The 54,030-nt window shown below is 35.6% G+C and carries 57 protein-coding genes and 1 tRNA gene; 11 read left to right on the forward strand and 47 right to left on the reverse strand.

The features are described from left to right. The first annotated feature begins 157 nt into the window (after positions 1-157). Positions 158-1,906: a B12-binding domain-containing radical SAM protein gene (locus tag C406_RS0104270; protein ID WP_017379357.1), complete on the forward strand. Its 1,749-nt coding sequence runs from the start codon at positions 158-160 to the stop codon at positions 1,904-1,906. A gap of 21 nt (positions 1,907-1,927) precedes the next feature. On the opposite strand, the gene C406_RS0104275 is transcribed toward C406_RS0104270, so the two are convergent. The 9 genes from C406_RS0104275 to C406_RS0104315 all read right to left on the reverse strand — a co-directional run bounded on the left by C406_RS0104275 (position 1,928) and on the right by C406_RS0104315 (position 15,743). Beyond that, positions 1,928-3,277: a TrkH family potassium uptake protein gene (locus C406_RS0104275; RefSeq protein ID WP_017379358.1), complete on the reverse strand. Its 1,350-nt coding sequence runs from the start codon at positions 3,275-3,277 to the stop codon at positions 1,928-1,930. Between the two features lie 235 nt (positions 3,278-3,512). After that, positions 3,513-4,487, reverse strand: coding sequence for an anti-sigma-I factor RsgI family protein (locus C406_RS0104280; RefSeq protein WP_155966695.1), 975 nt, complete (start codon positions 4,485-4,487; stop codon positions 3,513-3,515). Next, positions 4,487-5,245 carry an RNA polymerase sigma-I factor gene (sigI, locus tag C406_RS0104285; RefSeq protein WP_017379360.1) on the reverse strand — a complete coding sequence of 253 codons (759 nt, stop codon included), beginning with the start codon at positions 5,243-5,245 and terminating at the stop codon, positions 4,487-4,489. Before sigI ends, C406_RS0104280 begins: the two co-directional genes overlap by 1 nt. A gap of 274 nt (positions 5,246-5,519) precedes the next feature. After that, positions 5,520-6,221, reverse strand: a complete 702-nt coding sequence (locus C406_RS0104290) for a TerC family protein (RefSeq protein ID WP_017379361.1) — start codon at positions 6,219-6,221, stop codon at positions 5,520-5,522. Between the two features lie 231 nt (positions 6,222-6,452). Further along, complete coding sequence (locus C406_RS0104295; RefSeq protein WP_017379362.1) at positions 6,453-7,538, reverse strand: SDR family oxidoreductase; 1,086 nt, start codon at positions 7,536-7,538, stop codon at positions 6,453-6,455. A 92-nt stretch (positions 7,539-7,630) separates the two neighbouring features. Further along, complete coding sequence (locus C406_RS0104300; protein ID WP_017379363.1) at positions 7,631-10,696, reverse strand: efflux RND transporter permease subunit; 3,066 nt, start codon at positions 10,694-10,696, stop codon at positions 7,631-7,633. 691 nt (positions 10,697-11,387) lie between these two features. Beyond that, positions 11,388-12,962, reverse strand: coding sequence for a peptide chain release factor 3 (locus C406_RS0104305; protein ID WP_017379364.1), 1,575 nt, complete (start codon positions 12,960-12,962; stop codon positions 11,388-11,390). 229 nt (positions 12,963-13,191) lie between these two features. Continuing rightward, positions 13,192-14,676, reverse strand: coding sequence for a UDP-N-acetylmuramoyl-L-alanyl-D-glutamate--2,6-diaminopimelate ligase (locus tag C406_RS0104310; RefSeq protein WP_017379365.1), 1,485 nt, complete (start codon positions 14,674-14,676; stop codon positions 13,192-13,194). Between the two features lie 11 nt (positions 14,677-14,687). After that, positions 14,688-15,743 (reverse strand): M42 family metallopeptidase, encoded by a 1,056-nt coding sequence (locus C406_RS0104315; RefSeq protein ID WP_017379366.1) that lies wholly within the window; start codon positions 15,741-15,743, stop codon positions 14,688-14,690. A gap of 107 nt (positions 15,744-15,850) precedes the next feature. On the opposite strand from C406_RS0104315, the gene C406_RS0104320 reads away from it, so the two are divergent. Continuing rightward, on the forward strand, positions 15,851-17,449 hold the full coding sequence (locus C406_RS0104320; RefSeq protein WP_017379367.1) for an ATP-binding protein: 1,599 nt from the start codon (positions 15,851-15,853) through the stop codon (positions 17,447-17,449). Positions 17,450-17,499: 50 nt separating this feature from the next. On the opposite strand, the gene C406_RS0104325 is transcribed toward C406_RS0104320, so the two are convergent. Beyond that, entirely contained in the window at positions 17,500-18,888 is a 1,389-nt protein-coding gene (locus tag C406_RS0104325) for an aldehyde dehydrogenase (protein WP_017379368.1), read from the reverse strand. A gap of 139 nt (positions 18,889-19,027) precedes the next feature. Next, positions 19,028-19,966, reverse strand: coding sequence for a Gfo/Idh/MocA family protein (locus C406_RS0104330; protein WP_017379369.1), 939 nt, complete (start codon positions 19,964-19,966; stop codon positions 19,028-19,030). 131 nt (positions 19,967-20,097) lie between these two features. Between C406_RS0104330 and C406_RS20650 the strand changes: the two genes are divergently transcribed. Further along, positions 20,098-20,244: a hypothetical protein gene (locus tag C406_RS20650; RefSeq protein WP_017379370.1), complete on the forward strand. Its 147-nt coding sequence runs from the start codon at positions 20,098-20,100 to the stop codon at positions 20,242-20,244. A gap of 44 nt (positions 20,245-20,288) precedes the next feature. Here C406_RS20650 and C406_RS0104340 read toward each other — a convergent pair whose 3' ends face one another. After that, positions 20,289-21,560, reverse strand: coding sequence for an MDR family MFS transporter (locus C406_RS0104340; RefSeq protein ID WP_017379371.1), 1,272 nt, complete (start codon positions 21,558-21,560; stop codon positions 20,289-20,291). Between the two features lie 92 nt (positions 21,561-21,652). Next, a complete protein-coding gene (locus C406_RS0104345) occupies positions 21,653-22,498 on the reverse strand; it encodes a DNA-3-methyladenine glycosylase family protein (protein WP_026045606.1) in 846 nt (281 codons plus the stop codon). A gap of 324 nt (positions 22,499-22,822) precedes the next feature. Between C406_RS0104345 and C406_RS0104350 the strand changes: the two genes are divergently transcribed. Both C406_RS0104350 and C406_RS0104355 read left to right on the forward strand, forming a co-directional pair. After that, positions 22,823-23,347, forward strand: coding sequence for a 2'-5' RNA ligase family protein (locus tag C406_RS0104350; RefSeq protein WP_017379373.1), 525 nt, complete (start codon positions 22,823-22,825; stop codon positions 23,345-23,347). Positions 23,348-23,422: 75 nt separating this feature from the next. Beyond that, positions 23,423-23,495 (forward strand) — tRNA-Val (locus C406_RS0104355). A 246-nt stretch (positions 23,496-23,741) separates the two neighbouring features. Here the strand turns inward: C406_RS0104355 and C406_RS0104360 are convergent. Then, entirely contained in the window at positions 23,742-23,987 is a 246-nt protein-coding gene (locus tag C406_RS0104360) for a hypothetical protein (protein WP_017379374.1), read from the reverse strand. 500 nt (positions 23,988-24,487) lie between these two features. On the opposite strand from C406_RS0104360, the gene C406_RS0104365 reads away from it, so the two are divergent. Then, entirely contained in the window at positions 24,488-25,381 is an 894-nt protein-coding gene (locus C406_RS0104365; protein ID WP_017379375.1) for an acyl-ACP desaturase, read from the forward strand. A gap of 187 nt (positions 25,382-25,568) precedes the next feature. Continuing rightward, positions 25,569-26,549, forward strand: coding sequence for a TIGR00341 family protein (locus C406_RS0104370; protein ID WP_017379376.1), 981 nt, complete (start codon positions 25,569-25,571; stop codon positions 26,547-26,549). A 132-nt stretch (positions 26,550-26,681) separates the two neighbouring features. Here the strand turns inward: C406_RS0104370 and C406_RS0104375 are convergent, their stop codons facing one another. The 25 genes from C406_RS0104375 to C406_RS0104495 form a co-directional block, all read right to left on the reverse strand. Continuing rightward, positions 26,682-27,152 carry a hydrogenase maturation protease gene (locus C406_RS0104375; RefSeq protein WP_017379377.1) on the reverse strand — a complete coding sequence of 157 codons (471 nt, stop codon included), beginning with the start codon at positions 27,150-27,152 and terminating at the stop codon, positions 26,682-26,684. Continuing rightward, complete coding sequence (locus tag C406_RS0104380; RefSeq protein ID WP_017379378.1) at positions 27,152-28,558, reverse strand: nickel-dependent hydrogenase large subunit; 1,407 nt, start codon at positions 28,556-28,558, stop codon at positions 27,152-27,154. The genes C406_RS0104375 and C406_RS0104380 overlap by 1 nt, the downstream gene beginning before the upstream one ends. Next, positions 28,551-29,456 (reverse strand): hydrogenase small subunit, encoded by a 906-nt coding sequence (locus tag C406_RS0104385; RefSeq protein ID WP_017379379.1) that lies wholly within the window; start codon positions 29,454-29,456, stop codon positions 28,551-28,553. Before C406_RS0104385 ends, C406_RS0104380 begins: the two co-directional genes overlap by 8 nt. Then, on the reverse strand, positions 29,457-29,984 hold the full coding sequence (locus tag C406_RS0104390; RefSeq protein WP_017379380.1) for a cytochrome b5 domain-containing protein: 528 nt from the start codon (positions 29,982-29,984) through the stop codon (positions 29,457-29,459). A 55-nt stretch (positions 29,985-30,039) separates the two neighbouring features. Further along, complete coding sequence (gene hypE / locus C406_RS0104395; protein ID WP_017379381.1) at positions 30,040-31,050, reverse strand: hydrogenase expression/formation protein HypE; 1,011 nt, start codon at positions 31,048-31,050, stop codon at positions 30,040-30,042. 3 nt (positions 31,051-31,053) lie between these two features. After that, positions 31,054-32,160, reverse strand: coding sequence for a hydrogenase formation protein HypD (gene hypD / locus C406_RS0104400; protein WP_017379382.1), 1,107 nt, complete (start codon positions 32,158-32,160; stop codon positions 31,054-31,056). After that, complete coding sequence (locus C406_RS0104405) at positions 32,135-32,368, reverse strand: HypC/HybG/HupF family hydrogenase formation chaperone (RefSeq protein ID WP_017379383.1); 234 nt, start codon at positions 32,366-32,368, stop codon at positions 32,135-32,137. Before C406_RS0104405 ends, hypD begins: the two co-directional genes overlap by 26 nt. 19 nt (positions 32,369-32,387) lie before the next feature. Continuing rightward, positions 32,388-34,691 carry a carbamoyltransferase HypF gene (gene hypF / locus C406_RS0104410; protein WP_017379384.1) on the reverse strand — a complete coding sequence of 768 codons (2,304 nt, stop codon included), beginning with the start codon at positions 34,689-34,691 and terminating at the stop codon, positions 32,388-32,390. Then, entirely contained in the window at positions 34,676-35,335 is a 660-nt protein-coding gene (gene hypB / locus C406_RS0104415; protein ID WP_017379385.1) for a hydrogenase nickel incorporation protein HypB, read from the reverse strand. Before hypB ends, hypF begins: the two co-directional genes overlap by 16 nt. After that, on the reverse strand, positions 35,325-35,690 hold the full coding sequence (locus C406_RS0104420) for a hydrogenase maturation nickel metallochaperone HypA/HybF (RefSeq protein ID WP_017379386.1): 366 nt from the start codon (positions 35,688-35,690) through the stop codon (positions 35,325-35,327). The genes hypB and C406_RS0104420 overlap by 11 nt, the downstream gene beginning before the upstream one ends. A 543-nt stretch (positions 35,691-36,233) precedes the next feature. Beyond that, positions 36,234-36,614, reverse strand: coding sequence for a hypothetical protein (locus tag C406_RS0104425; protein ID WP_017379387.1), 381 nt, complete (start codon positions 36,612-36,614; stop codon positions 36,234-36,236). Positions 36,615-36,632: 18 nt separating this feature from the next. Then, the gene (locus tag C406_RS0104430) at positions 36,633-36,980 is read right to left on the reverse strand and encodes a DsrE/DsrF/DrsH-like family protein (protein WP_017379388.1); all 348 of its coding nucleotides are present in this window, start codon (positions 36,978-36,980) and stop codon (positions 36,633-36,635) included. Between the two features lie 55 nt (positions 36,981-37,035). After that, positions 37,036-37,812 (reverse strand): sulfite exporter TauE/SafE family protein, encoded by a 777-nt coding sequence (locus C406_RS0104435; RefSeq protein WP_017379389.1) that lies wholly within the window; start codon positions 37,810-37,812, stop codon positions 37,036-37,038. A 73-nt stretch (positions 37,813-37,885) separates the two neighbouring features. Further along, positions 37,886-39,013, reverse strand: coding sequence for an MBL fold metallo-hydrolase (locus tag C406_RS0104440; protein WP_017379390.1), 1,128 nt, complete (start codon positions 39,011-39,013; stop codon positions 37,886-37,888). A 44-nt stretch (positions 39,014-39,057) separates the two neighbouring features. Continuing rightward, positions 39,058-39,450: a DsrE/DsrF/DrsH-like family protein gene (locus C406_RS0104445; protein WP_017379391.1), complete on the reverse strand. Its 393-nt coding sequence runs from the start codon at positions 39,448-39,450 to the stop codon at positions 39,058-39,060. A 19-nt stretch (positions 39,451-39,469) separates the two neighbouring features. Further along, positions 39,470-40,045, reverse strand: coding sequence for a sulfurtransferase TusA family protein (locus tag C406_RS0104450; RefSeq protein ID WP_017379392.1), 576 nt, complete (start codon positions 40,043-40,045; stop codon positions 39,470-39,472). A 53-nt stretch (positions 40,046-40,098) separates the two neighbouring features. Continuing rightward, positions 40,099-40,395: a rhodanese-like domain-containing protein gene (locus tag C406_RS0104455; RefSeq protein WP_017379393.1), complete on the reverse strand. Its 297-nt coding sequence runs from the start codon at positions 40,393-40,395 to the stop codon at positions 40,099-40,101. A 118-nt stretch (positions 40,396-40,513) separates the two neighbouring features. After that, positions 40,514-40,993, reverse strand: coding sequence for a DsrE/DsrF/DrsH-like family protein (locus C406_RS0104460; protein ID WP_017379394.1), 480 nt, complete (start codon positions 40,991-40,993; stop codon positions 40,514-40,516). 36 nt (positions 40,994-41,029) lie between these two features. Beyond that, a complete protein-coding gene (locus tag C406_RS0104465) occupies positions 41,030-41,257 on the reverse strand; it encodes a sulfurtransferase TusA family protein (protein WP_026045607.1) in 228 nt (75 codons plus the stop codon). Between the two features lie 371 nt (positions 41,258-41,628). Next, positions 41,629-42,012, reverse strand: coding sequence for a DUF302 domain-containing protein (locus tag C406_RS0104470; RefSeq protein ID WP_017379396.1), 384 nt, complete (start codon positions 42,010-42,012; stop codon positions 41,629-41,631). A gap of 319 nt (positions 42,013-42,331) precedes the next feature. Beyond that, positions 42,332-42,457, reverse strand: coding sequence for a hypothetical protein (locus C406_RS21220; RefSeq protein ID WP_017379397.1), 126 nt, complete (start codon positions 42,455-42,457; stop codon positions 42,332-42,334). Positions 42,458-42,640: 183 nt separating this feature from the next. Further along, a complete protein-coding gene (locus C406_RS0104480) occupies positions 42,641-44,668 on the reverse strand; it encodes a TRAP transporter permease (RefSeq protein WP_017379398.1) in 2,028 nt (675 codons plus the stop codon). Next, positions 44,658-45,176: a DUF1850 domain-containing protein gene (locus C406_RS0104485; protein WP_017379399.1), complete on the reverse strand. Its 519-nt coding sequence runs from the start codon at positions 45,174-45,176 to the stop codon at positions 44,658-44,660. Before C406_RS0104485 ends, C406_RS0104480 begins: the two co-directional genes overlap by 11 nt. A 98-nt stretch (positions 45,177-45,274) precedes the next feature. Beyond that, positions 45,275-46,264: a TAXI family TRAP transporter solute-binding subunit gene (locus tag C406_RS0104490; RefSeq protein ID WP_017379400.1), complete on the reverse strand. Its 990-nt coding sequence runs from the start codon at positions 46,262-46,264 to the stop codon at positions 45,275-45,277. Positions 46,265-46,374: 110 nt separating this feature from the next. Next, positions 46,375-46,959 carry a phosphatidylglycerophosphatase A family protein gene (locus C406_RS0104495; RefSeq protein ID WP_017379401.1) on the reverse strand — a complete coding sequence of 195 codons (585 nt, stop codon included), beginning with the start codon at positions 46,957-46,959 and terminating at the stop codon, positions 46,375-46,377. A 99-nt stretch (positions 46,960-47,058) separates the two neighbouring features. Here C406_RS0104495 and C406_RS0104500 point away from each other — a divergent pair, with 99 nt between their 5' ends. The 3 genes from C406_RS0104500 (at position 47,059) to C406_RS0104510 (ending at position 48,805) form a co-directional block, all read left to right on the forward strand. Further along, positions 47,059-47,781, forward strand: a complete 723-nt coding sequence (locus tag C406_RS0104500; RefSeq protein WP_017379402.1) for an alpha/beta hydrolase — start codon at positions 47,059-47,061, stop codon at positions 47,779-47,781. A 75-nt stretch (positions 47,782-47,856) separates the two neighbouring features. Next, positions 47,857-48,375 (forward strand): YjcG family protein, encoded by a 519-nt coding sequence (locus C406_RS0104505; protein ID WP_017379403.1) that lies wholly within the window; start codon positions 47,857-47,859, stop codon positions 48,373-48,375. A 1-nt stretch (position 48,376) separates the two neighbouring features. Further along, positions 48,377-48,805, forward strand: coding sequence for a GNAT family N-acetyltransferase (locus tag C406_RS0104510; RefSeq protein WP_017379404.1), 429 nt, complete (start codon positions 48,377-48,379; stop codon positions 48,803-48,805). 62 nt (positions 48,806-48,867) lie between these two features. On the opposite strand, the gene C406_RS0104515 is transcribed toward C406_RS0104510, so the two are convergent. From C406_RS0104515 to C406_RS0104535, 6 genes are all read right to left on the reverse strand, one after another. After that, the gene (locus C406_RS0104515) at positions 48,868-49,128 is read right to left on the reverse strand and encodes a stage VI sporulation protein F (protein ID WP_017379405.1); all 261 of its coding nucleotides are present in this window, start codon (positions 49,126-49,128) and stop codon (positions 48,868-48,870) included. A 23-nt stretch (positions 49,129-49,151) separates the two neighbouring features. Then, positions 49,152-49,277 (reverse strand): YjcZ family sporulation protein, encoded by a 126-nt coding sequence (locus tag C406_RS21225; RefSeq protein ID WP_081503723.1) that lies wholly within the window; start codon positions 49,275-49,277, stop codon positions 49,152-49,154. Between the two features lie 68 nt (positions 49,278-49,345). Continuing rightward, on the reverse strand, positions 49,346-49,711 hold the full coding sequence (spoVAE, locus tag C406_RS0104520) for a stage V sporulation protein AE (protein WP_017379406.1): 366 nt from the start codon (positions 49,709-49,711) through the stop codon (positions 49,346-49,348). Positions 49,712-49,720: 9 nt separating this feature from the next. Further along, complete coding sequence (locus tag C406_RS0104525; protein ID WP_017379407.1) at positions 49,721-50,722, reverse strand: hypothetical protein; 1,002 nt, start codon at positions 50,720-50,722, stop codon at positions 49,721-49,723. Then, positions 50,716-51,171: a stage V sporulation protein AC gene (spoVAC, locus tag C406_RS0104530; protein WP_017379408.1), complete on the reverse strand. Its 456-nt coding sequence runs from the start codon at positions 51,169-51,171 to the stop codon at positions 50,716-50,718. Before spoVAC ends, C406_RS0104525 begins: the two co-directional genes overlap by 7 nt. Beyond that, positions 51,171-51,575 carry a YhcN/YlaJ family sporulation lipoprotein gene (locus tag C406_RS0104535; RefSeq protein ID WP_017379409.1) on the reverse strand — a complete coding sequence of 135 codons (405 nt, stop codon included), beginning with the start codon at positions 51,573-51,575 and terminating at the stop codon, positions 51,171-51,173. Before C406_RS0104535 ends, spoVAC begins: the two co-directional genes overlap by 1 nt. Positions 51,576-51,706: 131 nt before the next feature. On the opposite strand from C406_RS0104535, the gene C406_RS0104540 reads away from it, so the two are divergent. Continuing rightward, on the forward strand, positions 51,707-52,246 hold the full coding sequence (locus C406_RS0104540; RefSeq protein WP_017379410.1) for a CotY/CotZ family spore coat protein: 540 nt from the start codon (positions 51,707-51,709) through the stop codon (positions 52,244-52,246). Between the two features lie 215 nt (positions 52,247-52,461). Here the strand turns inward: C406_RS0104540 and C406_RS0104545 are convergent, their stop codons facing one another. Continuing rightward, the gene (locus C406_RS0104545) at positions 52,462-52,818 is read right to left on the reverse strand and encodes a hypothetical protein (protein WP_017379411.1); all 357 of its coding nucleotides are present in this window, start codon (positions 52,816-52,818) and stop codon (positions 52,462-52,464) included. A 42-nt stretch (positions 52,819-52,860) separates the two neighbouring features. Beyond that, positions 52,861-53,631: an enoyl-ACP reductase FabI gene (gene fabI / locus C406_RS0104550; protein ID WP_017379412.1), complete on the reverse strand. Its 771-nt coding sequence runs from the start codon at positions 53,629-53,631 to the stop codon at positions 52,861-52,863. Positions 53,632-54,030: the final 399 nt, after the last annotated feature.

Genomic DNA, 54,030 nt, shown 5'->3' on the forward strand with positions numbered 1-54,030 from the left:
TCGACTTAAAATGATAATCTACATAATTAATAAGAATATTGCAATTAATTGGATTATTTCATATTAATTAATCAAATAGTATAGGTCGTTTGATTCATATTGTTAGAAACGTCTTTCCTTGGTAAAATAGATTGAGCCAAAAAAAGGAGAAGGTTAAATGAACATCGTCTTAACAACATTGAACGCTAAATATATTCATACAAACTTGGCATTGAGATGTCTAAAAGCAAGTGTGCAGCCTGAATTTAATCCAACCATTTCTGAATATACAATAAAAGATCCTGCATTCAATATAGTTTCAGAAATTTATTTAAAGAAACCAAAGGTTGTCGGTTTCAGTTGTTACATTTGGAATATTGAAGAAACGATAAAAGTCGTACGTTTACTAAAAAAAGTGAGTCCTGAAACTATTATCGTTTTTGGAGGACCTGAAGTATCATATGATTCAAACTATTGGTTAAGACGCATTGAAGAAATAGACTATATTGTAATGGGTGAAGGTGAAATTTCATTTAAACAGTTGCTCTTCTATGTGGAAGGCAGTATTCCTCTACAAGAAGTACCTGGGATTTGTTATATGCAAGACAATAAATTCATGCTTCATCCACAAGGTCCAAAAATTGACCTACGGGAAATGCCATCACCATTTCGTTTTGAAGACGATATTCCTCATTTATCTAAGCGGATTACCTATATTGAAACGAGCAGAGGTTGTCCATTCTCGTGTCAGTTTTGTTTATCATCGATAGAAGTGGGCGTACGGTATTTTAATCGTGAAAAAGTAAAAGAAGACATCCGCTACTTAATGGCTCACGATGCAAAAATAATAAAATTTGTTGACCGCACATTTAATATTAGCCGCAGCTACGCAATGGAAATGTTTCAATTCTTAATTGATGAGCATCGACCAGGTGTTGTCTTTCAGTTCGAAATCACTGCAGATATTATGCGTCCAGAAGTCATCCAATTTTTGAACGATAATGCTCCTGCCGGTCTATTCCGTTTTGAAATCGGTGTCCAATCAACAAATGACTTAACAAATGAACTTGTAAAAAGAAAGCAAAACTTTGCTAAATTAACTCGAACAGTGACGATGGTGAAAGAAGGGGGAAAAATAGCCCAACATTTAGACTTAATTGCTGGGTTGCCTGAAGAAGATTATACATCTTTTAAACAAACCTTTAATGATGTATTTGCCATGGGACCTGAAGAATTACAGTTAGGTTTCCTTAAACTTTTACGTGGAACGGGACTACGAGTACAAGCTGAAGAGTATGGTTACGTATTTGTTGACCAAGCCCCTTACGAAATCTTTGCAAATAATGTTTTGAGCTTTGACGATATGTTACGAATAAAACAAGCTGAAGATGTTCTTGAAAAGTATTGGAATGATCATAGACTCGATAGAACGGTCGACTATTTGGTGAGTGAAACGTTTGAAACACCATTTGATTTCTTCCAAGATTTTGGAACGTATTGGGAAGAAAAAGGATGGTCACGGATTGGCCACCAACTTGAAGATTTGTTTAAACGACTTGATGAGTTTTTAATTCAAGATGGTCGTGCAGATATGACCGTAGTGAAAAGTTTGATGAAACTTGATTACTTAGAACACCACCAATTCCAACCACGCAAACCTTGGTGGGATAAAGAGATGGCAAAAGAAGATCAATCAGCAATTTATAGGAAAATTATTCAAAACCCGAATCTTGCTGGAAAACCGTTTGCCGAACTTCACCTTCATGAACGGGAAGTATATAAGCAAACTTTACTAGTCCCATTCTCTCTTGATTTAGATGAACTTAAACAAAAACAAGTGGTTTCAAAAGAAGGATATTTATTAACCTTCTTCAAACCTGGACAAGCCCCTCAATTTTCGTTTATTACAAAAGAGCAGGTATCCTGATTTCAGGACCTGCTCTTTTTTTCAACCTATTATCACACGTTCTTTAGGATAATGATATTTCGTCTTTGTGGTTCGACCACCGATTGTGAAGAGGAAGGATATCAAACCAACACGACCTACAAACATTAAAATCATAATAAGTGATTTGCCGAAACTCGATAATTCACTAGTAATTCCAAGTGACATTCCACATGTACCAAACGCTGATGTTATCTCGAAAACAATGGCTGTAATCGATAAAGTTGGTTCTGAAATTGATAATGCAATTGTTGCAAACAACACCATAAAAATAGCTAAAATGATAACTGCAAATGATCGAAACACGTCGATTAGTTGAATTTCTCGATTGAATATTTGTATTTCATTTTTCCCTCGAGCAAAATTAATTAAGAAAAGAATGGCGATTGCAAACGTCGTCGTGCGAATTCCCCCACCTACTGAACTTGGCGAAGCTCCTATAAACATCAATGCACTCATAAATACATTAGTACCTTGCGAAAACTCTGTTATATCAAACGTAACTAGACCACCTGATCGAGATGACACGGAGTGAAATAATGCTGTAAAAAATGCTTCATGCCATGACATTTCACGAAACGAATTAAACATTTCTAGAGCTAAAATTACAACCGTACCAACCAAGAGCAAAATTCCAAACGTTAGTGTTGTAATTTTTGTAAACAATGAAAAACGAAAATTCTTGTTTTTATTCGATAAAAAAGCTTTCACTTCGATTAAAACAGGAAACCCAATTGCACCTAAAATAATTAAAAACATGTTTATGATTTGCACAAAATAATCGTTATGGTAAGGAATCATTGATTCACCAGTGATATCAAACCCACCATTTGTAGTTGCAGAGACTGATGCAAACAACCCTTGTAAAAAAGCTTCTGAAAATGTGTCATAAAATTGAGTAAAGTACACAGTCAGAAGAAGCGCACCCACTAATTCAATGAGTAATAATAACCTTATGATTTCTATAATTAAGTTGACGACCCCGGACAATGAATGCTGGTTATGGTCAATCATAATTAATTGCCGTTCACGCAAACCTATTTTTTTCCCAATAAGTAACCATACGAACGTACCGAGAGACATGATGCCGATGCCCCCAAGTTGAAGGATGATCATTAACATGGCAATTCCAAAAGTTGTGTAGGTTTCTGATATGTTTAATACAGAGAGTCCTGTAACACTAACAGCACTTACAGAAGTAAATAAGCTATCAATAAAATTTACCTGAACTCCTTGTTGATGAACTCCAGGTAAATTTAATAGTCCCACTGATATTGCAATTGCTAGGAAATAATAAGAGACGATGGCTTGAACAGGTGTTAATTTTCGTATTCCACGAAAAATAGGATGCATAAAAAAATTCAAGTCCTTTCAAAGACGCTGTCGGTCATATGCTTATTCTAAGAAACTTTAACGAAAAAAGAAAGAGAAAATCTATTTTTTTACAAAAAAAAGTACTTCTCTTTTAAGAAGCACTTTAAATTAATCTGTTTATCGCATTATTTTCTTAGTATTTCTATTTCTATTTCTATTCTCATTTTTTATTATCTTTATTTGTGTTTATTTTTTGGATTTCATTTTATTTTCATCATTTTTTTATTTCTTTATTCGTGTGAATTTCATCTTTTTTCACTTTAGATTGTTGATTGGATTTAACGTCTGCTTTATATTCATTAGGTTTCTTTTGTTTATTTGATTCTTCTTTATTGCTAGGCTTTTTTATTTCCTCTTTATCTTTTTTATTTTTCATTTCAGACTTCAGAGTTCCCTTTTGATTAACCTCACTTATTGGTGCTGTTCTTTCATTTACAATATTTTCAGTGCGAGCTGGTTTTTTAACATTTTCACTTTCCTTACTTTGTGAATTGCGTTGTTTATTTTCCTTCGAATTAGTTTTTTTCTCTTTCTCCACTTCGAGTTCAGCATGGTATTGTCGAACAGAAATACCTTCTATTTTCGCAATTTCACGATCAGAAGTAGAAGCATTGATTACTTTTACTGCATTTTTTTTCGTCAAAATCTGACTGGTAGAAGTGGAGACTGCAGTTTCAATTACTTTTTCTAAAATTTCTTGATCCACTCCATTTTGATAAATGGCTGTAATATTAATCTTCTCATTTTCCTCCATGGATTGTGATTGATTAATAATTTGAAGCATTACCCATGACAGTGGTTTGCCTTTCCAAAAAGAAATATCACGTTTAAGCGCTACTCCATCTTCATTAAGGCCATTAAATAAATAAACATTTCCTTTTTTATTAATCCCAAGTTCTATACTTGGATTAATATCAATTTGCACAAAAGCGGAAACTGTTGATTGAGAAGGCAATAATACAAAGAATAGTAGAATGATTGTGGCAGCAATAGCAAACATTGGAGTTGTCCATTTTGTTTTAAATGCCATTTTTAGATTCTTCACTTTCTGATAAGGTCTAAATGATGCTTCTTGACCTACTTGGACAGAACTACAAATAGGAACTCCTTTTATAAAAAGTCCATCTGAAGTTAAAAAAATACTATAAGTAGCTTTTGTCTCAAACACAATTCCTTTTTGAGTATCCATCATGGCGTCCGCCCTTTTAAGTAATCTTTAATGTAATGCAAATCGCTTTTTAGTAAAATGACAAGTGCCACAATATACTTACGATGCCGTTCTAATGTTTTACGGGATACATGGACTAAACTTTCAAGATCTTTCATTGGTAATCTTTTTTTAGTTTGTAATATTTCATAAAACTCATCGTTTTCAACTATTATTTGAGCTATCTGAATAGCTGTTTGACGTGAATCTTCGTGTGAAGGAGAAACTTTAACTAATTCTTGGAAACTTAATCCAAAAGGTTTTAATAAAGATTCATAAACTTTAATTTGGTTTTTTCTTTCTTCTTCCTGCTGCTTCGCTGTAAATTGTTCAAATGAATGAGAAGATTCTAAGATTGCAAATGAATCCTGATACTCTTCGTGTTCAGCTGTCATTTGACCTAAACTAAATTCTTTTCTTTTAGATTCTTTACGAATATAATCTATCAGTTTACGCCGAATCAGCAGGTGCGCGAACGTTAAAAAAGAGGCATTCTTATTTAATTCAAAATGCTCGATGGCTTCATAAAAGGCATACATGGCAACACTATATTCATCATCTTGTTCGCTAATATAGCGTTTACATACAAATGAGGCTGTTTTTTTCATAAAAGGAGTATAGGCTAAAAGAAGTTCATGAAGAACTTCGTTGTCCCCATTTTTCGCTTGTATTACTAGTTCTTCTATATCGTTTTTTGATTGTTTCTTTGAAAATAGTCCTTGAATTGAAGCTAGTATCACAAGCTCACCCCGTTTTGCACAATAGTTAAGTCCTATCGATTGTACCGGGTTCTTGTAAAAATGAAAAGTCATTTTGCGTTTCATTTTGTTAACAATTTTTTTACGACCACGGAAAGATTTTTCAAGTTCTACAGACTATTCGAAGAGTTGCTATACATTTATGGGGGTAAATAAAAAAACTGTTATAAATCAATTCGATTTATAACAGTTTTTAAAATTTCTATATGTTTTTATTTCAATAAAATATTTTATCAATTTTCCTTCTAAGTCAATGTTATTCTCTTGATTTCTTTCTGAATTTCGTCATCGCTAAAGTATTACGATTTTTCATTCGTCCAGCGTATAACACACCTACAGTTACTACAATTATCATCGTCCATGCAATAATCGGATTAGCATCAAAGTATTCTTTTAAATAAAAACGTTCATGAGTAATCATTCTAGCTGCTGTAAAGGCTAATACACCAGATCCAATATAAATAATGATTGGGTATTTATCAATGACTTTAATAAATAGAGTACTTCCCCATACCATAATGGGCACACTAATAATTAACCCTAATACCACCAATATGAAATTCCCGTGTGCTGCCCCTGCAACAGCCAGTACATTGTCTAAACCCATGATTGTGTCTGCAACAATAATCGTACCGATTGCTGACCATAAGTTTGTTGATGCTTTATGGTCTTCTATTTCACTGTCTTCAATTAACAATTTATATGCAATCCATATTAGAATAATTCCACCAGTAACTTGTAAGCCTGGAATTTTTAAAAGCCAAACAATCGCCAGTGTTGCTAGAATTCTTATAACAACTGCCCCGACAGTACCCCAAATTATCGCTTTCTTGCGATGATGTTCTGGTAAGTTCTTAGCAGACATCCCAATAACAATTGCATTGTCTCCTGCTAAAACTAAATCAATCATAATAATTGATAATAATGCTACTAAAAATTCCGTTGATAATAATTCCATAATTCTCTCCTTTAACCACTATTTTGAAAACAAAAAGACCTCTGCCTATAAAAGGCAAAGGTCTCGCTAAGCTCATTATTTAAATGGCTATCATAGCCGATGGCAAATACCATGTATTGACGACTATGAAGTAGGTTTCCCTATAGCTACTCCCCTTTGACAAAAGTCAAAGTCTATTAAGTTTTCATGTTTTTTAATTATAGCATACTCGCTAAAGTTGTAAACAATATACTAGTTAATTTTAATATGATATTGTTCCTCTTTTTTGTGTAAATTATAAAATGCAATCATTGACGGCAGAGAAGAAATAAAATCGGCACACTCAATCCCACTATCCTTTAATAACGTATCAGCGAATGTGGTGTCAAACTGTGCTTCCCAAGTTAAATAATCCAATGTTTCTTTTTCCACCCCTAATCTTTTTCTAAAGAAATGTAATTGAAGACCTGTTTTTGCAACCGCTAGTGGTATTCGTCCTTGAGGCAATTTCCCTGTCACTATTAAGACCATTTGGCGATACACTTCTTCTACTGGATGTGGGTTTGGATCGGTTATATGAAGAGTCTTTCCAGATGCTTGTTCATTGTCACAACTATAAACTACTGCTTTAATTAAAAAATCTATAGGGACTACATTAATAAATGATTGAGACCTCCCGACATATGGTATTACTGGAAGTTTTCTTAAATTATCAATCATATTGATGAAGAAGTAAGGACCATCAAATTTAATCGTCTCTCCTGTAACAGAATGTCCTCGAACAATTCCCGGTCGAATAATAGTTATTGGAATGATTTTTTTCAATTTTTCAACGAGTACTTCTGCCTCGTATTTTGTCTCTTCGTAATAATTTTTAAATGCCTTTGGTCTAATCAATTCTTCTTCACGTAATATGCCTTCTCGTGTTCCGGCTACATATGCCGTACTAAAATACATATATCTTGTTATTTCCGGTAATGTTTGGACAAAATTATTCACCATATTCGTACCATGAACATTCACTTTCCAAGCAGCAACTCTAGGTACAGCTAAATCATATAAGGCTGCTAGATGCCAAACAGTATTAATTTCTTTATATAGTGGTTCGAGATCATTAGGTGAAATTCCTAAGTTAGGTAATGTGATATCACCTTCGATTAATCTGATCTCTACATCGAACGGCACGTTCATGCTTTTTTTGACAATTTCTTTTCCAAGTTTCATTTGAGAAGGTAAAACAACTGCATAGATGGTATTAACTTTTTTTTGATTAATCAATTCTTGCATGATTTGTCTAGCAATAAAACCTGGAAATCCAGTAAATAGTGGTGTTTGCATATAATCTCCTCCGAAACTATCGTTAATTGAATAATACAAAAATAATTATAAAAAAACAACGTCTATTTTTTAAAAATAGACGTTGTACGTTATTATTCTTCTTTTTTTGCATGTCGACGCGTTTCTCGGTCGAATAAACTATAAATAACAGGAATTACGTAGAGCGTTAATAACGTCGAACTAATTAGCCCACCAATGACGACAATTCCCATTGGTTGATTTATTTCTGTTCCTTCACCAATTCCAATTGCTAATGGTATTAACGCAAGAATTGTTGTAAGAGCAGTCATTAATATAGGTCTGACTCGATCACGAACGGATGAAACAATGGCTTCCATTGAAGAATACCCTCTATTTTTACGTTGATTAATAAAATCAACTAACATAATTCCATTATTAACAACAATCCCAACAAGTACTAATAAGCCAATTACAGCTGTAATGCTTACTGGTGTTTGGGTAATAAACAAGCCCAATGCAACTCCAATAATCATTAGTGGCACTGAGAACATAATGACAAATGGATATTTAAACGATTCAAACTGAGCTGCCATTACAATATAAACGAGCACAATCGCAAGCATAACCGCAAGTAACATATCATTAATTGCACTTTCAAAAAGTTCTCTGTCCCCACCAAAAGTAATATCTACTTCTTCAGGCAACTTTAATTCTTCAAGTACTTTATCAACTTGTTTAGACATCTCTCCTAGTGAGTATGTTGATTCATATTTTAATGTAAAGTTTACTGAACTCGCTTGATCAACTCGTCGAATAGAAATAGGACCTTGCGCAATTTCAATTTTGGCTACATCTTGAAGTTCAACAAACTGACCTGAAGGCGTACGTAATTTTAATTTTTTGAGCTGTTCAATGCTACTACGATCCTTTTCGTCGTATTTTACAAATACACCGTATACATCATCATTTTCAGAAATGATTTGTGTAGCAAATGCTCCACGCGTCACAGTATTTACTGTTTGTGCAATTTGAGCTGGAGCAAGTCCGTTTTCAGTTGCTGCTTCTCTATTAATAGTCATTTGAATTTCATCAATCGTCTCTTCCAAATCATTCGTAATTTCAGTGACTGACTCAAGTTCACGTAATGATGTTTGAATCTCAGTAATGGCTTTTTCTAGTCGTTTATTATCTGAATCTGTTGCTGTAAACGATAGAGAATTTGGTGTAGAACCTGCAGCTGTTTGTAAGTTAAAATTAACCTCTGCTTGTTCTCCCACAATTTTTTTCACTTCCGGTTGAACTTCATCAACAAATTCAAATACAGATCGTTCTCGCTCTGCTAATGGAACTAGCTTCACATACATTTCTGCTCTATTGGCTTGGGATGATCCTTGTGACTGCCCTTGCTGAGTTCCACCAATTAGACTGACGTATACATCTACTTCATTTTCTTTCTTTAATATATCTTCTATTTTTCCTACTACTTCTTTCGTGGCACTCACTGAAGAGCCATTTTCTAACTCCACATCAACACTTACAAATCCTTCATCTGTCGCAGGAAGAAATTCAGTACCTACTTGGAATAAACCAAATGCCCCTGCTCCTAGCATGACGGTTGTGATTAATATGACAATGAGTCGATGCCCAAGTGCCCATTTTATCGTCCGTTCAAAATTATTATAAGATTTTGAACGTCTTCTCTTCGCTTCAGAGTTTCCTCTAGGTTTTTTTAACATTCGACTCGCTAGCATTGGTATAACCGTCAAAGCCACTACCAAGGAAGCAAGCAAACTAAATGATATCGTTAACGCGAATTCTTTGAAAATCTGACCAATTAATCCAGTAATGAAGATTACTGGAACGAATACCGATACTGTCGTTAAAGTGGAAGCCGTAATTGCACCAGCCACCTCTTTTGTTCCTTCAGATGCAGCGGTTTTTGAGTCTTTACCCATTGCCAAATGGCGTTCAATATTTTCGATTACGACAATTGCATTATCGACCAACATACCAATTCCTAATGCAAGAGCCCCTAATGTCATAATGTTAAGCGCAAAATCGGCAAAATACATTAAAACGAACGTTACAATGACCGAATATGGAATGGCGATTCCAATAATAATAGGACTTTTAATTCCACGTAAAAAGACAAATAGCACCAACATAGCGAAAAGGCCACCGAAGGCAAGAGATGAGCCAATATTACCAATAGCTAGTTTCACATAATCACCTTGGTCAAATAATATATCTGCTTCTACCCCATTAAATTCATCTTTTTGTAATAGTTCATCGAGAGACTTTCTAAATGATGTTGAAACATCGGCTGTATTTGCACCAGATTCTTGTAGGACAGACATCAATACGGCTGGTTGCTCATTCGCTCTTGTTTCTGTTGATGTTTCTTGCTCAGTTAATTCGACCTTAGCTACGTCTGCAACAGTTACATTTTCCCCGTCTAATGGGTTGACTGTTACAACAAGATTTTCAATATCTTCAACTGTTGTTAATGTGCTCACAATTCGAGTTGTTAATTGCTTGCCATCGTCTGTTTCAATTGGATCCCCAGGAAACGAAATATTGTTAGCTTGAATTAATTGTACAATATCTGATTGCGCTAATCCTTTTTCTTCAAGTTTTTGTTGATCGAGCAATATCTGTACTTCTTCAATTAACGCTCCAGAAACATTGACACTTGCTACTCCATCCGTACGACGTAATTCTTTTTCTAACTGTTCCGCAATTACACGGACGTCTCCCCCATTTTCGGGTGCACGAAGAGAAAGTTGTATGACTGGAAACTGTGCAGGGTCAAATTTTAAGAATCGGGGTTTCTGTGAGTCATCTGGAATTGGTGTTTGATCAATACGTTGCATGATATCCGCTTGCACATCTTTAATATCAGTCGTCCAATCAAATTGTAATAATATAAAGTTTGCACCTTCTTGAGAAGAAGATTGCAAAGTTTTTATGCCAGGTAATGTTGATAAACTTGTTTCAAGTGGCTTTGTCACTTTTTCACTTACTTCAGTAGGACTTGCCCCAGGATAACTAGTCACAACAACACCAATTGGTGGATTCAGCTCAGGAATCAAGGTGACAGGAATTTTAAAGAATGATACTGCTCCTAAAATGATGACTAAAAACATAATAACTGTTGTAAATACGGGGCGTCTTATTGAAAAATCGCTAATTTTCATTTAGTAAATTCCTTTCCTACATAAACCTTTATATCTATAATATGCGTTACGCCCAGTTACTTCAAATATGAATCGTCCAAAAAGTTGATATGACACAATATTGACAATATTTATCCAATGATACAAAATGTGGACTCTCAATAAAAGACAAAATGGCAGAAAACAAACCTAATAAAATAGGTTGTACAATATATGACGTTGGTGATATAAAATCCCCTTTTCGATAAAACAGGAGAAAGGGATGGAATTTCACTAATGTCATTTTTTTTAAAATATCTATGAAACTAAAAAAAGCCTGATACACGCTGATTTCCGTTCCGAGCGGACGCGTTCCGTGGGGCGTGCGGTGAGGATGCTGAAGCCGTGCCCGCAGAAAGAGTCCATCTGTTTCTGTTTCTGCATCGCTTTGCTAGCTTCGAAACATGAAAGTGAGCTGCATCGCTACGCTAGCTTCGAAACTTGAAAGTGCGCTGGAAAGTAACGGGATACTTGACTAATCGTAAGAAAAGACTGTCCAGAAAGTCAGTTTTACTGACTTTCTGGACAGTCCCGTGACAAATAAATTAATCAATTATAGCCGACTAAAATTCTTCACCAACGTCATTTGACAAAGAACCATAAAATAGGGTGATTAGAATCTTTTTTTCATTAAGCAGTGTTTTTCAGTGGCATCCACAATACGACTGATTTTTTATAACAAACTATACAATTCGATATTATTATTTTTATCTAGGAACCAGCGCATGGCAAAATCATTCTCAAACAAAAAGACATATCGATCATATCGATCACGTACGAGCATGCTTCTTGGACTTGACATAGATTCTTTTACATCGCTTTCATTTTGAATCCAACGTGCAATTTTGTTCCCAATAGGTTCCATTCGTACTTCTACGTTATACTCATTTTTCATCCGATATTCGAATACTTCAAATTGTAGTTGACCAACAGCCCCTAGTATCACGTCTTCCGTGTGTAGAGTTTTATAATATTGAATCGCACCCTCTTGTACTAACTGCATAATCCCTTTATGGAAATGCTTAGATTTCATGACATTTTTCGCTGTAACACGGACAAATAATTCAGGTGTGAATTGTGGTAACTTCTCGTAATTAAACAATCTCTTACCACCCACAATGGTATCGCCAATTTGATAACTTCCCGTGTCATGCAATCCTATAATATCTCCAGCTACTGCAACCTCAACTGTTTCACGATCATCAGCTAAAAATTGTGTCGATTGAGTTAATTTAAAGGTTTTACCGGTACGAGATAATGTGACGGTCATTCCACGTTCAAACTTTCCTGAAACGATACGGACAAATGCTATACGGTCACGGTGAGCTGGGTTCATATTCGCTTGAATTTTAAAAATAAATCCTGAGAATTCATCTGAAACTGGATTGATTACTTCTTCTGCATCAGTTTTACGCGGTTGTGGTGTCGGTGCAAATTGTAAATATGTTTCTAAAAATGTTTGTACACCAAAGTTTGTTAAAGCACTTCCGAAAAAGACAGGAGTCATTTTTCCAGTCCTAACTTTTTCATGATCAAAGTCATTTCCCGCTTCATTCAATAACAGAATATCATCTAAAGCTTGTGTGTAATAAGAAGTTTGTTTCATCGAATGTTCGCCGGCTAATCCACCATTTTCATCTAAGGGTAAAAAGCGGTCTTTTTCTTCAGTACGGAATTGCTCAATACGGTTATTATGACGATCATAAATACCTAAAAACTCTTTCCCCATACCAATAGGCCAATTCATCGCATACGATTCAATACCTAGGACTTCTTCTAGCTCTGCCATTAATTCAAGGGGTTCCTTGCCTTGACGGTCTAATTTATTAATAAATGTAAAGATAGGAATTCCACGTAAGCGACATACTTTAAATAATTTAATCGTTTGCGCTTCTATTCCTTTTGCAACATCAACAATCATTACAGCACTATCAACCGCCATTAAAGTACGGTATGTATCTTCACTGAAATCTTGGTGACCTGGTGTATCTAAAATATTGATGCGGAAATCATCATAATCAAATTGCATAACAGAAGATGTAACTGAAATTCCACGTTGTTTCTCAATTTCCATCCAATCTGATGTAGCAAACTTCCCTGTTTTTCTAGCTTTTACTGTTCCAGCGTCTCGAATGGCACCACCAAAAAATAGCAGCTTTTCTGTCATTGTCGTTTTACCAGCATCAGGATGAGAAATGATTGCAAATGTTCTTCTAGCTTGTATTTGGTCTTGAACTTTTGGCGTCATGATTGGGTATTCTCCTTCTTTTTTTCCTTTACTATCATATTGACTTTTTCAATAAATTACAAGTGCACTAAATGCCGAAAGAACCGATCAGTAGATCGGTTCTTTGTTACGATGTTAAGCTCTACAGATGATCATATACCACAGATGCCTATTATTAGAGGGATAAAAGGCTATATATACGCCTTTCATCCTTATAAAGTCGGAGCGTTCAAAAGCTTATATTGCTTTCTTAAGAACGAGATGGGGAATCTTGAAATTTCACTTTGCCGGCTAATACAGCAATATCTCCATCACTATGCGGATATTTAGTACGACCAATGATTTGATAATCTTCATGGCCTTTACCTGCAAAAATAATGATATCTCCAGGTTCTGAAATAGATATTGCATGTTTTACAGCCGCTTCACGATCTCCAATACATGCATAATTTTTATGGAGCATGCCTTTTTCTAAATCGCTAAGAATTGACTCATATGATTCATCACGAGGATCATCTGTCGTTAAAATAACGTAATCAGCAACTGAAGCTTTTAGTGCCATTACAGGTCGTTTAGAACGATCTCGATTTCCACCCGTTCCGACTAAAAAGATAAGTTTATTTGTTTTGTATGGTAATACAGAAGAAATTGCCTTTTCAATCGCATCAGGTGTATGAGCATAATCGATAAATATAGATATTGGTAACTCATTATCTAATCTCTCCATTCGCCCTTTGACTGGAGGAATTTGTTCAAGTTGTTCAAGAATTTCAGGTATTGAATATCCTTGTGTATATAATGCTGTCGTTGCTGCTAAAGCATTATACACATTAAACTCGCCAAGTAAATTCATGCGAACTGGGAAAATACCTTCTGGAGTACTCATTTCAAATTGTGTGCAATGGGATTGAAGTTGAATATTGCTTCCTTGAAACTGTGCAGGTTGATGAATGGCGTAAGTCCATACTGGATAGCATGTCATTTCCTTTAACCGTTCAGACCACAAATCATCCGCGTTTACAATTGCATGTTTCGCACGTTCTAAGTCTTGTCCTAATTGGGAAAATAATAACCCTTTCGCTTGTCCATATTGCTCCATAGTTCCATGAAAATCTAGATGATCATGCGTTAAATTAGTGAAGATCGCGATATCAAAATCAACGCCAGCTAAACGACTAAGTACCAATCCGTGAGAAGAGACTTCCATAATCATCGTTTTGCAACCTTCACTTTTTGCCCGGTGAATCATAAGTTGTGTACTCAGTGCATCACTTGTTGTATTTGCAGAATCATAAAGTTGTCCATTTAAATTAAAACCAATCGTTCCAGTTAAAGAAGAGTTCTCTTTTAACCCTAGTAGTATATTATGCAAAATTCCACTCACACTCGTTTTGCCATTTGTTCCGGTAACCCCAATCATCGTCATATCTTTTGAGGGGTAGCCATAAAATTTTGAAGCCAACAACCCTATTGCTCGCGTTGTATCACTCACAACAATGCAAGCAACACGGGTGTAGTCTAGTTCAAGATATTTTTCTGAAACAATTATTTTTGCTCCGCTTTCAATTGCTTGCATGACGTAATCATGTCCATCCACGGTATATCCTTTTATACAGATAAAAACACTTTCAAGTTGTACACTTCGTGAGTCAACTGCAATAGCGAACACTTCTTTAGGAAGTATTCCGTAGATTTCTTTAGCCGGCAAGCAACTGATTAGGTCCGTTGACTGCATTTGCTTTCCTCCTATTCTGTCTCCATTGGAGAGAGCACATATGCTTCTAATAGTGCTGCAGAATGTTTCAATGAATCTATATGTGTACGTTCAAAAGCATGTGATGATTCAATTCCAGGTCCGAACAAGGCATGCTTTACATCGAAACCTGCACGTAATGCAGAGGAAGCATCTGAACCATAATACGGATAAATATCTAGTTTGTATGCAATATCATGCTTTTTCGCAAGTTCTACCAATTTACGTGTAAATTCATAATGATATGGACCAGATGAATCTTTTGCGCAAATAGATACGGTATATTCATCAGATGTTTGACCATCTCCAATTGCACCCATATCTACAGCAATATATTCAACTACTTCAGATGGAATATTCGAGTTCCCACCATAACCAATTTCCTCATTATTTGAAATATAGAAATGTGTAGTATTTGGAAGTTTCAAGTCATTTTCTTTAATTGAAGCAATCAGTTGTAATAATAATGCCGTACTTGCTTTATCGTCCAAATGACGTGATTTAATGAAACCAGAATCTGTTTCCTCAAATCGTGGATCGAATGACACAAAGTCGCCTACTTCAATTCCTAGATTTCGAGTTTCATCTGCGTTCAATACTTTTTCATCTAATCGAATTTCAATATTTTCTTCACTGCGCTCTGCTGAACCTGCATTTTTGTAAACATGTACAGACGTTTGATGCATAAGAATAGTTCCACGCACTTTCTTACCAGAGGCAGTATGTATGTAACAATATTCGCCTTCAACAGAATTCCACTTAAAACCACCAATCATTGACAGTTTAAGTCTACCGCTTCCCTTAACTTCTTTTACCATAGCACCGAGTGTGTCTGTATGGGCTGTTAATAGTCTATGCCTAGACGTATCTTTACCATCTATAGTTGCAATTAGAGCACCTTTATTCGTTTGTATATAAGGTACTTGCAGATTATCTAATATCGAAGCCATAAATTGCATAATTTCTTTTGTATATCCCGATGGACTTGGAATTTCTACAAGTTTTTGAAGTAATTGCACCGTTTCTTTCTCTTTAAATGCGCTTGACATAAAAAACCTCCTATATATATATAAATATCATACCAAAATTCAACATGTTCTGACACTGCCAAATCATGTATGATAAAGAAACAACTACTTCAACTACGAGGTGAACAATGGACAAATCTCTACTTTTAATAAAACGCAATAACTTGTTTATCGATTTATTTGCAATTGGCTTACTTCTGCATACTATATCTAGTCTGTTTTTTCCTTACAAATTTACAACTACAATCCCATTTATCGTTATATTATATTGTGGGTTGTTATTTTTTCTACGTCGAATAAAAATAAATAATGAAATGTTGCAAATCCTCATTTTAACAGGATTGAATGGATATATCTTATATATAAATATAGATTCACCTTATTACATACATATATTACTTTTTGTTTATCCACTATTCGTGGCTTCATTATACCACTCAATCATTCCAAGTTTAATTCTTTTACCGATAACCTTGATTGAAGTCATCTTTTTATTTAATACTTACTTTAATCGTTTTGAAGGTTCTATTGAATTTGCTGATATATATGTTGTCTTATTTTTAATGGTATTAATGAGTGTAACAGCTATTATCCATTCGCACTTTATAGAAAAATCATGGACCGAAATGGAACAACAGCAAATCACTTTAGAGCGTGCTCTCGACTCAAGAGATGGCTATTTGCAAATGTTTTTTGAAAATGCCAAAGATGGTATTGCTGTTTTTGATTTAGATGCTCGAATCATTGAAGTTAATCCTGCCTTTGAATTGTTATACGGATGGAGTCGTCAAGAATGTATTGGCAAACAAATTCCTCTTGTCCCCCCTGAAAATGCAGAAGCAGCAAGGGAGAGAATAAAAAAAGTATTAAAAGGGGAAAGTTTATATTCATTTGAAACGAAAGATATGAAAAGAAATGGTACCTTCTTTGATGCTCAACTAACGCTCAGTCCAATTTATGACAAGAGCGGTGAAATGGTCGCAATGTCTGTCATTACACGTGATATTTCCTTTCGTAAAGAAGCTGAAAAGCTTATAGTACAGTCAGAGAAATTGAAATTAGCTGGAGAGATTGCTGCTGGCGTTGCACATGAAATTCGTAATCCAATGACAGTGATTTCAGGTTTTATTCAAATGATGAATGCTGATGATCAACACCCATATCAAACCTATACAAAATTAATTGAGTCTGAACTTGAACGGATTAATTTAATCATAAGTGAATTTTTAATTCTTGCAAAACCCCATGTTAGAACTACTAAAGAATTTAATTTGGAAAAAACCATTCAAGATATAGTTGTCTTGTATAGCCCTGAACTTAATTTAAGAGGGATTGTGTTAACACAATCAAAGAGTGTTCCAAATGCGGTTGTTGTTGGCGAACAAAATCAAATTAAACAAGTGCTAATTAATATAATTAAAAATGCAATTGAGGCATTTAAAAAAGAAGGATCTCTTCACATCTCTACAGAATATGAAAATGAAGATTTTGTAAGTATACATATTGAAGATAACGGAAAAGGAATGACTCAAGAAGTAATTAATCAAATCTTTGAACCATTTTTCACCACTAAAACAACTGGAACAGGACTTGGTATGATGATAACCCAAAAAATTATTCAAGAACATGGTGGGAAAATCAGTATTAATAGTCGTTTAAACAAAGGGACAGTAGTTTCTATATTCTTACCATATAAAGAACGCAGAAAACCAGCGATCTCCAATTAAAAGGAGATCGCTGGTTTTTATATAAAGAATAAGGTACATCATTTCTTTCCTTATCGGAGTAGCGACTTCACAAGTTTCACTTTATTTTTGTATGGTGGAAATACAAGATTTAACGGTATTTTTGTGCTTTTCTTTAATATCGATTTAGCATGTGTAAATGCTTCGAAACTATATTTTCCATGATAACCATTCATACCTGAAGAACCTACTCCGCCAAATGGCATATGAGAACTACCTACATGCGAAACTGTATCATTTATGCACCCTCCACCAAATGGCAACTCTTCTAAAAAGTATTGAATGGCGTTATCGTTTTCACTAAATAAATATGCCGATAGCGGTTTAGGTAGTTTTCGTACTTGTCGAATCGCCGTTTCTAAACGGTCATACGTTAAAATCGGTAAAATAGGGCCAAATATTTCATCTTCCATCGAAGGACTATTCCAAGAAACCCCATCAAGTAAGGTTGGCTCAATATACAGATCCTCTTCATCCACATTGCCACCTGCAACAATATGTTGACCTTCTTGGCTAATTACTTGCTTTAAGCGATTAAATTGTTTGGCATTAATGATACGTCCATAATCCGGACTAGTTTGTGCATCTTTCCCGTAAAAATCTTTTATCGTTTGTTTTAATAATTTAATGAACTGATCCTTCACTTTTTGATGGACAAGTACATAATCGGGAGCCACACAAGTTTGACCTGCATTGACAAACTTGCCCCATGCGATACGTTTTGCTGCGACTTCTAAATTCGCTGTGTGATCAATAATTGCCGGGCTTTTACCACCAAGTTCTAAAGTAACTGGCGTTAATCTCTCAGCTGCGGCTTTCATCACAACTTTACCAACGGCAACACTGCCGGTAAAGAAAATGGTATCAAACGGCGCATGAATAAGTGCGGATGTTTCTTCCTTTTCACCTTCTACAACAAGAATATAGTTTTGTGTAAATGTTGACTCTATCACTTTTCGAATGACAGCTGCCGTATGAATAGCTGATTCTGAAGGCTTCAAAATGGCACAATTCCCTCCGATAATTGCTCCAATTAACGGTTCCATAACGAGTTGGAATGGATAGTTAAATGGACCAATAATCAATGCAGAGCCATATGGTTCTCGTACAATAAAACTTTTTGAAGGCTGTAAATGAAGTGCTGTTTTAACTGATTCTGGCTTCATCCAATCATCTAAATGCTTAGTCATAAAGCCGATACTATCAAGTACAAACCCAACTTCCGTAGCGTATGCTTCAAATTCACTTTTGCGTAAATCTTTATATAGTGCTTGAATGATTTCTTGTTCATGTAGTTGTATGGCCTGTTTTAACTTACTTAATTGTAGTTTTCGAAATTCTGCTGATTTCGTGGCACCCGTGTAATAATAATCGTGCTGCACTTGAATCATGCGTTCTACGTCTTGAGCCGTGAAATTCATGTTCATCACTCCCGTCTTCTATTTCTTTATTGTATCGGGTAGATTCATGTCACGCAAAAATAGACACCTATAATAAGTGTCTAAATTATTTTCTTTATTTATTTTTGTATACAATATTAATTAACAAATGCTAAGCTTTTTAAATTAGTAATTCATCAATCCATCGTTGCACAATTAGTCCTTCTTCAAATGACACAAGTGATCCTTCACGACCATTTTTTGCATCATGACACGCATCCCATAACGTTTTTGGTTGTTCATTTAACTCAACTCTTGTTTCAGGTTGATCAATCTCACTTACCCATAGCTCTGACCAATTTTTTATTGTCATTACTTTTTTAGTACCAAAGATCTTAAATAGCAGCGTTTCTTGTTGTCCCATACCAGATAAACCATTAATAACTATCGGAATACCTGAATCAGTTTGACCGATTGCCGTTGATCCGATTTCACATAATTCTGGATCTGCAGGATAGATGGTTTGATGAGCTAAAAAAGAAAATTTCCCGAAAAGTCGGTACATGATTTGAAAGTAATGTGGAAATACTTCTCTTATAAAGCCACCTTGAGTACGTGAACCAATCCAAGGGTTTTGTTGCCATTTTCTTGGCCAATGTGGGAAATATGTATGAAGTTCAACACGAATTATTTTTCCAAGAGAGCAGTTAGCTACTTCATTCATTAATGTTTGGATAGCTGAGCTGTACATAAGAGGGAAATGCATCGCCGTTAACACATTCGTCTTTTTTGCACTCTCGACCATTAACTCCCCACTTTCAACATCGTGTGCAAGTGGCTTTTCAGATAACACAAAACAACCTTGATTAGCTGCTCGCACAGCAAGTGAGGCATGACTATTAGGAGGTGTACCAATATATACCCAGTCAGGTTTAGTCTCATATAATTCGTCTAAAGAATATGCACTTGGTAACTGGTACTTATCCTTCATCTCTTTTAATCGCTGGATATTTTCATCGAACACACTGACAATTTTACAATTAGAATTTGCTAAAAGTTGTTGAATAATACGTTCTCCTATAATTCCAGTACCTATTATTGCAAATGTTGTTTGATTCATAATGGAAACTCCTTATCACTAATAATTTTTTACTTAATAAATGAATTTATATGAAAAATGGTTTATAATGTGGAAATATTAAAGGTAAATAATTAACGAATAATTAAGATAATTCAAAGGAGGTAATTGACGTGGTTAAAACAGAAATTTGGTGGGAACCTATTTTTTCAGGGAATTTGAGCTTAGGCATTAACAAAGAACGCTTAAATGAATTAGAGGAAGAGTCATTTATTTACCTTAATACTACTACTGAAGATGTCGAAACAAAGGAACAATAAAATAGATGAAATATCTGATACTTTTTACAGCTTCCCCTTTAAATTCAAGGCGAAGCTGTATTTTTTTGTTCAAAGATATAAAACATGAAATAGTAAACAAACGCACTAACCACTGCTAATATCGCAATGATCATAAATGTCCAAAAGAATCCAAACCATACGGTCATAGGAATAGATATCGGTGCAATCATGCGTCCCACTGTGTAGCGAAGACTTGCTGCTGCAAAATATTGCCCACGCATATGTTCAGGTGCCAACTTCGAAATAAAGCTCTGTTGAATACCTACAGTCATTAGTTCACCAAACGTAAAGATCGCCATTGCCAAAATGAAAATCCAAAACGAATCAAACAATGAAAAAACAACCATTGCAACAGCATATAAAATAGATGAAACAAAAAATACATTTTTTTCTTTAAATGATATGACCAATCTTGTAACGGCAACAGTTAATAGGGCAACAAGTAAACCATTCTCTGAAATAAGAAGGCTAAATGCCAGCTCTCCGGTTAGTTTCACTTCACTTCCAAACCAAGTCCCTAGAGTTTGATTTCCAATAATTTCTTTTACGTAAATAGGCAATAATAAATCTAATTGCATAAAGGTTTGTGCGCTTAAAATTCCAGCAATGATGAAAAGTAAAAATAATTTGTCTTTCAATATTACCCCATAATCTTTTACTTGCGTTTGAATGGCGTACATAAAACCTTTTGACGTATTGTTTATCAACGAGTCGGAATTAGATGGTTTCGTTTCCTTGGTAAATTTGATTAGTATCCAAGCTAATAAAATGCATACTAATCCTGCAGTCACCATTAATCCAAATCTGTAACTAAAGAAGAAAATGCCTCCAAGTATCGGTCCTATAACTACTGCAATATTCATGGAAGTATAAAAAACAGCAAAGACTTCACTGCGATGTTCTTCAGAGACAACATCGGCTACCATTGCTTGGCTAGCTGGCCAATATAATGATCCAAATACGCTAGCTATTGAAAATGCGATAAACCCTAAACTTGGCGATTCCAAAATTGATGAGTTTGCAAGTGCAAATAAGAAAAATGCACCGCCCTGTCCAAAAGAAGACAAAACCATCATCGTTCGACGACCATATTGATCAGCACAATAGCCACCAACTAAATTTGCTGCTACTGAAAAAACCTGCGACAAAATTAATAATAAACCAGCTGTCGTTTTGCCGAATTCTTCTGCAAAATAAATAGCAAGGAATGGAAAAAACATCCAGAACGTTATGTTCATGAACGCTTCGCCAATTAGCCTTGCTTTTAAACTTCGATCCCAATCTCTAATTCTCATGATGTCTTCTCCCTAAACTTTCATCTATCTATTACTTTTTTAATAGTGTAGCACTGTGATTAGTTTCTTTGACATACATAATTAGTCTGAGGTTATTCTATACTTCTCCACAAATAAAGCGATGCGTAACTTAAATAAGGTGACCAATCGGGAAAGTGAGTTGCAATCTCTTCAGCTTTTGGTTTATCGGGAGTTGCCCAAAGTTTTTTCAATGCATTTTGAAGTCCTATATCTGCAAGTGGGAATAAATTTGGTCTTCCTAAACCAAATAGTAAAAAGCTACCTGCTGTCCACGGTCCGATTCCCCGGTATTTCACAAGTATTTGCGTGATTGTTTCATCGTCTTGTTGAGCAAGGGCTTCGAGATTGAGTTCGCCACTAGCTATGGCTTGTGACACTCCAATCACGTATTCTGCTTTTCTAGTACTAAATTGTAGTTCTCGTAACTCTTCAACTTGAAGTTGTCCTATCACGTCAGGTTGTGGGTAGAACCAAACACCATCTATTTGCTCGCCAAATGTATGAACGAAACGAGTCGTAAGTGTATGGGCAAATGATAAATTTAATTGTTGATGTATGATGCTTTTCAATAACGTTGCGTATAACGAAAACTCTCTAATAATGGGCGTTCCTCTATGCTCCTCAAATAAAGAAGCTAAATTGGTGTGGGCGAAATGAGCATGAATGGGGTCGAGTGACCGATCAAAATGAAAAATTTCTTTAATGGTTTGTAGTTGTTGTTCGTTAGTTGTTCCTTCTATTAGAAATGTTGGAGATTCTGTTGTTCCTGTAGCCTGAACTTTATTTACCTTGCGCTCTCCAGTCGCTACAAGAACATAACGTTCTTCTTTATTTAAAGAAATCAAAGGGTCCATTGAAAGACGGTCGAGTACACGATCAAAATCATATGTGAAATTTAAATTGATATATTCTGTCATGGTCATATCCTTTCTCTTCGGTTATATTTGACTCATACATTTATGATAAGATGAATTGATGTGAAATAGCATGATGGCAGTTTAGTTTAATACTTATTTCTTCTTCTCATGTGGTGAGTAGTTAGAAGTCCTGATTCTATTAATAATATTAATAGCTTAGATGACTATAGTTAAATTAAAGTATAACTGAAAGATTCAAACTGTAAGTATATACTTATTAGAAATAACGATTGGAAGATATTACACTCTTGAAAACCGACTCTCTTGCTGTCGAAGCGAGTTCCAGGATTCAAAATATTTGGGGATAAAGAAGGAGAAATTTTCATGCAAGTTTTGGTTTTACGTTTTGACTACAAATTATCTACACAATTAGAACATAATATAAAAGACTTATTAATCGCTTCAAGTCGAAGTAAAGAAACACCTCTTCCACCCCACATCAGCTTATTTACTTTTGATCAAATTAATCCTTTAATTTTAAATGAACGAGTAAAATTATGGATTGAAAAACAAAAACAACTTGATATTTCTTTATCATCCCTAGGATTCTTCAAACAACAAGGTACATTTTTTGCAGCACCAGTGGTCACGAAGGAATTAGAGTTATTTCATCGCGAACTATTTTCTCTAATCTTGAATTTACATACAAATGAAATTTCCCCATACTTACCAGGTAAATGGGTACCTCATGCAACGTTAATTAACAATGTACCTCTAACCGTTTGGGGTCCCCTATTTCAACGTGCAAGCTTGTCCTTTGAAACACTTGTCGGAAAAGCAGTAGCTATTGAATGTTGGACCGTTGTAAATGGTAGTGCACAAACAGAATGGACCCACTTTTTACAGTAAGTTATTTGAATTATTTTTTCTAGATCATTGACTATTATTCTGTGGACGTTATAATAGAATTTGTCCTAGAAAAACGATCTTGTAGCTCAGCTGGGAGAGCGCCACCTTGACAGGGTGGAGGTCGCTGGTTCGAGCCCAGTCGGGATCATTGGGTGCCAAACCCACGAGAATCTTTAAGGAACGAAAGATTCTTCCAAAAAAAGCATCATCTCTTAGGAGGTGGTGTTTTTTTTCTGTCTTTTGTATTCGTGCTAAAAAGAACAAATCCTTTATCTCATACTATTGGAAGTGTAAATTCATTTTCGATAGTTCAAATACTGATCATTTACTAATACATCAATTTCATTACCTTATGTATAGAAAAAGCACACTACGTGTAAGTGCGCTTTGATAATTACAATAAAGTTACATCTGAATAACGGAGTATAAAGCCCGTTTTAAATTTACTTTCATCAAAATGAATTAACTTATGCTTTTTTAAATTCTTATAGCCATCATACCTATCTTCAGTGTCCATAAACCCGTCTCCCTTATATGGGAGTTCTGCTATTTCAGGTTTGGTTTCTTTAAAAGCTTTAATATTAGCAAACAGCTTAAATTCATTTTCAGACAAAAAACTGAAGGTGTCTCTATCTACCATTTTCACCCCTCCTCTCTTCCATCCATTATTCTACAAAAGAGAATGGATTCCTTTAAAATGAAATATTATTATTTAAGAAAATCACATCTCATTTAGTAATGCTTTCATTTATATAATTATATCCTTACAACATTCGTGGATGACTCTACTGTGTATTTACGTTCTTCATTTTCTTCCTGTAACTGTTTTATTGTGCACTTAGTACCTCTTTTTCCTCCTCGAGCTTCCCGATTTTATGCTATGCTGGATTACTTTCTAAATGTCTACGCCCATTTATAATCCACCCAGGCCATTTTGCTCAATAAAAGATTACTAATTACTATACACAGAAAAAATTGAATATTACGTATCTTGGTGGTATATTATAAGCTACTAAACTCACATCGTCACTTTATAATGCCGACAAAGGTGGATCAATTTTTTGAAGAAACTTTTGTGTCCATAATAAATTTTACACAAAAGGACCCAAAACTTTGAAAGGCATAGAAGGAGGTATTTTCATGTTAACAAATCATCTGGATTTTAGACTAGAGCCCCAAATTCAAAAACTATATGCGGAACATAAAAAACGATCAGAGAAAATAGATTGGGGATATCATGAATTTTTGCCATGGGACAAGGCTCAAGATTTTCGCAGAGTACCGTGGGACTCAAGTCAAGTTACCTTACCTGCAAACATTATCACTGCTGTGGAAACCGCCCTATTGACAGAAGTTAATCTTCCCTGGTTCACTTCACATCTGGATCAAACCTTTAAAGGCCCATTAACCGTTGTCCGAGATTTTGTTCATACATGGACTGCCGAAGAAGATCAACATTCCAACTTACTTGAAACCTATCTACTAATCACGCGTAGTGTGGATCCAAAACGTCTTCACCAACTACATAAACAAACCGTTGAAAGCGGGTATAGTCCAGACTATACGACACCTTTTGAAACAATGGTTTATACAACCATGCAGGAACTTGCGACGATGGCCTTTTATACAAATGTCGCAAAAGTAGCCAGAAAGCATGACAGCGAACTATCTACTCTTCTTTTGCGCTTATCAAAAGACGAAACGCTGCATTACGCTTTTTATCGCGATGTCATTAAATTTCATCTTCAATTAGAACCGAACTATTGTTATTACCTTGGTCATGTCATCCGTAATTTTCAAATGCCAGGTGCTGTCATGCCTGATTTTGATGACCGAATGGCGATTATTGCAAAAGAAGCAAATTATGGTCCATTAGAATACTTTGATCAAGTTCTTGAAGTCATCATCGATTATTGGGATATCGAAAATTTAAGACCCATCGCACCTGAAGCTGAAGCAGCAAGGGTCGATATATTAAAGTACCGAGATCGCATGAAAAAAGTCAGAGACCGATTTTACAAAAAAAATAAATAAAATTAAGTAAATAACATACAAGTTACCCAGGTCCTCCACCGTTCTAACATTAGAATGGTGGAGGGCTTTTTCAATTTTTAACTAAGAAAATAATTATTATGGGAAACTATTTGTTTTCGTTAAAAATAGAAAATAGGGGCAATAATAAGTTGTAAGATTCTTCTTAGAAAATGGGAGACGGATTATTATGACATTACAGTTACTTGAGATATATGCTCCATGGGATTTTTTAAATATGGAAGAAATTAAGGGCGAATTCCCTGTTGTTTCCTATTGGATTTCCGATGAATTAAATGAAAAGAAGCTAACACGGATACTTGTAGAAACAAATGATGTAGAACTAATCCTTAATTATTTGGAGAAATTGCCCGGCGGAGAGGATACATATCAAGTAATGTTGCTTCCTGTACAAACGTATCTTCCTAGGGAAAAAGAGAAACAAAATGATAAGGAAAAAGACTTACAACGAGCGAGCCGTCACGAATTATATGAGGCTGTCGCGGAATCTAGCCACATGAGTATCAGTTATATGTGGTTTATTCTTTTCTCCTCAGTTATTGCAGCGGTCGGCATAATAAAAAACAGTCCTGCAATTGTTATTGGAGCTATGGTAATCGCCCCTATTATTGGTCCTGTAACTGCTGTTTCTTTTGCGTCAGTTCTCGGCGACTTTAAGTTAATTCGTCAATCTTTACTAACGTCATTATTTGGAATAGGTATTCCCATATTGATTTCTACTATATTTGGTTTTTTCTTCCTTCCACCTATATACAGTAATGAGTTTCTATCAAGGACAGACATTCAAATTATTGATGTTGTTGTTGCCCTCGCCTCAGGTGCTGCAGGAGCACTTTCTTTTATTAAAAGGAATGAGGGGTCTCTTGTGGGAGTTATGGTTTCAGTAGCATTACTACCACCTGCTGTCGTATTCGGTATGACTCTTGGCACGGGTAACTGGGTAGAGGCTGTTGTACCGTTTATTCTATTAATGGTCAACATTAATTCGATACTTCTCTCAGCTGTGATTGTATTCTGGTTAAGTGGCATTAAACCAAACAATTGGAAGGATTTACAGAATGCGAATATCTCGAGAAAACTTTCTCTCCTATTTATTTCAATCATCTCTATTGTACTAATAACTGCCGTTATTTTTATAAACTTTGTCTAATACTTACTCAGTACTTACAAATTGGTACTCGACCCCTAAGCTTTTTAAGATAACTTAGGGGATGGGTACCTCAAAAAAAAGACTAACCCAATTCTTTTATTTCAGGTTTGTTGAAAGTTGATGAACAAAGCATCAGTCTATGTACATATTTTCTTTCATAATTAATTGGACAATTGTCTTTTTCACTTCTAATAATATTTGATCCCATTTTTCATTTAAAGTCTGGCTTATGCCAATATGGAATGATATTTCATAAGGTTCCACTCCAATAAGAAACCCTTTAATTGTCTCTCTTTGTTGATACAATACTTGAAATAAATGAAGATTATGTGGTGAGATATCTAGTGTTTGATGTTCATGTAAATTAGCTAGAGAATAAATTGATATTTCTCCAGTTTCTTTACCTGAACAAACAGCATCGAGAATAATAGTAAATGTTGCCTCTTCGATTTTTCCAATACAATAATCAATATCTGATTCCCCAATTAAATAATGAATGTTTGATGTTTGATCAAGTTTCGCAAGTTCCTCAACAAGAGAAATTCCAATACCATCATCCATCATTAATTGATTTCCAATGCCCAATACGATTATTCTTTCCATTAAAACACCTTTATCGTTTTTACTTGTCTTCCTGGACTGTATACATGAGTGGCACAAGACATACACGGATCAAAGGATCGAAGAATTCTTCCAATCTCTGCAGGTTTGTCGGGATTTTGAATAGGTGTGCCTATTAACGCTTCTTCAGCAACACCTCTATATCCATTATTATCTCGAGTAGAAAAGTCCCATGTTGAAGGAGTTATTATTTGATAAAATGATAACTTTTTTTCTTTAATTTCAAGCCAATGCCCAAGTGCGCCTCTCGTTGTATCGACTAAGCCTCTTCCAGCTGCTATTTCAGGGAGTTCATATTTTTTTTGTACGTCTACTCCAGGAATAATTTGCTGTAATAAGACCTTCATGATTTCTGCTATTTTCTTTGCTTCAATTGCTCTAGCAATGGTTCGATCCATGGCTGAGATTCTATTGTCATACTCCCCACTTAGTATTAATCTTGCTAGTGGACCTACCTCAAAAGGAAGATGGTCGTATCTCGGCGCTTTTACCCAAGAATATGCTTTTTCTTTATCCATATCTGGCTCTGTTACTGCTTCACTTGGTTGATTCGTACTTTTTTTTGACGTGTACCAGGAGTAATCAATTTTTTCCTGTATTTTATTTTCATCAAATGTCTCCAGATATCCATTTTTTGAGACAAGTGGATCAACATATAACGTCCCCAAATCTTTATAATTGTTAAAAGAACCATATGTTAGAAGATTACCGTAGCCTTTTCCTAGGTGAAAATATTCCTGATAATAGTGAGCGATATCATATACATCGGGAATCATTTTTTCATCAATAAATTGAGTAACTTTTTGTAAAATGGAATCAATATGGACGACTTTTTCTGCTGTTGCCTGAGTTGAAATACCTCCAATGAAGACCCCATGATTATGGGGAGCTTTCCCCCCTAATACTGCTAGCATTTGATGAGCAAGACGACTTATTGGAAGTGAATCAAAGTAGTGCTGTGAAATCCGATCATTTATTGCTTTTGGTAACCTGAAATCGTCATGGTCTGATAGTAAAAGAGGATTTTGTTCAATCTTTACAAAGTCTGGAACGGTGTACTGATAGAAATGGCGAATATGATTTTGTAAAAACTCGCAGCAATGAATAATGTCACGTAAATATCGTCCTTGTTCCATGAGCTTAATGTTTAGGGCATCCTCTAAAGCTAATGATGAGGCCATAGAATGTGCGGCCGAACAAATACCGCATATTCGTTGTGTGAAGTATACTGCATCAAATGGATTTCTTCCTACTAGCATTTGCTCAAACCCTCGAAATAAATTCCCTTTCGTTTTAGCTTCAATCACTTGATTATTCTCTATGGTTACATCAATTTCCATAAACCCACTAATTCTAGTCAAAGGATTAATAATAATTTTTCTACTCATTCTTCACCACTTTCGTCGTATCGTAGCTTATGAATGGAGCCATTGCATCTGGAAAACCAAATTGAGCACAACCTATGCATGGGGTGTCATCTCCAATTGGCCAGTTCACATGACCATTCCATTGCCGAGTTGGACAATCAACCCTAGTAACTGGACCACGGCAACCAAGCTTAAATAAACAAGTTTTATCTCCTAATTTCTCAGCAAAAATACCTCGGTCAAAAAATGGTCTTCTAGGACATCGGTCATGAATAAGCGAACTATAAAACATTAATGGTCGATCCATGTTATCGGTTTCTGGTTCCCCGTAAAGTAAGAGGTGAGCTAATGTCCCTAAAAACCAATCTGGATGAACAGGACAACCTGGCAGTTTAATCATCTTCTTTTGAGGAAGAACTTTTTGTAATCCTACTGATTGAGATGGATTTGGTTTCGCAGCAGATACACCACCATGAGTTGCACATGCACCTACTGCTAAAATATGTGATGCTTTCTCTCCAAACATTGTCGCTGCCTGAAGACCAGTTAGTGGTTTGCCTTGCCAACTTCCAATTACATTGTATAAACCATTATTTCTTAAAGCTACAGCACCTTCAACTGCTAATATATAGTCTTCATCCAGCGTATTCATCAGTTTCTCGATGGCCTGTTCTCCCTCGGACGCCATTAAACTATTACAATAACGAATATTCACCATTGAATTTAATGTATATTCAAAGTCCGGATTTTGCCCATTTAACAAAGAGATGATATTTCCAGAACATCCATTTAACTCTAAGTAAACTAAATTTTTTTTCTTAATTAGCCCTTTATTAATATTGTCGATGACTGTATTTGTTAATCTTGAAGTAATCGCTTCATTTGTCATGGGTTCTGGTGGTAAAACATGTGGTTTCATTTAATTTAACCTCCCTACAACTGGTAGTGTAGCTAAAATCGATTGTTGCCCTGCATGGCAAGATGCAAATTCTCCAGTATAATCCTTTCCTGCTGTTAAACCAAAATGACTAGCGGCTGCCCATGCCCTGTTGTTTGTCACATCATAAACAATTCCATCTACCGCAATATAAGCAGCTCTGCCATTTTTTCCATCGTAGTTAGCTAATTCTTCTATTGTAAAGGTACGTTGATTGGCTTGCTGAGAAGGTAGGGTAGGTGAGGGTGTGATTGGTGGAATTTGTTGTTGATTTGTATTCCTCGAATTAACAGGTGCTAGCTGTTGTAGAGGGGTAACATACAAGTTAGAAATGGCTTGATTAGCTAACAACTCACTTATAAAATGGATGGATGATTGTGTATCCCATAATCGTTGTAGAATCTGTTGTTTCACGGATGAGTCATCTTGGGTAGAAAGTGTATAAATATCATGTCGTGCCTGAGTAACAAGATGATTCATTTGTAGCCTGAGCAACTCAATATTTTGCAATTTGTCCTCTCCTTAAGTCTGATACATCTTATTCTATGCATCAGACTTAAGAAAATTAACAAATTCTAGGCAATAGCATACCTGTTAGTCTATGAAGACGTCTCGTTGTTCCCATAGGGGTTTTTAAAAGCAGTTTTCCAGTATCTACATCACTAGAAGTAATATGACCAATAATGCTAGCATTCTGTCCAAATACATTTTTCCTCATTATCTCAAGAGCTTTATGTTTATTATTCTGGTCCATAATCAAAACTACTTTCCCTTCATTTGCAAGATAGAGAGGGTCAAAACCTAAAATGTCACAGGCACCTTGAACATCATTACGTATCGGAATAGATACTTCGTCTAATTCAACAATAAAATGAAAATCTTCACATAGTTCTACTAATGTTGTAGCTAATCCACCTCGCGTAGGATCTCGCATTATTCTAATACCCTCGATTTCCTCTACAAGTTCTTGAATAAGGTGATTTAATGATGCACAATCACTCTCGACATCGGTTAACAAACCATGCTCTTGACGTGCACTGAGGATTGCAATACCATGATCTCCTATTGTGCCACTTATGATAACAGAATCGCCTTCTTGGATAGCTTCAGGTTTTAGACGATGCTTTTCTTGAATCCATCCAATCCCAGTAGTATTAATAAATAAACCATCTACACTACCCTTTTCCACTACTTTTGTATCACCTGCAATGATTGTCACTCCAGCATTTTTGGCTTCTGCTGCCATACTATCAACGACCTTTTTTAATTTAGGAATCTCAAACCCCTCTTCAATAATAAATGCAGCTGTTATGACGTGAGGTATTGCTCCACATACAGCTAAATCATTTACTGTCCCTGTAATGGCTAACTTCCCTATGTTTCCTCCTGGAAAGAAAATAGGCTTGACTACGTAACTATCAGTTGAGACGGCGATAGTTTGTGTAGGACATTGAACAATGGCAGAATCAAGTTGTACTTGTTCAGAATGGCCAAAAGATTTAAGAAATACATGTTGTATGAGTTGGTGAGTTAATTCACCGCCTTCCCCATGAGCTAAACTAATTCGCTGAACCAAGTTCTATTCCTCCCTCATGTATTGATAATGAGCTGCACAGGTTCCTTCTGTAGAAACCATACAGGGACCAATCGGGTTAGTTGGTGTACACGCTTTATCAAACAAAATACACTGTTCAGGTGTGATTAATCCTCGAATAATCTCACCACATCGACATTTTGTTTTTCTCGGCTCTTCTATAACTACCTTAAACTTCTTTTTCGCATCAAATTGAGCGTATTTTGCTTTAAGGACTAATCCACTTTTAGGAATCGTGCTCATACCTCGCCATTCCTCGTCATAAGGTTCTAAATATTGTTTTAGGAAGTTTTGAGCAACTAGATTCCCTTCATTTTTCACTACATATGTATAATCATTGATGATATCTACTTTTTTTTCTAGAAGGAGCTCTAGCAGTTTATACATACTACTAAGCAATTGTACGGGCTCAAATCCAGTTATTACACCTGAAATTTCATATTCTTCAGCTAAAAAATTGTAACTCTGTTTTCCTAAAACGATGGAGACATGCCCAGGTAAAATAAACCCATCAAGTTTTACTTCACCTGAATCAAGAAGGACTCTTAATACAGGTTCTACCAATTTCGTTGTCATCCATATGGTGAAATTCTTTAACTCCCTCCTCTCTGCCTCGCGAACAGCAAGAGCAAGTATGGGAATGGTCGTTTCAAATCCAATCCCTAAAAAAATGACTTCCTTATCAGGATTTTCTTGTGCAATTTTCACACTATCTAACGGGGAGTAAACGACTCGGATATCCTTACCTTCTGTTTTAGCTTTCATCAATGTGAATTTAGAACCGGGTACACGCATCATGTCACCAAAGGTACAAAGAATTCTGTTAGGTTCTTCAGATAATTGAATCATGGCATCAATAGATTTTTGATCAGTGACACATACCGGGCAACCTGGCCCAGCAATCAGCCCTATATGGTCTTTTAATCTAGCTTTTATTCCTGTTTTGGCAAACGCCATGGTGTGTGATCCACATACTTCCATGAATACTGGAATTCTACCTTTTTCTTCTTTAAATCTCTCCGCTAACTTAATAACTGCTTCAAGCGAATGACGAGCAATTGTTGGATCAGAAAAAATCTCCATGTTTACCATCCAATACTTTCCTCCATTCTTCCATACTTTCTTTGGCAAATTCTTCATCGACTATAGTTAATGCCTGTCCTGCATGAAGTAATACAAAATCATCTTCCTTAACTTCAGGAACAAAAATGGTTCCCACATACATTCTTGAACCCATAACATCTACTAAAGCTGTATGGTCTTCAATTTTGACTACTTGTGCAGGTACTCCAACACACATATAATTTCACCACCTTTAGTTAAATGTCCATTGGCACTTTATTAACAGCGTGAGATGCAATTATTATTTGTCCTACTGATAAGCCACCATCATGGCAAGGTAGGTTTTTATGTGTGTGGACGTTAAAGCCTTCAATTTGAAGTCGTCTTTTAATCTCCCTAACTAAGTAAATGTTTTGAAATGACCCTCCAGAAAGTACTACCGTTCTATTCAATTCGGGTCTATTTTCAACTAGTCTTTGAACCGTTTGAACACAACAAGAGACGATTGTTCGAAGAAAGGTTTGAATGATTTTTGTATTGGGATGTTTGTTGAATTTGTCTTGAATGATTTGATAAATCATTGGAGACAGGTCGAGCTGAGTTTGGTTTTTACGGTTTGTTTCTAAATGAAATGAATAACTCTCATCCGATTCAATTTGGGGTTCATCCATAGCATCCGATAATTTGATTGCAGCTTCTCCTTCATAGGTGGACGTTAAACAAATCCCAAGAATTGCACTGATCGCATCAAACAAGCGGCCACAAGTTCCTGCCATTGGCGTATTTATGTGATTGTTGATCATGCTTTCAATTATGTTAATTTCTTTTGATTTCTCAGGAAATAGTTTTGTAGACCACTCTTTTCCTTCTATTGGCCAGAAATATAGTAACATTCCAACTGCATTTCTCCACGGTTCTTTAACTGCTTTCTCTCCTCCTGGAAGGGGGGTGTATTGTAAATGCGCAAGACGTTCAAATGAATGTCCATTTCCATATAAAAATTCAAACCCCCAAATGTGTCCGTCATCCCCGTATCCTGTTCCGTCTAATATAATGCCTATACAAGGCTCTTCTAGTCGATTATCTTCCATACAAGACACATGATGAGCATGATGATGTTGAATGGGAATCACTTTACTTTTCAGTTTTTCAGCAATTGAGTTAGATGCATAAAAAGGGTGTTTATCAACTGCTATATACGGTTCTTCAACTCCAAGCCATTCTTTAAAATGATGCAGTTGTTCTTCAAAGGAGTGAATCATTTCTTCGTTTTCTAAATCTCCAATATGAGGACTCATCACTATATAATTTCTCTTTCCAACTGCAAACGTATTTTTTTGATTTCCACCTAAAGCAATTAGTTGATCCACTTTTGCATTTGTTTCCAAAGGGTCAGGAACGAACCCTCTAGCACGCCGTAGATATAGCGTATTTTCTCCATTGTATTGAACAACAGAATCATCTATTGGAAAATGTATATTGCGGTTATGTGTTAAAAGATAGTCACACATTTCTTGTATGTTAGGTAAAGATTCATCTTTATATTGAATAGGAAAACCAGAAGAATTAGCACTAGTCATCACCATGCATTCCAACCCACTATTCTCAAACAACAAATGATGTAAAGGTGTGTAAGGCAACATAATTCCAAGAGTAGATAAACCTGGTGATAAATTTTCTGGTAATAAACCATCTCTTTTTCTCTTTAACACAACAATAGGCATTTCTAGGCTAGTAAGCATTTCCACTTCCTTGCTAGATATATAACAAAACTTTCTTGCAACATCCACGGACTTTGCCATTATAGCCAATGGTCGCTGCGGTCGTTTTTTTGAAAGTCTTAATTGGTCAATAACACGCTCTTGATAAGCATCACAAGCTAAATGGTAGCCACCTATTCCTTTAATACCTATAATCTTTCCTTGTTTTAAAAGATCAACTGTCTGATTAACTGCTCGTTGTTGTTCAGCTATGGATTCCCCTCTTTGATTATGAAGAGTAACAGTAGGTCCACATACTGGACAACAAATTGGTTGAGCGTGGTGTCGCCGATTCAATGGATTTTCATATTCTTCACGGCAAAGGTGACACATTTCAAAATCTTTCATAGTTGTATTGGGTCGATCATAGGGAAGGCTTTCGATAATGGTATAGCGTGGTCCGCATTGAGTACAATTTATGAATGGATATTGAAAACGTCGATTGTGCGGGTCCATCAATTCTTCTAGACAGTGTTTACAGATAGCAGCATCCGGAGACATCCAAGGAACAGCATCACTACTTATTTCACTAGAAATAATAGAAAACTCTTGATAGCCATTCAAAGGAATTTGATTAATGCGTATTTCATTAATTTTTGATAATGGTGGTGGAGAAATCTCTAATTCGTTTACCATGTCACTTACCTTTTTTCCATTTCCTTCTACAATGATAATTACACAGCCAATGTTATTTTGAACTGTCCCTGTAAGGTCATATTTTATTGAAAGCGAATAGACAAAAGGACGAAAACCAACCCCTTGTATTCGTCCCGTCACAATTATTTTTAAGGCTTTGCGCATTGTAGGTACGCATCATTTATCCAACTTATCCAGTCTTCAATACCTTCACCAGTCTGTGCGGAAAGTTCTAGTAATTGAGCTTGAGGGTTGATTGCTGCTAAATCTTTTTTCGCTTCTTCTATGTTGAAAGAAACATATGGAAGGAGATCAATTTTATTAATGATGGTTAAATCTGTACGTCTAAACATCACTGGATATTTAGGAATTTTATCATTGCCTTCCGGTACACTTAAGACAACCACTTTGTAGTCTTGTCCTAAATCATAACCGGATGGACATACGAGATTCCCAATATTCTCAATAAATAGGATGTCAATTTGATTAAGTTCAAATTCTGGTATTATTTTAGCAATCATCCTTGCGTCAAGATGACAGCCCCCAACCGTATTTATTTGAACCGTTTTTATTCCAAGCAAACGTAATCGTTGTGCATCCCGGTCTGTCGCTAAATCTCCCTCAATGACAGCAATGGTAAACTTATTTACTAAAGCTTTTACTGTTTCTTCGAGTAATGTCGTTTTACCAGCACCGGGAGAACTCATTAAGTTAATCACAAGCGTGTTATTTTTTTTGAATATTTCTCTATTTAACTTAGCTACTACATTGTGATCTTTTAATACATCTTCCCTAAGATTAACTTTCATGTTCATCACTTCCTTCGTATGATTCAACTCTAAATGTTTCACCAGAAATAAGTAGACAGTTCAGGAGTCCACACACTGGACAAAGTGCTACCCTGTAGTCAGGTTCAAACTCCCACTGACAAGTTTCACATTTTGCTGAGGCCACCTCACGTATAATATGTAATTCCGTTCTTACATCAATAAAACGTATTTGATCAGTTCTAAAATATAGAAATGCTAACTCTAGAGCATCAGGTAATACATTAGATAAATCTCCAACAATCACATCTATTTTACTCACTTTGTTGAAACCCTTTAATCTAGCATCATCAGAGACGAGATTAATAATCTCCCACATAAGCGACATCTCATGCATTGAGACCACCTTCCATTAATAGTCTTCGTAAATTTTATGTTTAGTTTTACTAAAAAGAACTAAAAAAAGTAAATGCCAATTATATTCAATCTTCTCTTTATATTTCATACTTTACATCGATTCATCAAATTTCAACTTAGTCTTTATATTAGCTCATAAAGAACACGTTAAGAAAAACCTAACAAAATAACCTTTTTTGTCTATCGTACATCCCTTATTTTATCTTTTATGCCATGGTGTATTCCTTCATATTTTTTGGGCTGTAACTCAGCTAATTTCATAAATTTTGAATTACACTATATAAAATTATTAAAGACTGAAAAAGAGTGACCGAAATTATATCTTCGGTCACTCTTTATACATTCAGTGTCTATTCTTTCATTAACCAAATTTAAAACCCTGTGCATGAAAGTTATAGGGAAGTAAAGGACGCACACTCACCGCAGGATTTCCTGTTGGAAGGAGAATAGCAAAGAATCCTTTAATATAAAAAATAGAGGAAAAACCATCCATTAATTATGGGACTGGTTTTGCCTCTATTACTTAAAAATGAACAAACAGGTCTGCAGATACAGCTTCATTTAAAATCCATTTAATCGGAACTTGTTCAGCAGGATAAATAAAGTTAGACTCATCATCAATATCTAAATCAACAACATATAATTGAACACCCATTTCAACCGCAATTTCAAGCATCTCATGAATTGTAGGTACATTAAAATCATGTATTGCGTTTGAAAGATATTCGATGCCTTCAGATGGAATAGGAATATATCTTTTATCCAAGATATTTACACCGCTTCTAGAAAAGGCTAATATTACGTCTGCTCCTGAAGAGGCGGCTCCAACTGCAATATTTAATGGAGGATACGCTGACTCTAGTTCGTCATGAAGAGCTAATACAACTACTTTTTTTGATTCCATGATATATGATCCCCTCCTTCAATAGCTTAGTACGGCATCAGCCGTATAGGCTAATTCCAAAAAGGTCACAACTCCAGCAAGTTCAGCTCCATCAACAAGTTCTAAACCATCTGCAATTAAGACATTCATCTGACATCCATACAATTTGATTCCTGATTCTAAAGCAAGTTTCAATAATAAAGCCAAATCGGTACCATGGGTTCGATCTAATTTCTTTAAATAACGTTGATCTAAAACCCTAGCACCATCAAGGTCAAAAAATAGGACCACTTCATTATGTTGCTTGACCATTTCAAGAGATTGCTTTAATACATAGGTTGCATTTGAACTTAACGACACAAAATATATAAACTTCTTGTTTGCCATACAAGCCCTTCTTTCGATATTCAAATATTAATTCGATTCCAATTAGGTCTCAAAATTATAAAATGTCTATCCAAATCTTTATAGCTGTTCCAAGGATTAGTAATGCTAAAGTAACTTGTAACACTTTTGTATTCATTTTTTTCCCAGCCATAGCTCCTAAAGGTGCAGCGATTAAACTAGCAACTACCATGATAAATGCCGGATAATAATCCACTTGTCCTGTAGTAATCTTCCCAATAGTAGCACCAATAGATGAAATAAATGTTATGGCTAATGAAGAAGCGATCGTCATACGTGTTGGAATTTTCAACACAACAAGCATAATAGGTACTAATATAAATGCACCTGCTGCACCTACAATCCCAGCTCCGATACCTACAACCCCAGCAAGTGTAGCAGCAAGCCATTTATTGAATTTCACTTGATCTAGAGGAATATCGTCAAGTCCCTTTTTCGGTATAAACATCATAATTGCTGCGATTGCAGCTAAAATACCATAGGTGAAATTAATGCCATCTTCGCTCATAAATTTTGATCCGTAGCTACCGATAAAGCTCCCAATTAAGATACTTGTTCCCATGTAAATAATTAAATCTTTATTTAAATAGCCGCCTTTACGATATACCCAAACACCACCAATTGTTGCAAAAAACACTTGAATAGCACTTATCCCAGCAACTTCATGGGCACTAAATGCCGCTAAACCAAGCATTGGAGGAATGTATAAAAGCATTGGGTATTTTATGATTGACCCACCAATTCCTAGCATTCCCGATATATAGGACCCAATAAATCCAATTAAGAAAATAGTAATAATAAATCCTAAATCCATTATTTTACCTCCTTCAAGGAAAAGGAACCCAAACTGGATTCCTTCATTTTAAAAATTTTCACATAGTTAAACTTTATCGAACTGCACAGCGATTTGGTCCAATTTCCATTTCACGCTGCTTCTCATCATCAGGGCTAATGATTCCCATGTTTGTTTGACGAATTTCTTGATAAGCATTTGGTTGTGGCGGTAAATTCTCTGTCACTAGTTTTCTAAATTCGTTTTCATCTTTAATATTTAAACCATGATTTTCTTCATATAACGTTCCCAATTTTTTAGATACACTACCATCTTCATTTAATTCATCAATGATCATGAAATGCGCTGGAAGAACGATTAAATCCTTAGATAATTCTTTGAAACGTGTATAAAGACTTTCTCTAAGATCTACTACCCAATCTTCAGCCATTCCAGCTAAATCTGGTCTTCCAATTGAATCAATAAATAAGATATCTCCTGACAGCAAGAATTTATCATCGACTACAAACGAGGTTGATCCAATAGTATGACCTGGTGAATACAAAGCATGAATATTAATCGTTGTATCTCCTATTGTTACATCGTTCCCATTTTCTAATGGTTGATAGTCAAATACTACTTCTGTTGCATCTTTTGGTGGCAACCAGTAAGTTGCATTTGTTTTTTCAGCAATCACGCGTCCACCAGAAATGTGATCGGCATGAAGATGTGTATCAAATACATGTGTGATTTTTGCTCCAATGCTTTCGGCAAATTCAACATAGACGTCAGTCATTCTTGTAGAGTCAATAAGTGCCGCCTCACCATTTGAGACTACCATATAAGATAAGCAACCTTTACCAATACGTACGAACTGATAAATTTCTCCACCATCTTCAAGATTCCCAACTTTAACTGGTTCTAAATGTTCACTCCAAGCTTTCATTCCACCTTCTAAGTAGGATACCGTTAGTCCGGCGTCAGATAGCATCTCTGCAATCATCATAGAAGAGCCTACTTTTGCACATACAACCAAGATTTCTTTGTCAGTAGGAATATCATTCATTATTCCCTCAACACCGTCAAGTAAATCAAAGTACGGTATATTTAGAAATTCAAAGTTTTCCCCTTCAATTTTCCAATCTTGAAAATCACTTTCATTACGAACATCTAAAATAAATAATTCTTCTTTATTAAATACTTTTTTCGTTACATCATGTGAAGTTAGTATATTTACAGTCATCTTTTAATTACCCCCTACGGTATATTTTTTTATAAAAAATAATATTAGAATGTCAACGTTACATCTGCATCTTTAGCAAACTCTAAAAATGTTACAGCTCCGCCTACTTCAATTCCATCAACAAATGCTTCTTTTTCTAGACCCATTACATCCATTGTCATTTGGCAACCAATGAATTTAACACCTAATTCTTGTGCCATTGCAACCAATTCTGGAATGGCTGGAACATTAGCTTTTGCAAAACCTTCTGCGAAATGTTCTTTACCCTCAGGCATTTCAAGTTGTTGATATGCTTCTGTATGAATTAAGTTTAGCCCTTCAAATGTGAAGAAGATAGCTACTTCTTGATCTGTTGCTGCTGCTGCTGTTGCGATATTATACACCTTGTATGCGTCAAACAATCCACCATTACTTGCAATAATTGCTACTTTAGTCATTAAATTTTCCTCCTAATTTTTAGTTGTTTATACTAGTTGTTTCTCCAGTCCACTGACTCATTCCTGGTACTACATTGATTATATTAGTAAAGCCATTTTCTGCTAACTTTTGTGCAGCAAAATCACTTCTATTTCCAGTACGACATATAACAAAGATTTCGTCTTCTTTGTTTAATTCATTCAAACGACTTTCTAATTCACCCATAGGAATAGAGAGTGAATTTGGAATATGATCAAATGCATATTCTGCCGCTTCTCTAACATCAAGAACAACAATATGATCATTATTTTTTAGTTTATTATCGAGTTCTTCATTATTTGCCACATTTGGATGCTTACGTTCATTTGTTTCAGCTCCTGATGACTTTCTTAAATAATGCTTTAATACAGTTCCTTCTTCTATCGTACCTAAATATTGATGCCCCGTACTGCTAGCCCAAGCTTTAAGATCAGCTTTTGATCCCTTATCTGTTGCTAAAACTTCTAAAACCTGACCAGCCTCTAAAGCATTCATTGCCTTTTTTGTTTTCACGATAGGCATTGGACATGCCAATCCTTTTGCATCTAAAATTACATTTGCTTTTAAGTTATCCAAATTATAACCTCCTGTTATTATACCTTCTGGGGTATTTTTAAATTTAAAAAATTTTAAACTACATTACCTTCCCAAGAAAGCATTCCGCCTGTCATATTCATGACATTAAATCCTTGAGTATCAAGGAACTTAGTAGCACGGCCACTTCTAGCACCTGAACGACAAACCATTATATATTCTTTTGATTTATCTAGCTCATTTATACGTGATTCAATTAACCCTAATGGGATGTTTACTGCTCCTGAAATTTTTCCAGAAGCTACTTCATCCACTTCGCGCACATCGAGGATATTTATAGACTTCCCTTGACTTACTACTAACTTAACTTGTTCTGCAGTTATTTCTTTCATGGTATAGTCCTCCTTACGTTTTTTGTTTATTTCATCTCGCCATATTACTTATCATACCCTTTTTAGCTTATCTTAAAATCACCCTAAATCAAGTAATTAAGATATACCCTAAAGCGGTTTATATGAATAAGTTAACATTTCCTTCTTGAGCGTCAGCTAAATATGCAGCTACACCAGCATATTCAATGTCGTCCAATAATTCAACTTGATTTAGACCTAATAAGTCCATCGTCATTGTACATGCCACTAACTTAATTTCTTGTTCTTGTGCCATTTCAATTAATTGAGGTACAGTCAACGCATTGTGCTTTTTCATTACATCTTTGATCATCTTCGGTCCGAAACCTGCGAAGTTCATTTTTGAAATGCCCATTTTATCTGCGCCTCTTGGCATCATTTTTCCAAACATTTTTTCCATAAAGGATTTTGGAACCTCTATATTCTCATCTTTACGTAATGCATTTAAACCCCAAAACGTGTGGAAAATGGTGACCTCATGATCATAAGCTGCTGCACCATTAGCAATAATATATGCCGCCATCACTTTATCATAATCTCCACTAAATAATACAATCGTTGTTCTTTTCTTTTCAGTCATGTTTTGCCTCCTAAATGCTTATTATTTTCTCTAAAATTAACCTTTTTTGATCCAAAACTTTAGAACTGCATTTTCTTCCTCGTGTTTCATTAATTCATGACCACCGGATTTAGCCCAAGCTGTCAAATCATTTTTTGCGCCTTTATCTGTTGTATGAATTTCTAAAATTTGCCCACTTTCAAGTTCATTTATTGCTTTCTTTGTTTTAACGATTGGCATTGGACATGCTAACCCTTTTGCATCTAACACTTTATCTACAGTCATAGTCATTTTATATTCCTCCAATTATTTTTTATTAAATTTCCTTACCCCCCTGGGTATATTACTAGAAAAAAAAAAAGAAGTCAACCCCTACATTTTATTCAACACATTTTACAAGCAAGCATCTGCTTCTGCTTCTCTACTTTCCTCGTCTGCATTTGACTATATTTTCAAAAACAGATTCAACTACGTTTCACTTATAAAATTCATACTAACTCTTAGTCTCTATAACAAGAAGCTGTAAGATACCCTTATATGTATATTCATAGCAACACAATTAAATACATACGAATAGTTGACTCATGCCATATTTCTACGATCTTTGAGTCAACCTCGTAATTATTCTGTCAGGATAATCAAGCTACTAACAGCCATTAAATACTTTTACTTATACAACTAATTAATCGGTCTTCTATATCTTTAGCAAACTTCTCCATTTTATCATCGTTTAACATGCTAATAAGCGATGTTGGTTTTGGCATGCCTATTTTTGTTTTCCCATTACTTTCATACACAACAACTTTACAAGGTAAAAAATATCCCGCCATTTCATTTTCAATTAGTACTTTTTGTGCTTCTTGAGGATTACATACTTCCAGTACTTTGAACTCTTTTTCAAACTCAAGACCTTTTTCTTCAAGTTTTTCTTTAATATCAAACATCCACAAAATACCGAATTTTTCTTCTTTTAAGTTTATTTCTAAGGCACTAATTGCCTCCTCAACACTTTTCTTTGTTTCAACAGTATAATTAAACAAATGATTACCTCCTTAACATTTTTCGTTCTTACCGTATATTATCATAATTATTGAAATAATCTCCAGTAATCTATACTAACTGTTGTTCACGGAGAATTATTCAAAAAAAGGAGCTGTCCCAAAAGGCATAGAAAATGACTTTTAAGTTGGGAATGTGGCATTGGCACACAATCTCTTAATAGTAGTAGGGATCCGCCAGCTACTTTTCAATAGCAATAAGTAAAAACATAAAAACAGGTGAAGAAAAACGACTCGTTTTTCTTCACCTGTTTTACTTTAGGGACTTATTAGACAGTACCTTTTTTGATTAACTACAAACTTAAGAAGCTTTCCATACTCCCCGTTCCCACTTGTCAATAAATTGTTCAAACGTAAGACCATAACGTTCTCTAATCTTATGATACACAAAATAATGTCCTAAGCTTTCGATCAAACGATCCTCCATCTAATTCACTCCTTTTATCAAACTTAATTTACCTACTACATAATATTCATGTCATCGTTACATTAGTTCAATTAGTTTTATATTTTCAGTATGGTCGAAAAGACTTTCTTTCATTACAGTTAAATCAAAAAAGATCGTAATGGATTCAACATCCACTACGATCTTTTTTTGATAATTATTAAGTTACACTACTGGAATTGCTTTTTTCTTATCATGACTCTTATCTCTAGTAAAATATTGAATAGCGAATAATGATAGGAACAAAGTTAAACCGATCGTATCTGATATTCCTTCTGGATAAATAAGGAGTATACCAGCACCGACAGCTAAAATACGTTCATACCATTTCACTTGACGATACCAGTAGCCAATCATACCTGCACCGATGGAAATCATACCAGAAATTGCAGTAATTAATACCCAAATTAACTGTGGAATCGTGGTATCAATCATTAATAATTCGGGTGATAAAACGAACATATACGGAATGATAAATGCCGCTATGGCAAGTTTTGCTGAAACGAAACCTGTTCTAATTGGATCGCCACCGGAAACTCCAGATGCTGCAAATGCAGCTAGAGCAACTGGTGGTGTAATATCAGCAACAATACCAAAGTAGAATACGAATAAATGTGCTGATAATGCAATTGCTATCGGAACTGATGCCCCTTCTGGCAAATCAAGCATTAACAGCGTGATGACAGCTGGTGCGGCAATGGTCGATGTTATGACATAGTTTGCTGTCGTTGGTGAACCCATACCTAGAACAATAGCTGCTAACATGGTAAAGAATAGCGTTAATAAGATATTCCCACCTGAAGCTGAAACCAATCCGTTTGCTAAACTTAAACCAAGACCTGTTTTCACAACAACACCGACAATAATACCTGCCGCCGCAGTTGCTGCTGCTACCGCAAGAGCTGTTCGCGCTCCATCTACAAGAGCTTCAATCATATCCTTGAAACTAAGACGTGTAGCTTTATTAAATGCACTAACAATTATGGTCAAGAGAATACCATACAACGCAGCCCGCATCGTTGGTACTCCATTTAGTAAGAAGAAGATAATTCCGACAATTGGAAGTAATAAATATATTTTCTTTAATACCGCTTTACGATCTGGCATTTCTTCCTTTGACAAACCACGTAAACCTAAACGTTTTGCTTCAAAATGCGTCATAATCCAAATACCCGTGAAATATAAAAGTGCTGGAATCGCTGCTGCTTTTGCAATATCCCAGTATTGAATACCACCGATGAATTCTACCATTAAGAATGCTGCGGCTCCCATAATTGGTGGCATAAGTTGTCCACCAGTTGATGCAGCTGCTTCTACCCCACCGGCAAATTCCTTTTTATAGCCAAGTTTTTTCATCATAGGGATTGTATAAGAACCTGATGTAACTACATTTGCTACTGAACTACCTGAAATTGTCCCTTGGAGTGCACTAGAGAAAATCGCTACTTTAGCTGGTCCTCCAATTAGGTGACCGGCAAAAGCTACAGCCAAGTCATTAAAATATTGTCCTACACCCGTCTTAACGAGAAAAGCACCAAAGAGCAAGAAGACGAATATGAATGTTGCAGATACACTAAGTGGTGTACCTAAAATGCCATCCGTGGTAAAGAACATTAATTGAACCAAACTTTCTAAATCTTGTCCACGATGAGCCAAAAAGCCAGGGAAATATGGTCCGAAAAATGCATACGCTAAAAATGCTGTAGCGATAACAGTAATTGGCATTCCTACAGCACGTCGCGTTGCTTCGAGCGTTAATAATACTGCTAATATACCAACAACTAAATCGAGTGTAGTTACATTTCCAACACGATAGTATAATTCATCAGCCATAATTGGCCAATACGAGCCGACACCAATTGAAAGAAGAGAAAGAATGTAATCATAGAAAGGAATTCTCCTCTTTGTTTTGTTCCCTTTTTTTATGGCAGGGAACAATAAAAAGATTAGTGATAAAGCAAAACCTAAATGAATGGACCTTTGCAAGTAGGCAGTGTACTGCCCAAAAATAGCTGTATACAATTGGAATAATGAAAAGGCTAATAGTCCAAAGAATACGACTTTAAGCATAATTCCCTGTAAGTCCCGCGTGTTGGATTCGGGGTCATACTTTTGTAATATTTGTCGTTGTTCTTCAACAGACAGTTGTTCAAACTGTTCGTTATGTTCAGTACCGTTCGTTTTATCGCTCACGAAGCCTCGCTCCTTTCAATTGATCAACAAGTGACAAACGTGCTACTTGGAAAGTATACGTTTCGCCTCTCGTTAAATAGTTTTTTAAATTATATTCATAATCAACATAACGAAATGCTAAATCACGTTCAATATCTCCCACATGTAAATCAAATGAAGGAAATACTTGTGACATATTCGTTATGTAATACTTACCCTCTTTTTCGACAAAATTCTCGCCTTTTCCTGCTCCAGATGGCATACCAATTGCAAAATCTTCATATTCGAGGGATGAAAGTTGAATATTATGTCTTTTTGAAACTGTATATGTTTCTAAAACATCTGATAAATGAATAGAATGCGTATATCGAATTTGGAAACTCTTCTCATTTTGAAGGGGAAGATAGGCAACTGTATGAGTTGTCCGTTGCTCGAAGAAGACAAAACTCCATTTATAAGGGATAAACGCACTTATGAGAAATATGCTTATCATAATTACACCAAAAGAAAGGATTGTGCGTTTTTTCATTTAACTCATCCCGATTCTTGAATAAGAATAAGAACGATGAAGCATAATGCTTCATCGTCTAGTTATTACAATTAATAAAAGAACGCTATGCGCTTTTATTATTTACCAACGCCAGCTTCGTCGAAATACTTTTGTGCACCAGGGTGAACATCGATATCGATTCCATCTAAAGCTGTTTCAGCTTTAATGAATTCACCTTTTGGATGCATGATTTTATCTGTATTTTCGTAAATTGCTTTTGTAATATCGTACACAAGATCCTCAGGAAGTTCGTTGCTAACTGCTAACATAGCAAGAACTGAAACTGTTGGCACTTCTTTAGTCATACCATATGTTCCTGCAGGAATTGTTTCCTTAGCATAGTATGGATATTTCTCAAGTAACTCATCTGCTTTTGCATCTTCAACAGGTACGATAACAACTTCAGATAAAGCGTTTAAGCTTTCTACTGCTCCTGTTGGTGTACCAGATGTGATGAATGCTGCATCAATTTGACCAGACTGTATACTTTCTTGTGACTCACCGAAATCTAAGTTTTGTGCTTCTATATCATCCATTGACATGCCGTGAATTTCTAATAATTGCTCGGCATTTGCAAATGTTCCTGAACCAGGAGCACCTACAGATACTTTTTTCCCTCTTAAATCGTCATAAGATGTAATGCCGGTTTTAGATATTGTTACTAATTGAACCGTTTCTGGGTATAACGCACCGATTGCAGAAATAGAATCGATTGCTTCACCTTCAAACATAAACTCTCCAGCTGTAGCATAAAAAGCGATATCCGTTTGTACGAATGCAATTTCTGCTTTGCCATCTTTAAGCGCTGTCATGTTTGCAGCTGATGCTTGAGATACCTCTGCCGTTGTATCTACGCCTGTTTCAGTCTTAATAATTTGAGCTAGAGTTCCACCTAGTGCGTAATAAGTACCAGTTGTACCACCCGTAACGATGCTTAAAAACTTGTACTCTTCTTCCTTTTCACTGCTACCATCACTATCACTACTACTACCACTACCACATGCGCTTAATACTAAAGCTGCAGATAGTCCCAGTGCTGCAAGAATTCCTAGTTGCTTTTTTTTCATATAATTTACTCCTCCTATAACAATTTGTTTGTATCAACTATTATTTTAGCACGAATTATTAATAGTTTGTCAAATTGTTGTAAGAGTCAGAAGACTATATTTCCAACTTATTAGGTAGTTGCGCCCTCAACTTTAGACTCAGGTGCTGTTTCGTCTGGTTTAATATCAGCAAAAGTCTCATGATTCTCTTCTAAATCACGTGTACGATGTGCAATTCTCGAGGAAGCACAGGCAGCAATACTTGCCACTAAATCGTCTAAAAAAGTGTGAATGCTACTGCCTATTTTAGTGTCTAACTTTTTAATAATACCAATTTTATTTTTGTCTAAATGTCCAAAAGTTGTTACAGCAATACTGCCGTATGTATATGCGGCTCCCAATGCAATCATTTCATCTACTCCGAACAACCCTTCATCTGATTCAATAATTTGCTGAAGAGGACCTGATAACATTTTCTTCTCAGCTAATTCATCAAGTTCAACACCTACTAATATAGCATGTTGCATTTCTCTCTTTTTCAAGACACTTTCAACTGATTCTATGCAATGTTCAATTGTCAGTCCAACATTGTATGGAACTTGCATTTCGAAAACGATTTCCGAAACCTCTTTAATGGTAACTCCGCGTCGTTTCAATGCTGATTTTGTTGCTTCGTAAACTTGTTGAGAGTGAATTCTTCCTTGATTTTTATCCATAACATCATCTCCATTTCATATAGTGGTTATTCAAGAATATACGTTCTACCTGCATTATGATACAATTTCTGTAGCAAGATTTAGAGGAGGTCATGTACGATGTCTAAAGGTACAATTCAAGATGTCACACTTTTCAGTGACGCCTTACAAGAAGATATGCAATTGCTGATTTATTTACCAACAAATTACTCACCACTTTATAAATATACCGTGTTAATTGCATCTGATGGGAAAGATTACTTCCAATTAGGACGGATTTCACGTGTTACAGACGAACTACTTGAAAACAAAGAAATTGAAAATATAATTATTGTTGGTATTCCCTATAAAAGTGTAGAAGATCGCAACAAGAAATACCATCCATCTGGAGAACAACATGATGCGTACTTACGTTTTCTTGCTCATGAGCTTGTTCCCTATTTAGACAAAGAATACCCAACCTATCAAATCGGCATGGGCAGAGCATTGATTGGTGATTCTTTGGCAGCTACAGTGTCTCTTCTTGCTGCAGTAAAATATCCGAATATTTTTGGAAAAGTTATTTTACACTCTCCGATGGTGAATACAGAGGTTTTATCTAAAGTCGAAAATATTCGAACACCTCATTCTCTCTCTGTTTATCACATTATTGGTACAGGCGAAGATAAAGTGAAATTATCAAATGGGAAAATTGAAAATTTCCTAAAACCAAATCGAGATTTGAATTCCTTGATGCAAGAAAAAGGGTTTTTGTTGTTCTATGACGAATTTATAGGAGACCATACTTGGAAGCATTGGCAGCCAGATATCAAAAGATCGATTAAAATGAATTTCGGTCTATGAATTTTGAATGCCTAATTTATTAATTTTGTTATAATAAGAGTATGCATTTACTCAACTAAGAAGGAGGTTTTTCAGATGAAATACGGAGTCGTTGCATTCCCATCTAAAAAACTACAAGATTTGGCAAATTCGTATCGAAAACGTTATGATCCACATTTTTCACTCATTACCCCTCACATGACACTTAAAGGTGTTTTTGAAGCAAGTGACACTGAAATCGAAGTACTATCAAACAGTATCAGAAACGTGGTTCAACGTCATAAACCATTCACATTACACGCAACTGGTATTAGTTCTTTTGCACCAACTACTAATGCAATTTATTTCAAAGTTGATAAGACTGAAGCATTAATTAATTTACATGAAGATTTACACAAAGAGAGTTTAGGACTCAAAGCAGAACATACATTTGTTCCGCACATTACAATTGCACAAAAAATGTCATCAGGTGAACATGATGATATATATGGTCAATTAAAAATGGCTGGTCTTAATCATGACGAAACAATTGATCGCTTGCATTTACTATACCAACTTGAAGATGGCTCTTGGACGGTATATGAAACATTCCGTTTGACTGGAGCTGAAAACTAATTTGATTACAGCAAAACGAGTGGAAACAGAAAAAGAACGTGAAGATGCTTTTCTTATTCGTCAAAAAGTATTTGTTCAAGAACAAGATGTTCCTGTGGATTTGGAGTTAGATGAACATGATCAGTCCGCAATCCATTTTGTCGCGTATGACGGTGATGAGCCAATAGGTGCAGGACGTATTCGAGTACCTGAACCAGGTATTTCAAAAGTGGAGCGCGTATGCATATTATCGCAATACCGAGGCAAGCAATTAGGTAATTTGATGATGGAGAAAATGGAATTTTACGCGAAAGAAGCTGGATTAAAGACAGTTAAACTAAACGCTCAAAGTTATGCCATTCCATTTTACGAAAAACTTCACTATAAAATTACATCACCAGAATTTTTGGATGCGGGTATCCCCCATCGTGCCATGCAAAAAGAATTATAAAAAGGTTTTTAAACCCGAATTATCAAAAAAAGCACTTGTTCATAATTGAACAAGTGCTTTTTTTATTCATTTTTCTGATTCATCATTGAAGCTATTTCATTTAAGTTTAGCTTATTTCCTTTTTGAACCACCGAATTTACAATTTTTTCTTCTAAATCTTTTGTTATTGGTTTGCCAGCAATTTTAGATACTTTGCGAACAATTTTTTGTACTTGTTTTTCATCTGAAAAATCTGCGTACTGTATTGCATTTGCTAACGCGAAAACTTCATCCATAGACACACCAGTTTTTTGCTCAATTTTCTTGAAAAATGAGTCGTTCATTTGTTTCCCTCCTATTTTACATACTAGCTACTTACGATGATGAATAGGATAAATAGCACAATAATAAGAACAAATGTTGACCCTTTATAAGGAGCATGAGTTGGATGTATTTGTGGATAACCATCGTAAAAACTGCAACTTTCTAATATATTCCCTTGCCTCCCATCCCATTCGACCTAGAATATGCACATAGGTCCAAATGAGAAGGGCATATACCTCAGGAAACTTTCCCTTTAGATTTAAAAAGAATTGCGCCAACTACACCAAAAATAATGGCAGCGCTGATTCCTGAACTTGTCACTTCAAACATACCAGTTATTACACCAATAAAACCATGTTTCTCTGCCTCTTGTAAAGCACCATGTGTCAGTGCATTACCAAAAGAAGTAATTGGGACAGTTGCGCCCGCTCCAGCGAAGTCAATGAATGGCTCATACAAACCAAATCCATCAAGGACAGAACCAATAACCACCAATAAACTTAGTGTATGCGCAGGTGTCAATTTGGCTACATCGAAAAGAAGTTGACCTACTACACAAACAAGTCCGCCAACTACAAAAGCAATAATTATAGAAGAGATCATATTGTCACCTCATTCCATCGTCACTTCAACAGCATGGGCAATACATGGAATGGTTTCGCCCTGTTGAAATGATAATGGGGATAGTAAAGCACCTGTTGCTACTAATAATATTTTCTTCCATTTTTTTGATAATAATTCTGCGTATATAGGTCCAAGATAAACGGAAGCCGAACAACCTGCTCCACTTCCACCTGATAAAAATTTTTCATTGTTACCATAAAATTCAGCCCCAGCATCCCTATAACTATTGACTGGATAAGTAGAAATACCACTTGACTTAATTAATTCTTGCAAAATGGCATAGCCATTTTTCCCTAAATCACCGGTCATAACAAAATCGTAGGATGTATCTTTATTTTGAGATAAATGTTGTTGAATTGTGTCAAAAGCAGCTGGAGCCATTGCACTTCCCATGTCCAGTGGGTCTAGACACTCACAATCAATTACTTGTCCAATCGTAGCAGAATGTATATACGGTTTTTCGCTTTGATGTGTAGACAGAATACCGTAACCTGCCCCAGTGACAGTCCATTGACCTGTAGGCGGCTTTTGAGCCCCATATTCAATGGGATAGCGAAATTGTTTCTCGACAGCATTGTGCTGACTTGCGGCACCAAATAAAATTCGCTCCATATGATTTGTTTCAATAAAAAAGCTAGCTGTAATAAGAGAAGAAACGCTAGTTGCACAAGCAGAAAACATTCCCATAAAAGGAGTAGCCAGCGTACGAGCTGCAAAACTACTAGGTGTCATTTGATTAACCAAATCTCCAGACAAAAACAAATCAATATCTGGCGCCTCAAATCCACCTTTCATAATGGCCAATTTACATGTATCCTCAATTAATTGTGCATGTCCTTTTTCATTCGTTTCCTGTCCGATTCTCTCATCTTCATAAATAAGGTCGAAATTTTTAATAAATGGACTTTGTTTTTCTAGAGGCCCAACTCCTACTGCTGTTGACACAATACTTGGCTTAGAAACAAATTGGACCGTTCTCGCTTTTACCAAGAGATAACCCCCATTTTAACAAGACTAGTTTTAATAAGCGCGACAACAAAAGCAGAAAATACTCCATAAACAATAACGGCCCCTGCAAGTTTAAACATATTCCCACCCACACCAAGAATGAATCCTTCTGACCTATGTTCAATCGATGCAGAAATAATTGCGTTACCAAATCCAGTCACTGGAACTGCTGAGCCTGCTCCACCAAACTGACCAATTTTTTTATATATCCCTAACCCTGTTAATATCATTGACATAAAAATCAACGTTGCTACAGTTGGATTACTAGCTGTACGTTCAGTAAACGAAAAAAAATAAATGTAAGCTAAAGTAATGATTTGTCCAATCCCACAAATAGTTCCGCCTACAAAAAATGCTTTCAAACAATTTTTTACAATTGGTCGTTTTGGTGCCATTTGATCCACCGTTTGTTGATAGGAATTAACATCCATTACGTTGCCTCCTTTGATAGTGCTTGAATGTCGTCTAAATCTTTTTTCAAGTCTTCCATAGTTGGTTTTTCTTTAATAATTTTCTCTAATTCCCACGAAATTTTTAAATCACTAGATACAAAAACCTTATGGTCTGGAAATAGCGATTTGACTTCCTTTTCAAAAGACTTTGTAATTTTCACTTTTTTGAATTTTGATAATGGTTTTACTTGTATGGCAACCACAAGTTGATGATCAAAAAAAACGACATCTGCTTCGTTTATATTTTGATTTTCTTTAAGAATTGTTTGAAGCAATTCAATTTCTTCTTGATCATCTTCCACATGATAAGTGGATACTTGAGAATCGTTCGAACAACCTGTTAGTAATAGTAAGACACAACTTACCCACCAGAATTTTTTCATCAATTTATCCTCTTTTAACTTTATTATGGTTACTAATGAAAAGTTTATACACAAATTGATTTAGCCGCCCTGTTGTATGAACACAACCTACATACAGTATAAAGACTTAAAAAGATTGGGAGGTGAAAAAAATGGGATGTGAACGTAAATATGAATCAACAACATCATCCATTGAAGGTATTACAACAGGTAAGGGTAAAGGTAGATGTATCTGTGACGTAGTTCGTGCAATTAAAGACATTCAAGATGCTGTAGTGGACAACGACTGTCCGGAATGTCCAACTAATTGTTTCCTTGAACCACTAGGTGGATTAGTAAGTCCAGCACGTCAACAAGCGGATACTCGTGTATTCATGCTTTTGACAAAAGATGGTACGCCTTTCAAAGCTTTCTTCCGCGATAATGACTACCATGACTGTGATTGCTTCTCTGTATTCTTCCGTGTGGAAGACATATTCGATGGTTGCTGTGCAACTCTTCGTGTATTAGAGCCAGTAGATCGTAATAAAAAAGAAGTAAATTTAATTAATGATTGCGGTACTAAGTTAAACTTGAAGAAAATCTGTGAAGTAAGAAATTTCCGACTTTCTGATAGCTGTATTACAGTTGATTTGAACTGCTTCTGCGGCATTGAATGTGTAGCTGATGTATTTCTGGGTGTATGTGAATAATTAAATAACACTTTAAGCGTGCAGTGTCTAACAAGCCCAACTTCCATTAAAAAGGAGGTTGGGCTTAATTTTTGTATTCATATAGTTTGTGTGGATTGTTAAGAAATATAAATGATATGTTAAAATTTCAGGCGAATATGTACAAACTGATGTGGTCAATTCTGTTTTAAACACAAAAAAGCATCCAAATAAATGGATGCTTTTTGCATAAATGTTTAAATTCGAACAGGAAGGATCTTCCCCCGCCACCAAATCTCTTGAATATCTTGAATTTCAACTGCTACTAAGTCACCTTCAGGTAATCTAATTTGAACGCTTTCAAGATGTAACGCATCTACAGCTCCACAAATTTTTTCACCATCTTTAAATTGAAAACACAGTGGTTTGTATACATGTTTTGCTAAATCTGTTTTCAAAAAAAGAAGCCTTTTCCACATTAACGGATCAATTTCGACTGCTTTTGCTAAAGGTTCAGGGAAGATTGACGTACTTTCTTCTTGCCATCGAGAAACTTTTGGCACATGCCGATATACAGGCGGACCATGGACAAAAAGGAGCGGATCATTTTCCAATGAAACATACACACCCTTTTTGAAGTAGTTTATGCAGTATGTTTACAATATGTGAAAACCACTGTCACAATGAATCGTTTCGCCTGTGATTCCGCGAGATAATTGACTAAATAAAAATAATGCAGTATCGCCAACTTCTTCTGGCGTTGTGTTGCGACGAAGTGGTGCACGCTCTTCAATTTCTTTTAAGACACTGTTAAAATCGCTTATACCTTTTGCAGACAAAGTGCGTATCGGGCCCGCTGAAATTGCGTTTACACGTATGTTATATTGTCCTAAATCAGCTGCTAAGTAGCGTACTGACATTTCTAGAGATGCTTTTGCCACTCCCATGATGTTGTAGTTCGGGACAACTTTTTCTCCACCTAAATACGTTAGAGTAACGATGCTACCTCCTTCAGTCATCAATGGTTTAACAGCTTTCGCTACGACAGTTAATGAGAAAGCGCTGATATTATGTGCAAGTAAAAATCCTTCACGAGACGTATCTGAGAAATTCCCTGCTAATTCTTCTGTTTTTGCAAATGCGATACAGTGAGCTAAGCCATCAACTTTACCTACCTGTTGCCCGATTGTTGAGAAACATTTCTCTACATCTTCGTCATTTGTTACATCACAAGGAAGCACGAGTTCATGATTCCCTTCTAATGTTGCCACTAAATCACGAACAGACTTTTCAAATCGTTCCCCAGCATAAGTAAAAATAATATTTGCTCCTGCTCTATCTAGCGATTGAGCAATTCCCCAAGCGATACTTCTTTTATTTGCTACACCCATGATGACGTATGTTTTTCCTTGTAATGACAAAGACATAAAAAATCCCCCTATTAATTCTAATTATTAATACCTGGTACTAATAATACATCACAAAAAATAAAAGTGCAAAAAAATAGTACAATAATAATAGGTAATTTCGTTTTCGGGTTAATGAAAATATTCCATACGTATTTGCATGATACTTTTATTGAGATAATAGCCTAGAAGTAGACTCGTCGAATAATCAAACTCATGATTCTTTGTCAAATGACGTTGGTGAAGAATTTTAGTCGGCTATAATTGATTGATTTATTTGTAGCGCGACTGTCTAGAAAGTCAGTAAAACTGTTATTTTACGGCATTCTTTTTTTATGCAGTTTTTCAAGTATCCCGTTGCTTTCCGTTCCAGATGGACGCTTTCCGCGGGCACGGCTTCAGCCCAATGTCATCAAGCTA

Origin of the sequence: Paenisporosarcina sp. TG-14 (assembly GCF_000297555.1) — a bacterium.
GTDB lineage: Bacteria > Bacillota > Bacilli > Bacillales_A > Planococcaceae > Paenisporosarcina > Paenisporosarcina antarctica.

What these genes read in the sequence shown, in the direction of transcription:
- C406_RS0104280 (WP_155966695.1), bottom strand. Translation starts at nt 4,487, where the DNA reads ATGGATACTCAAAAAGGAATTGTGTTTGAGACAAAAGCTACTTATAGT.
- C406_RS0104500 (WP_017379402.1), top strand. Translation starts at nt 47,059, where the DNA reads ATGTCTAAAGGTACAATTCAAGATGTCACACTTTTCAGTGACGCCTTA.
- C406_RS0104420 (WP_017379386.1), bottom strand. Translation starts at nt 35,690, where the DNA reads ATGCATGAGATGTCGCTTATGTGGGAGATTATTAATCTCGTCTCTGAT.
- C406_RS0104270 (WP_017379357.1), top strand. Translation starts at nt 158, where the DNA reads ATGAACATCGTCTTAACAACATTGAACGCTAAATATATTCATACAAAC.
- C406_RS0104340 (WP_017379371.1), bottom strand. Translation starts at nt 21,560, where the DNA reads ATGAGAATTAGAGATTGGGATCGAAGTTTAAAAGCAAGGCTAATTGGC.
- C406_RS0104495 (WP_017379401.1), bottom strand. Translation starts at nt 46,959, where the DNA reads ATGGATAAAAATCAAGGAAGAATTCACTCTCAACAAGTTTACGAAGCA.
- C406_RS0104300 (WP_017379363.1), bottom strand. Translation starts at nt 10,696, where the DNA reads ATGAAAATTAGCGATTTTTCAATAAGACGCCCCGTATTTACAACAGTT.
- C406_RS0104505 (WP_017379403.1), top strand. Translation starts at nt 47,857, where the DNA reads ATGAAATACGGAGTCGTTGCATTCCCATCTAAAAAACTACAAGATTTG.
- C406_RS0104365 (WP_017379375.1), top strand. Translation starts at nt 24,488, where the DNA reads ATGTTAACAAATCATCTGGATTTTAGACTAGAGCCCCAAATTCAAAAA.
- C406_RS0104370 (WP_017379376.1), top strand. Translation starts at nt 25,569, where the DNA reads ATGACATTACAGTTACTTGAGATATATGCTCCATGGGATTTTTTAAAT.
- fabI (WP_017379412.1), bottom strand. Translation starts at nt 53,631, where the DNA reads ATGTCTTTGTCATTACAAGGAAAAACATACGTCATCATGGGTGTAGCA.
- C406_RS21220 (WP_017379397.1), bottom strand. Translation starts at nt 42,457, where the DNA reads ATGGAGGATCGTTTGATCGAAAGCTTAGGACATTATTTTGTGTATCAT.
- spoVAC (WP_017379408.1), bottom strand. Translation starts at nt 51,171, where the DNA reads ATGGATGTTAATTCCTATCAACAAACGGTGGATCAAATGGCACCAAAA.
- C406_RS0104515 (WP_017379405.1), bottom strand. Translation starts at nt 49,128, where the DNA reads ATGAACGACTCATTTTTCAAGAAAATTGAGCAAAAAACTGGTGTGTCT.
- C406_RS0104440 (WP_017379390.1), bottom strand. Translation starts at nt 39,013, where the DNA reads ATGACTGTAAATATACTAACTTCACATGATGTAACGAAAAAAGTATTT.
- C406_RS0104305 (WP_017379364.1), bottom strand. Translation starts at nt 12,962, where the DNA reads ATGACGCCAAAAGTTCAAGACCAAATACAAGCTAGAAGAACATTTGCA.
- hypF (WP_017379384.1), bottom strand. Translation starts at nt 34,691, where the DNA reads ATGCGCAAAGCCTTAAAAATAATTGTGACGGGACGAATACAAGGGGTT.
- C406_RS0104310 (WP_017379365.1), bottom strand. Translation starts at nt 14,676, where the DNA reads ATGCAGTCAACGGACCTAATCAGTTGCTTGCCGGCTAAAGAAATCTAC.
- C406_RS0104375 (WP_017379377.1), bottom strand. Translation starts at nt 27,152, where the DNA reads ATGGAAAGAATAATCGTATTGGGCATTGGAAATCAATTAATGATGGAT.
- C406_RS0104445 (WP_017379391.1), bottom strand. Translation starts at nt 39,450, where the DNA reads ATGACTAAAGTAGCAATTATTGCAAGTAATGGTGGATTGTTTGACGCA.
- C406_RS0104330 (WP_017379369.1), bottom strand. Translation starts at nt 19,966, where the DNA reads ATGAATCAAACAACATTTGCAATAATAGGTACTGGAATTATAGGAGAA.
- C406_RS0104535 (WP_017379409.1), bottom strand. Translation starts at nt 51,575, where the DNA reads ATGAAAAAATTCTGGTGGGTAAGTTGTGTCTTACTATTACTAACAGGT.
- C406_RS0104290 (WP_017379361.1), bottom strand. Translation starts at nt 6,221, where the DNA reads ATGGAATTATTATCAACGGAATTTTTAGTAGCATTATTATCAATTATT.
- C406_RS0104275 (WP_017379358.1), bottom strand. Translation starts at nt 3,277, where the DNA reads ATGCATCCTATTTTTCGTGGAATACGAAAATTAACACCTGTTCAAGCC.
- C406_RS0104455 (WP_017379393.1), bottom strand. Translation starts at nt 40,395, where the DNA reads ATGAAAGAAATAACTGCAGAACAAGTTAAGTTAGTAGTAAGTCAAGGG.
- spoVAE (WP_017379406.1), bottom strand. Translation starts at nt 49,711, where the DNA reads ATGATCTCTTCTATAATTATTGCTTTTGTAGTTGGCGGACTTGTTTGT.
- C406_RS0104315 (WP_017379366.1), bottom strand. Translation starts at nt 15,743, where the DNA reads ATGTCAAGCGCATTTAAAGAGAAAGAAACGGTGCAATTACTTCAAAAA.
- C406_RS0104360 (WP_017379374.1), bottom strand. Translation starts at nt 23,987, where the DNA reads ATGGTAGATAGAGACACCTTCAGTTTTTTGTCTGAAAATGAATTTAAG.
- C406_RS0104325 (WP_017379368.1), bottom strand. Translation starts at nt 18,888, where the DNA reads ATGAATTTCACGGCTCAAGACGTAGAACGCATGATTCAAGTGCAGCAC.
- C406_RS0104485 (WP_017379399.1), bottom strand. Translation starts at nt 45,176, where the DNA reads ATGAAAAAACGCACAATCCTTTCTTTTGGTGTAATTATGATAAGCATA.
- hypB (WP_017379385.1), bottom strand. Translation starts at nt 35,335, where the DNA reads ATGAAAGTTAATCTTAGGGAAGATGTATTAAAAGATCACAATGTAGTA.
- C406_RS0104405 (WP_017379383.1), bottom strand. Translation starts at nt 32,368, where the DNA reads ATGTGTGTTGGAGTACCTGCACAAGTAGTCAAAATTGAAGACCATACA.
- C406_RS0104540 (WP_017379410.1), top strand. Translation starts at nt 51,707, where the DNA reads ATGGGATGTGAACGTAAATATGAATCAACAACATCATCCATTGAAGGT.
- C406_RS0104380 (WP_017379378.1), bottom strand. Translation starts at nt 28,558, where the DNA reads ATGAGTAGAAAAATTATTATTAATCCTTTGACTAGAATTAGTGGGTTT.
- C406_RS0104460 (WP_017379394.1), bottom strand. Translation starts at nt 40,993, where the DNA reads ATGACTGAAAAGAAAAGAACAACGATTGTATTATTTAGTGGAGATTAT.
- C406_RS0104345 (WP_026045606.1), bottom strand. Translation starts at nt 22,498, where the DNA reads ATGACAGAATATATCAATTTAAATTTCACATATGATTTTGATCGTGTA.
- C406_RS0104320 (WP_017379367.1), top strand. Translation starts at nt 15,851, where the DNA reads ATGGACAAATCTCTACTTTTAATAAAACGCAATAACTTGTTTATCGAT.
- C406_RS0104435 (WP_017379389.1), bottom strand. Translation starts at nt 37,812, where the DNA reads ATGGATTTAGGATTTATTATTACTATTTTCTTAATTGGATTTATTGGG.
- C406_RS0104350 (WP_017379373.1), top strand. Translation starts at nt 22,823, where the DNA reads ATGCAAGTTTTGGTTTTACGTTTTGACTACAAATTATCTACACAATTA.
- C406_RS0104465 (WP_026045607.1), bottom strand. Translation starts at nt 41,257, where the DNA reads ATGACTGTAGATAAAGTGTTAGATGCAAAAGGGTTAGCATGTCCAATG.
- C406_RS0104430 (WP_017379388.1), bottom strand. Translation starts at nt 36,980, where the DNA reads ATGGCAAACAAGAAGTTTATATATTTTGTGTCGTTAAGTTCAAATGCA.
- C406_RS0104295 (WP_017379362.1), bottom strand. Translation starts at nt 7,538, where the DNA reads ATGCAAACACCACTATTTACTGGATTTCCAGGTTTTATTGCTAGACAA.
- C406_RS0104385 (WP_017379379.1), bottom strand. Translation starts at nt 29,456, where the DNA reads ATGAAACCACATGTTTTACCACCAGAACCCATGACAAATGAAGCGATT.
- hypD (WP_017379382.1), bottom strand. Translation starts at nt 32,160, where the DNA reads ATGGTAAACATGGAGATTTTTTCTGATCCAACAATTGCTCGTCATTCG.
- C406_RS0104425 (WP_017379387.1), bottom strand. Translation starts at nt 36,614, where the DNA reads ATGGAATCAAAAAAAGTAGTTGTATTAGCTCTTCATGACGAACTAGAG.
- C406_RS0104490 (WP_017379400.1), bottom strand. Translation starts at nt 46,264, where the DNA reads ATGAAAAAAAAGCAACTAGGAATTCTTGCAGCACTGGGACTATCTGCA.